This is a genomic window from Succinivibrio faecicola (assembly GCF_019448115.1).
GTDB lineage: Bacteria > Pseudomonadota > Gammaproteobacteria > Enterobacterales > Succinivibrionaceae > Succinivibrio > Succinivibrio faecicola.
This window is the reverse complement of record NZ_JAGFNY010000016.1, coordinates 1-43,562: the sequence shown is the minus strand read 5'-3', so window position 1 is coordinate 43,562 and position 43,562 is coordinate 1. Positions and strand designations below refer to the sequence as shown.

35 protein-coding genes are annotated in these 43,562 nt (G+C 35.5%); 16 read left to right on the top strand and 19 right to left on the bottom strand.

From position 1 onward, the window contains the following. Positions 1-107 precede the first annotated feature (107 nt). The 3 genes from J5V48_RS05825 (at position 108) to J5V48_RS05815 (ending at position 2,592) form a co-directional block, all read left to right on the top strand. The gene (locus J5V48_RS05825; protein ID WP_219937632.1) at positions 108-731 is read left to right on the top strand and encodes a DUF1998 domain-containing protein; all 624 of its coding nucleotides are present in this window, start codon (positions 108-110) and stop codon (positions 729-731) included. 109 nt (positions 732-840) lie between these two features. Beyond that, complete coding sequence (locus J5V48_RS05820; protein WP_219937631.1) at positions 841-1,704, top strand: YicC/YloC family endoribonuclease; 864 nt, start codon at positions 841-843, stop codon at positions 1,702-1,704. 54 nt (positions 1,705-1,758) lie between these two features. Continuing rightward, positions 1,759-2,592 carry a M48 family metallopeptidase gene (locus J5V48_RS05815; protein ID WP_219937630.1) on the top strand — a complete coding sequence of 278 codons (834 nt, stop codon included), beginning with the start codon at positions 1,759-1,761 and terminating at the stop codon, positions 2,590-2,592. Between the two features lie 70 nt (positions 2,593-2,662). Here the strand turns inward: J5V48_RS05815 and J5V48_RS05810 are convergent, their stop codons facing one another. Together J5V48_RS05810 and cysS are read right to left on the bottom strand one after the other, a co-directional pair. Next, entirely contained in the window at positions 2,663-4,594 is a 1,932-nt protein-coding gene (locus J5V48_RS05810; RefSeq protein ID WP_219937629.1) for a DUF2813 domain-containing protein, read from the bottom strand. Positions 4,595-4,724: 130 nt separating this feature from the next. Beyond that, on the bottom strand, positions 4,725-6,095 hold the full coding sequence (cysS, locus tag J5V48_RS05805) for a cysteine--tRNA ligase (protein WP_219937628.1): 1,371 nt from the start codon (positions 6,093-6,095) through the stop codon (positions 4,725-4,727). Positions 6,096-6,282: 187 nt separating this feature from the next. Here cysS and J5V48_RS05800 point away from each other — a divergent pair, with 187 nt between their 5' ends. Both J5V48_RS05800 and J5V48_RS05795 read left to right on the top strand, forming a co-directional pair. Further along, positions 6,283-6,777, top strand: a complete 495-nt coding sequence (locus J5V48_RS05800; protein ID WP_219937627.1) for a peptidylprolyl isomerase — start codon at positions 6,283-6,285, stop codon at positions 6,775-6,777. A gap of 14 nt (positions 6,778-6,791) precedes the next feature. Next, complete coding sequence (locus J5V48_RS05795; protein WP_219937626.1) at positions 6,792-7,532, top strand: UDP-2,3-diacylglucosamine diphosphatase; 741 nt, start codon at positions 6,792-6,794, stop codon at positions 7,530-7,532. Here J5V48_RS05795 and polA read toward each other — a convergent pair. Then, positions 7,529-10,345, bottom strand: coding sequence for a DNA polymerase I (polA, locus tag J5V48_RS05790; RefSeq protein WP_219937625.1), 2,817 nt, complete (start codon positions 10,343-10,345; stop codon positions 7,529-7,531). The two genes, J5V48_RS05795 and polA, sit on opposite strands and share 4 nt — an antisense overlap. Before the next feature lie 153 nt (positions 10,346-10,498). Between polA and J5V48_RS05785 the strand changes: the two genes are divergently transcribed. From J5V48_RS05785 to J5V48_RS05775, 3 genes are all read left to right on the top strand, one after another. Beyond that, positions 10,499-11,143: a 7-cyano-7-deazaguanine/7-aminomethyl-7-deazaguanine transporter gene (locus tag J5V48_RS05785; protein WP_219937624.1), complete on the top strand. Its 645-nt coding sequence runs from the start codon at positions 10,499-10,501 to the stop codon at positions 11,141-11,143. A 66-nt stretch (positions 11,144-11,209) separates the two neighbouring features. Then, positions 11,210-11,536, top strand: coding sequence for a thioredoxin (gene trxA / locus J5V48_RS05780; RefSeq protein WP_219937623.1), 327 nt, complete (start codon positions 11,210-11,212; stop codon positions 11,534-11,536). Between the two features lie 141 nt (positions 11,537-11,677). Further along, positions 11,678-12,688 carry a D-alanine--D-alanine ligase gene (locus J5V48_RS05775; protein ID WP_219937622.1) on the top strand — a complete coding sequence of 337 codons (1,011 nt, stop codon included), beginning with the start codon at positions 11,678-11,680 and terminating at the stop codon, positions 12,686-12,688. Between the two features lie 59 nt (positions 12,689-12,747). On the opposite strand, the gene rho is transcribed toward J5V48_RS05775, so the two are convergent. The 8 genes from rho to J5V48_RS05735 all read right to left on the bottom strand — a co-directional run bounded on the left by rho (position 12,748) and on the right by J5V48_RS05735 (position 22,972). Continuing rightward, positions 12,748-14,007, bottom strand: coding sequence for a transcription termination factor Rho (gene rho, locus J5V48_RS05770; RefSeq protein ID WP_219937634.1), 1,260 nt, complete (start codon positions 14,005-14,007; stop codon positions 12,748-12,750). Between the two features lie 321 nt (positions 14,008-14,328). Further along, positions 14,329-16,452, bottom strand: a complete 2,124-nt coding sequence (locus J5V48_RS05765; RefSeq protein WP_219937621.1) for an ATP-dependent helicase — start codon at positions 16,450-16,452, stop codon at positions 14,329-14,331. Between the two features lie 16 nt (positions 16,453-16,468). Then, complete coding sequence (locus tag J5V48_RS05760) at positions 16,469-17,200, bottom strand: HAD-IA family hydrolase (protein WP_219937620.1); 732 nt, start codon at positions 17,198-17,200, stop codon at positions 16,469-16,471. Positions 17,201-17,202: 2 nt separating this feature from the next. Next, positions 17,203-18,111, bottom strand: coding sequence for a tyrosine recombinase XerC (locus J5V48_RS05755; RefSeq protein ID WP_219937619.1), 909 nt, complete (start codon positions 18,109-18,111; stop codon positions 17,203-17,205). Between the two features lie 6 nt (positions 18,112-18,117). Continuing rightward, positions 18,118-18,957, bottom strand: a complete 840-nt coding sequence (gene dapF / locus J5V48_RS05750) for a diaminopimelate epimerase (protein ID WP_219937618.1) — start codon at positions 18,955-18,957, stop codon at positions 18,118-18,120. 9 nt (positions 18,958-18,966) lie between these two features. After that, positions 18,967-20,214 (bottom strand): diaminopimelate decarboxylase, encoded by a 1,248-nt coding sequence (gene lysA / locus J5V48_RS05745; RefSeq protein ID WP_219937617.1) that lies wholly within the window; start codon positions 20,212-20,214, stop codon positions 18,967-18,969. 34 nt (positions 20,215-20,248) lie between these two features. Beyond that, positions 20,249-20,350: a lipoprotein gene (locus tag J5V48_RS10080; RefSeq protein ID WP_418896168.1), complete on the bottom strand. Its 102-nt coding sequence runs from the start codon at positions 20,348-20,350 to the stop codon at positions 20,249-20,251. Between the two features lie 141 nt (positions 20,351-20,491). Next, entirely contained in the window at positions 20,492-22,972 is a 2,481-nt protein-coding gene (locus tag J5V48_RS05735; protein ID WP_219937615.1) for a class I adenylate cyclase, read from the bottom strand. 297 nt (positions 22,973-23,269) lie between these two features. On the opposite strand from J5V48_RS05735, the gene J5V48_RS05730 reads away from it, so the two are divergent. Together J5V48_RS05730 and J5V48_RS05725 are read left to right on the top strand one after the other, a co-directional pair. Then, positions 23,270-24,775 carry a uroporphyrinogen-III C-methyltransferase gene (locus J5V48_RS05730; RefSeq protein ID WP_219937614.1) on the top strand — a complete coding sequence of 502 codons (1,506 nt, stop codon included), beginning with the start codon at positions 23,270-23,272 and terminating at the stop codon, positions 24,773-24,775. Then, complete coding sequence (locus tag J5V48_RS05725; RefSeq protein ID WP_219937613.1) at positions 24,775-25,974, top strand: heme biosynthesis HemY N-terminal domain-containing protein; 1,200 nt, start codon at positions 24,775-24,777, stop codon at positions 25,972-25,974. Before J5V48_RS05730 ends, J5V48_RS05725 begins: the two co-directional genes overlap by 1 nt. Before the next feature lie 60 nt (positions 25,975-26,034). Here J5V48_RS05725 and J5V48_RS05720 read toward each other — a convergent pair whose 3' ends face one another. The 4 genes from J5V48_RS05720 to J5V48_RS05705 all read right to left on the bottom strand — a co-directional run bounded on the left by J5V48_RS05720 (position 26,035) and on the right by J5V48_RS05705 (position 30,891). Continuing rightward, positions 26,035-26,472, bottom strand: coding sequence for a hypothetical protein (locus tag J5V48_RS05720; RefSeq protein ID WP_219937612.1), 438 nt, complete (start codon positions 26,470-26,472; stop codon positions 26,035-26,037). Then, complete coding sequence (ilvA, locus tag J5V48_RS05715) at positions 26,472-28,001, bottom strand: threonine ammonia-lyase, biosynthetic (RefSeq protein WP_219937611.1); 1,530 nt, start codon at positions 27,999-28,001, stop codon at positions 26,472-26,474. Before ilvA ends, J5V48_RS05720 begins: the two co-directional genes overlap by 1 nt. A gap of 1 nt (position 28,002) precedes the next feature. Then, a complete protein-coding gene (gene ilvD, locus J5V48_RS05710; RefSeq protein WP_219937610.1) occupies positions 28,003-29,853 on the bottom strand; it encodes a dihydroxy-acid dehydratase in 1,851 nt (616 codons plus the stop codon). Between the two features lie 111 nt (positions 29,854-29,964). Next, complete coding sequence (locus tag J5V48_RS05705) at positions 29,965-30,891, bottom strand: branched-chain amino acid transaminase (protein WP_219937609.1); 927 nt, start codon at positions 30,889-30,891, stop codon at positions 29,965-29,967. A 276-nt stretch (positions 30,892-31,167) separates the two neighbouring features. Between J5V48_RS05705 and J5V48_RS05700 the strand changes: the two genes are divergently transcribed. Continuing rightward, positions 31,168-32,085: an acetyltransferase gene (locus tag J5V48_RS05700; protein WP_219937608.1), complete on the top strand. Its 918-nt coding sequence runs from the start codon at positions 31,168-31,170 to the stop codon at positions 32,083-32,085. A gap of 60 nt (positions 32,086-32,145) precedes the next feature. Here J5V48_RS05700 and J5V48_RS05695 read toward each other — a convergent pair whose 3' ends face one another. Then, positions 32,146-32,763, bottom strand: coding sequence for a thiol:disulfide interchange protein DsbA/DsbL (locus J5V48_RS05695; RefSeq protein WP_219937607.1), 618 nt, complete (start codon positions 32,761-32,763; stop codon positions 32,146-32,148). Beyond that, a complete protein-coding gene (locus tag J5V48_RS05690) occupies positions 32,763-33,821 on the bottom strand; it encodes a squalene/phytoene synthase family protein (protein WP_219937606.1) in 1,059 nt (352 codons plus the stop codon). The genes J5V48_RS05695 and J5V48_RS05690 overlap by 1 nt, the downstream gene beginning before the upstream one ends. Before the next feature lie 76 nt (positions 33,822-33,897). Between J5V48_RS05690 and yciA the strand changes: the two genes are divergently transcribed. Beyond that, positions 33,898-34,398: an acyl-CoA thioester hydrolase YciA gene (yciA, locus tag J5V48_RS05685; protein WP_331853164.1), complete on the top strand. Its 501-nt coding sequence runs from the start codon at positions 33,898-33,900 to the stop codon at positions 34,396-34,398. Here the strand turns inward: yciA and J5V48_RS05680 are convergent. Further along, positions 34,376-35,026 (bottom strand): TetR family transcriptional regulator, encoded by a 651-nt coding sequence (locus tag J5V48_RS05680; RefSeq protein WP_219937605.1) that lies wholly within the window; start codon positions 35,024-35,026, stop codon positions 34,376-34,378. The two genes, yciA and J5V48_RS05680, sit on opposite strands and share 23 nt — an antisense overlap. Before the next feature lie 246 nt (positions 35,027-35,272). Between J5V48_RS05680 and J5V48_RS05675 the strand changes: the two genes are divergently transcribed. Both J5V48_RS05675 and J5V48_RS05670 read left to right on the top strand, forming a co-directional pair. Then, positions 35,273-36,451, top strand: coding sequence for an efflux RND transporter periplasmic adaptor subunit (locus J5V48_RS05675; protein WP_219937604.1), 1,179 nt, complete (start codon positions 35,273-35,275; stop codon positions 36,449-36,451). 17 nt (positions 36,452-36,468) lie between these two features. Then, a complete protein-coding gene (locus J5V48_RS05670) occupies positions 36,469-39,732 on the top strand; it encodes an efflux RND transporter permease subunit (protein ID WP_219937603.1) in 3,264 nt (1,087 codons plus the stop codon). 57 nt (positions 39,733-39,789) lie between these two features. Here J5V48_RS05670 and J5V48_RS05665 read toward each other — a convergent pair whose 3' ends face one another. Continuing rightward, positions 39,790-40,935: a hypothetical protein gene (locus J5V48_RS05665; RefSeq protein ID WP_219937602.1), complete on the bottom strand. Its 1,146-nt coding sequence runs from the start codon at positions 40,933-40,935 to the stop codon at positions 39,790-39,792. Between the two features lie 211 nt (positions 40,936-41,146). Here J5V48_RS05665 and J5V48_RS05660 point away from each other — a divergent pair, with 211 nt between their 5' ends. Then, positions 41,147-41,656, top strand: a complete 510-nt coding sequence (locus J5V48_RS05660) for a flavodoxin (protein ID WP_219937601.1) — start codon at positions 41,147-41,149, stop codon at positions 41,654-41,656. 188 nt (positions 41,657-41,844) lie between these two features. Continuing rightward, entirely contained in the window at positions 41,845-43,260 is a 1,416-nt protein-coding gene (locus J5V48_RS05655) for a sodium-dependent transporter (RefSeq protein ID WP_219937600.1), read from the top strand. Positions 43,261-43,562: the final 302 nt, after the last annotated feature.

The window sequence follows — 43,562 nt, the reverse complement described above, 5'->3', positions numbered from 1 at the left end:
CAATACAAGTTTTTAAAGAGCATCAACACTAGAGTGTATCTAGGTTTAATTAAATTTTTTATCTGGGAAACTCGAGTAATAAAGATTTCTCTAATAATGAATCGTGTATGACATGGTTAAAAAGAGCATCTCAGACTGTAGCTGAAGCATTGCGTTTAGCAGGAAGTCAATTATTAGATATAGATTTTACTGAGTTGAATACTGGTTTCAGATTAAGAGAAGAAAATGGAATTACATGTTCTGACATATATCTGTATGACCAGTTATCAAGTGGGGCAGGATACTCAACTAATTTGAGCACTAGAATTAAGGAACTTATTGAAAAGACAAAGATTATTCTAAATTCTTGTAACTGTGATTATGCTTGTCGCAATTGTTTAAAGCATTATAGAAATCAATTTGTTCATGGAGAATTAGACAGAACAGCTGCACTTGATCTTCTTTTATGGGGAGTTGAAGGAAAGACTCCTTCGCCTTATTCATACTCAAACCAAGTTAATCTAATCTATCAATTAGAAAATATTCTAAAATCACATTCAATACAAATTGTTTTGGATAAAGATAAAATATACTTGCAAAACCAAGATTACAAAAAAGAATTAGTCATTTATCCAACTTTTAGCTTCATGCTTGAAGATAAAACAAAGATAATGATAAAGGATTTTGATATTAAATTTAATAAGCCAAAATTCTTAAAAGATGTTACAGAAGCACTAGGAGTAAATTCATGATAACAATTTTGCATTAACTTAATATCATGGAATAATTTTCTGATTTGCTTTGTATAACTAACGGCTTTATAAAGCAGCTTAGCAATTTCTTAATTTTAATAGGATTCTTATGAGTTCAATCTTTAGCATGACCGGCGCTGCAAGCGTTCAATATAATTCAAATGAACTTTCTTTTTCTATTACTGTTAAAACAGTAAACAATCGATTTTTAGATGCTTACTTCAAGCTGTCAGACAATATTGCTCACCTTGAATCAAATTTCAGAGCACTGTGTGCAGAATATCTGAAAAGAGGAAAAATTGAATGTACTGTTAGTACGCTTATCAACAGTTCAGAACTGTCACAAATTGATGATACTGAACTTGAGAAATTTGCAAAAAGCATAAACACCATAAAGAAGCACATCGATTTTGCTCAGATAAATGCTTTGGAGATACTTAATACACCAGGTATTCTCAAGAACGGCAGTGGATTAAATGAAGAAATTGAAAAGAAGCTTAATGATGGATTTAAAAGAGCTCTTGAAAAGCTAATAGAAAGCAGAAAAAGGGAAGGAGAAAAACTAAAAGTTTCCTTACTTTCTTTACTTGATAACGTTGAAACCTGCGTTCAGAAAATCAAACCAATGCTAGATAAAATCGTTTCAGATCAAAGACAGAAACTTCTTGATAAGATTGCTTCTTTTGATATTGAAGTTGATGAAAACAGAATTGAACAGGAAGTTGTCTTAGCAGCTCAAAAAGCTGATGTTCAAGAAGAATATGACAGACTATGTGCTCATATTGCTGAGGTTAGAAATATTCTTCAAAAAGGTGGTCTTGTAGGTAAGAGATTAGACATCATGATGCAGGAACTTAACCGTGAGTCTAATACACTTGCATCAAAGGCATCTTCAATTGAGTTAACAAAAATTGCAGTGGATTTAAAGGTGCTTATCGAGCAGATGAGAGAGCAGATTCAAAATCTAGAATAAGCCAAAAAAAGTGATAAAATACGCTCACATTTTTCTTAAATTCTGGACACAAAAATGAAATTTAAATTTATTATTGCAGTTATTTTATCTGCCTTATATCTTCAGGGATGCACAACTAACACAACTTCTATGTTTGGAGATGACAGAAGTCAGCTTATGCTGATTTCTGAAGAAAAGTTAAATCAAGAAGCAAAGGAAAGTTACGATCAGGTTTTAGCTCAGGCAAAAGCACAGAAAACTTTAAACGCTGATAAGAAGTTCTACAGCAGAGTTAAAAAGATATCAGATCGCTTAATCAAGGTAGCACCAGAGCTTAGAGCTGACTGCAAAGGCTGGAACTGGGAAGTTAATACCATTAAAGAGTCAACAGTTAACGCATGGTGTATGCCAGGTGGAAAGATTGTTGTTTATACAGGTTTAAATGACACTCTAAAGTTAAACGATAATGAGCTTGCAGCTGTTATTGGCCATGAAATTTCTCATGCTATCAAAGAGCATTTAAGAGAACAAAGAAGCCAAGCAGAATTACAATCTTCAGCTACAAAACTTGCATCTTTACTTGGTGTAAAGAAGTCAATCACAAATACAGCTAACGTTGCATATCAAGCTGCATTTGCAATGCCTTTCTCTCGTGATCAGGAAAGCGAGTCTGACAAATTAGGCCTTGAGCTTATGTATAAGGCAAACTTCGATCCTAACGGTGCAGTTACTGTTATGGAGAAGATGAATCAGTTCGAAAAGAAAGCTCAAGCTGAATCTGGCGATAAGCCAAATGCAGCATCTGCATTCTTAAACAGAATTACAAGCACTCATCCTGCAAGTGAGGACAGAGCTAACGATCTAAAAGAGCTAATTCAAAAGCACGGATTAAAAGCTGAAGTCAAATAATATTTGATATTCTGATTTGATATATGCTCTGATTTCTTTACAGAATCAGAGCATTTTTGTATCTGAGATATTACAGTAGCCTTACTGTTTCAATCATTTGAATGAGCTCTTTTGGGATCCCCCCAAAACCTTTTTTCTGAATTGCATCAACTAATAAAAGAGCAAGCCCCGGTTTACTCTTTTTTCTAATGGCAGCATCAATTATTTTGTCCATAGAGCTACTTTTCTTTTGAAAAAACTTACCAGAAACCAGTCCTGACGCTGTTTTAAATGTCTTTTCATAGCCATTTGCATACAGATAATGCTCAATGTCCTTATGTGGCAATACAGTCAGATATTTTTCAGGTTTCTTTTTACCAATAAAAGCTCTTGTTGTATCAGCATATTTGTTTCCTGCTTCATCACCATCTGCTAAAACATGGAAATTTATTCCAAGCTCTAATGCTAGTTTAATCAGTGGTTTTAAGCCACATTGTGCAAATTCAATGATTCTGATACCTTCACATGGCAAAGATACACCAAGAATGTTTGCAATCTGTGTAAGCAACCAGACTTCAGTTTCACCTTCAACAAGTAGCCATGTTCTTGCAAAAAGCGCCATTGGTCTGTTAAGTCTGATATGAAAAGCTATTCTTCTTAAATCTTCATAGCTTAAAGAATGTTTCTCAATCTTATAACAGATTGTGTCGTAAACTCTTCTGTCTAATCTGCGTAAACTGTCAAGGGGAATAGATGAAAGCAGATCACCGCTGTTAGTGGTAACAATTTTTTGAGACTGAGTCTGTTCAAGAATCGACCACAAAGACAGAAGTAAAGATGGATGAAAACGAGATTCAATATCCTCAAGAATAATTATTGGCTGACTGTTAGGATCAATTTCTCTATCCTTGTTTGATATGAGCATATTGATTGAAATATAGGAGGCTAAAGCTTTTGATTTATTTATACCAGGAGCTTTTAACATTCTTTTGATATTTGAAAGAGACTCAAGGGATACAGGTCTTCTTACGATGTCATCAAGATTACGCTTCTGAGTTTTCTCATCCTTTTTGTCATCTAAACTTGTATAACAGGTTAAATATTTTTCAACAAAAGATCCAAAATTAGAAACTAACCCGTTCACCACTGAATTTACATATTCTGCGGATAATTCATTATCTTCTGATAACTTGTCTAAAAGCTCTTTTAGTTTTGGCTGTTTGCTGTAAAAAGAACCTGTTGTATTAGCAGCTTCCATACGGCTATCACGAAGTCTGAATACAGGATTTAGCTTTATGATTGTTAGAATAGCTTTCTTTAAACATTCATCAAATTTATGAGTCTGATTATTCTGATTCAATAAAGAATGTCTTGTTACAAACTTGTTTAGATTTTCATCCTGAAAGGCAACAATCTGATAATGAAGTGAATACTGCCCATCCTTATCAAAATACCAGTAAGGTTTTAAAGACTCATCATATATTGATTTATCGCTAACTAGAGATTCTTTAAAGTACAGATCTATTCTTATATGTCTATCTGTAGAATCATACTGATCTGCCTTTTCAATTTCAGGTAAATGTTTATCTATATACTTATTCAGATCGTCAAAGAATGATTTATCATTTTTTCTAGCATCATTATTTTTATTTAGTTTCTTTAAGCTACTTCTTTTTAGAATAGGATTAAAAAATCTCGCAAAAGGATGCCTCTTTTCTGTAGAAAGGTTATCTGAATTTACAGAATACGATTTCTCCGTAAAGTCTATTGGAGGTCTTTGTGTATCGCTTTCATTAAAATCAAAGATCTGATTTTCGTTAGAGACTTCTATAGGAACGTATAAATCTTCTTTAGTAAACTTACACAGCTGTTCACCCTGACCTAACACCATCCACAAAGCACGTAATAATGATGTTTTACCCCAGTGATTCTCACCAATTAGAACTGTACTGTCTTCTTGAAAATCAACGCAGAGCTTTCTTATACCTCTGAAATTAACAATAACTGCTTTTTCTAAATACATATTTATCCTTTTGCTTATATGTTAAGAGTAGGACAAATATGTAAAAATCCTTAAAAGAAAATATAAAAAAAGTGTTGATATATGAAGTTATCAACACTTTTCAAATATATATTAACTAAAAGGCTATATATTATTTACGATGCCATGTTGTACCGTTAGGTCCATCCTCAAGCTCAATATTCATAGCCTTAAGCTTGTCTCTTGCAGCATCTGCTCTTGCCCAGTCTTTAGCTAATCTTGCATCATTACGCTCTTTGATTAAAGCCTCAATCTCTTGAGCATCATCATTGTTAGCGCCAGACATTAAGAATGTTGCAGGATCCTGTTCAAGAATACCTAATACTGAAGATAGCTGCTTTAATCTGCCAGCTAAAACAGCTGCAGTTTCATCATCAGACTTATTTATCTGTTTTACAAGATCAAACAGTACAGATATTGCACCAGGAGTATTGAAATCATCATCCATGTACTCCTTGAATTTTGCAACATACTCATCATCACCTGATACTTCCTTGATTGATTTAACATCACGTAGGGTTGTATAGAATCTGTTTAATGCAGCTCTTGCCTTATCAAGATTTTCCTGAGAATAGTTAAGAGGGCTTCTGTACTGACCTGATAAAAGGAAGAATCTTACAGTTTCTGCATCATAAGTCTTGAGAACATCTCTAATTGTAAAGAAATTGTTTAAAGACTTAGACATCTTCTCTTCATTGATCATTACCATACCAGAGTGCATCCAGTAATGTACATATGAAGTATGATTTGCACAGCAGCTCTGAGCAATTTCATTCTCATGGTGAGGGAAAATCAGATCAGAACCACCACCATGAATATCAAACTCTGAACCTAAATACTTGTTGTTCATTGCAGAGCATTCAATATGCCAACCAGGTCTTCCTTTACCCCAAGGTGAATCCCAGTATGGTTCACCTTCTTTTGACATTTTCCATAAAACGAAATCTAATGGATTGTGCTTGCTCTTTGCAACTTCAATTCTTGCTCCTGCCTGCAGTTCATCAAGGATCTGACCTGAAAGCTTGCCATAATTCTTAAATGAGTTGATATCGAATACAACATCACCATTTTCTGATACGTATGCATTCTTGTTGTCGATTAGCTTCTGAACAAAAGCAATGATTTCTTCTATTGTTTCCGTTGCCTTTGGTTCAATGTCAGGACGTTTGATATTAAGAGAATCAAAATCCTTATGCATCTCATCAATATACTGATTTGCAAGATCCTTTGCACTTATACCGCGCTCATTAGCACGCTTGATGATCTTGTCATCAATATCGGTGATGTTTCTTACGTAAGTTACATCGTAACCTGAAAATCTTAAATAACGTACAATCACGTCAAAATTTACAAAGGTGCGAGCATGACCGATATGACATAAATCATAGGTTGTAACACCACAGACATACATGCCAATCTTATTCTCTTCAATTGGCTTGAATTCCTGTTTGCTTCTAGTCAAGGTGTTATAAATCTTAAGCATATTTATTCTCTTGAAATTTTTATTCCACAAAAATTAATGTGAGTATTTTAGCAAAAATTTGAGAGCGATAATGACAATTAGAAAAAAATGACCGTTTTTAACGATATCATTTCTTCTTTTACTAGCAGTTTTCGTTTATTCACTGTAAAATTTTTCTATCTAATCTTCAATAAATGGAAAAAATATTATGATTACTTTAAAAACAAATTTAGGTGATATCGTTATTGAGCTTGATTATGACAAGGCTCCCGTTACTGCAAAGAACTTTGAAGAGTATGTAAAGTCAGGTTTCTATAAGGGAACAATTTTCCATCGCGTTATCAAAGGATTTATGATTCAGGGTGGCGGCCTTACTGCTGATATGGACAACAAGCCAACTAACGCTCCTATCAAGAACGAAGCAGATAATGGTTTAAAGAATGATCGTGGAACAATTGCTATGGCAAGAACACAGGATCCGCACTCTGCTACTGCTCAGTTCTTTATCAATACTGTTGATAACTCATTCTTAAACTTCAGATCAAAAGATTTGAACGGTTGGGGCTACTGCGTATTCGGAAAAGTTGTTCAGGGTATGGATGTAGTTGATAAGATTGAAAAATCAAAGACTACAACAGTTTCTTACTATCAGGACGTTCCTGTAGAGACAATTGAAATCCTTGACGCAACTTTTGATGCTTAATTTCAGGAAATAAAATGGCTACATACATCATTGCAGATCTTCATTTATCAGAGAATAAACCTCTGTTACTAAACGCATTGGCTAATTTCTATGATAAAACACTTATTCTCAATGATCGATTGATCATTCTTGGAGATATGTTTGATGTATTTGTTGGTCTTGATCCTAAATCAGCTTTCCATCAGAAAATCAGAGCTATTATTTCTAAGGCACATGCAAGAGGAGTAACAACTCTTTTCCAAAGAGGAAATCGTGATTTTCTGGTGGATAGTAAAGCCGCTGACTACTTTTGTATGACTCTGATTTCAGATTTCTATGCAATTCCAACAGTCAATGGTAATGCTCTACTGATGCACGGAGATCAGCTTTGTGCTCAGGACAGGTCCTATCAGAATTTTAAACGTTTCTCTAATAATCCACTAGTTAAAGCGGTCTTTATGTGTCTTCCTCTATCAACAAGAGAAAACATCGGCAATAAAATCCGCAATAAATCAGAAAACAGAGAATCTAGAAACGATCTTGAAAGACACCTTAATAATCCAAATGTGAAAAAACTTGGCAGGATGTTTTTGGAGAAAGCAAAATGCAAACTTCTCATCCATGGTCACTTCCATGTATACGGTGGAGAAGATAATGCATTTGGAGAGGGCACATACCGATTAGGTCTCGGTATGTGGGATTCAAATTTCAGCTACATAAAAATAGATAGAAATGAACTAAAGCTAGTTCAGCGAAAAATGGAGAAGAATTTCTAGTGAGCATCTGCCCAATTTGAGCTTGCTCCTACTCCAACAATCAGAGGAACTTTGAGTTTATATGCCTCTGACATGATTTTTTCTATCTGTGATATAGCTGTATCTAAAAATTCATTTTTCACTTCAAACAACAGTTCGTCATGTACCTGAACAGTCATTCTTACAGTATTTTCAGGTAATGAATCTATCCATTCATTCACTCTTATCATTGCAATCTTGATTATGTCTGCAGCAGATCCCTGCATAGGAGCATTAATTGCTGCTCTTAAAGCAGCTTTTGACATAAGTGCATTTGATGAATTTACGTTTGGAGTACAGATCTTTCTTCCATCCACTGCTTTTACAAATTCATTTGCCTTTGCAAACTGTTTAATCTCTTCCATGAATGAATTCAACTTTGGATATCTTGCAAAGTATCGCTCCATATATACCTTAGCTTCGCTCTGGCTCATATGAGTCTGCTTTGCAAGACCAAAAGAACTCATTCCATACATCAAACCAAAATTTGTAGCCTTAGCATGTGAGCGTTGCTCTGAAGTTACGCTTTCAAGAGGGATCTGTAAAACCTCTGCTGCTGTTGCTTTATGAATATCATATCCTTCATTAAAAGCCTTTATTAAGGTTGGATCTTCACTCATATGAGCAATTATTCTAAGTTCTATCTGAGAATAATCAGCTGCGACAAGTGTATATCCAGAAGGTGCGACGAAAGCTTTTCTAATGCTCTTTCCTTCAGGAGTTCTTGCAGGAATATTCTGTAAATTAGGATCAGAGCTTGATAATCTGCCAGTTACGGTTCCTGCCTGATTGAATGAAGAATAGATGCGTTTTGTTGTCTCATCAATGATTGTCTGCAGCTTTTCAGTATATGTTGAAATAAGCTTGCTAAGTTCTCTGTATCTTAAAATCAGATTTGCAACATCATAATTAGGAGCTATTGCCTCAAGAATATCCTCTGAAGTGGACAGTTTTGCTCCTGCTTTTACTTTCTTAGGATAAGGGATCTGCATTTTTGTAAACAGAACCTCTGAGAGCTGTTTTGGAGATGAGATATTGAATTCGCAATCACAGCTTGCATAAATCTGAGACTGTATTTTTACAAGCTCTTCTTTTAGTACAACATTCTGTTTTTCTAATTCATTCTTATCTACATAAACACCATTGAGTTCCATTTTATAAAGAACCTTCAAAAGAGGCATTTCCATATCAAAGAATAACTCTGTATCCTTTTTGGATAAGAAAAGTTTCTGGCTTAATTCCTTGTATAAACGGAATGTGACAATTGCATCTTCTGCTGCATAATCAAGGACTTTTTCAATAGGACACTGGCTGATTAGAACCTTCTTCTTGTCACCTACAACTTCTTCATAAGATATTGTTTTGTATGACAGAACTGCTTTTGCTAAATCATCCATATTTACAGCTGCACTGCTATCAAGCAGATGAGCTAGGATCATGGTATCAGCATATATATTGCCAAGATTTAAATCCATGCTCTGATAATGCATTACTTCAAGATCAAATTTAATGTTATGGCCTATGATCTTGAGATCTTTTCTGTTTAATGCAGGAATAAGAAGCTCTTTTATGATTTCAGGATCAAGCTGAGCTCCCACATTTATGTAGCAGTGATTGATAGGAATATAGAAAGCTTCACCCTCGTGCATACATAAGGACATACCTACAATTTTGCAATCTCTTGTGTTCAGTGAAGTTGTCTCTGTATCAAATGCAACAAACTGAGCACTGTTGATTTTTGAAACGAGAGCTAACAGCTTTTCTAAAGTATCAACTAAAACAAATGAAGCGCCGTATTCTCTGTAATCAATAAGATTAGAATTACTATCTGATAAAGAAACCATTGTTTCTTCAGATTTAGTATCTGAAGATTCCGCCTTTTCTTCTACTTTATCTGCAGATGATCCATTATCTCTTTGTGATTTGAGTTCAATGAGTATTTTCTTGAATTCAAGTTCAGTAAAAATATCTATCAGAGCATCATAGTCTGTAGCAAGCTCTGGGACATCATCAAGCTCAAAAGGAACATCAACATCCTTTTTGATGGTTGCAAGTGTATATGACAAATGAATTGAATCTAGGGCATTTACGAATTTGTCTTTAAATGTCTTTGCACCTCTAAATGACAGTGTAGGTATTTTGTCTAGATTCTTTTCAATCTCACTGATTGGACCAATCTCATTTAATAAAGAAACTGCTGTTTTATCACCACAGCCAGCCATTCCTGGAATGTTATCTGAAGAATCGCCTTTTAAAGCTAAAAAGTCGATGATAAGAGATGGTTTTACACCAAATTTTTCAACAACGCCTGTTTCATCATAGTAAACATCGTTCATTGAATCATATAAGGTAATATTCTTGTCTACAAGCTGAGCTAAATCCTTATCTCCAGTACAGATAATGGTTTTAATGTTGTTTTCTGTTGCCTTTGATGCATATGTACCAATTACATCGTCGGCCTCAACGCCTTCTATTGAAACAAGGGGAAATCCTAATCCTTTGACAATCTTATGTACATATTCAATCTGAGAGCGAAGATCGTCTGGCATTGGAGGACGATTTGCCTTGTACTGTGAATAAATCTCATTTCTAAATGATTTTCCTTTAGCATCAAAAATCATAATGAAATCAGAGTTAGAGAATTTCTTTAGGATATTCTGAAGCATCTTTGTAATAATAAGGCAAACACCTGTTGGTTGGCCTTTAGAATTTGTAAAGCCATTCTTTGATGCATGATAGGCTCTATACAAAAAAGAGGAACCATCTATCAGAACCAGCTGCTTATGAATATTCATTTTTTCTCCAGATGTGAGTTTTTTAGCTAACCTGCAAACAAAATTATTTTACTTTTTTTACTGCTATTTGTCATACAATATACTGTCTTTTTGACAGGTAGCGTGGTTTTAAATCGCGCTTTTGTATTTATTTTTTTTATCACTGAAACGAAAATGGCAACATTTACTTTCCCTTTATATAAGCTTTGGTTTTTTCATATTTTTATCATTGTATTGAGTAATTACGCTGTTCAGATCCCTCTGAACATCGCAGGTATCAATACAACGGTTGGAACCTTTACTTATCCTTTCATTTTTTTAACAACCGATCTGACAGTTAGAATTTTCAGACAGAGAAATGCAAGAAAAGTAGTTTTCCTTGCAACAATGCCTGGTCTTATTCTGTCCTACTTTATAGGAACATTATTCGAGCACGGCACTTTCCAGGGATTTTCAAATCTCAGTAATTTCTCAGTGTTTGTATTCAGAATTACATTAGCTTCATTAACTGCATATCTAGCAGGACAGCTTGCTGATATTCTTGTATTCCAGAAATTAAGACAGAATAGAAAATGGTGGCTAGCTCCTATCTGCTCATCAGTTTTTGGAAACTTGATTGATACATATATCTTCTTTGCAGTAGCTTTCATGAATGGGCCAGATGCATTCATGGCAGAGAACTTTGTTGAAATTGCAACCGTAGACTATCTAGTAAAAATTGTGGCAAATTTATCTATCTTTGTCCCAGCTTACGGAATGTTACTCAACTATCTTATTAAAAAGCTTAATGTTAATAGCTTTGATGAGCTTCACAAGTGATATTTAATTTCATAAGCCACTTTACAATCCTTTTCATGCTACTATTAGAAAAAAAGGAGAAATAATATGAGTGACAAGTTAATTCATATCAATGATGAGCAGTTTGAAGCTGAAGTAATCAAGTCAGATAAACCTGTACTTGTAGATTTCTGGGCTCCATGGTGTGGTCCTTGCAGAATGGTTGGTTCATATCTTGAGGATTTAGCAGAAGAACTACCTAATGTTAAATTCGTAAAGGTAGATATCGACGAGAATTCAGCAAATGCTGCAAAATATGGTGTTATGAGTATCCCTAATCTTGTACTTTTCAAGAATGGTGAAATCATCAACCGTCAGGTTGGCGCTCTTCCTAAAAATGAATTAAAAGCGCTAATTGAAAACTCATTAAACTAGTCAATAATCCATATCTAAAGCACACAATCGAAATTTTCTTGTTTCTTTTGTGTGCTGTGTGCACTTTTATAAAATCAATACTTTTTCTTTTCCGTTTATTAGCATATCATTACACAAAATTTTATTAATAATGGATTCAAAATGAGTACCAATATCTTATTACTATGTGGCGGAGATGGCGCTGAGCACGATATTTCTCTGCTTTCAGCTTCATTTATTGAAGAACAATTAAACAAAACTGAAGATTTCTATGTGCTAAAGGCTGTTATTCACAACAATCAGTTTTTAGTAGAAGATAAGCCAGGTTACTTTGATAACAACAAGACTTTTGTGTTTGACAATCATAAGTTTGATGTTGATTGCGTTGTTCCATGTATCCATGGTGTACCAGGCGAAACTGGCGATATCCAGTCATTCCTTGAGATTTTAAATATTCCTTATATTGGTTGCCGTTCTCAGGCAAGCCGCTATTGTTTTGATAAAAATACAACAAAACTACACTTAGATTCTTTAGGAATTCCAAATAGCCCATATAAAATCATTCCACTGCCTAACGAGCAGTACAAGCAGATTGCATTAGAGTTTTTTGATAAATACAAAGACATCTATGTTAAAGCTGCTTCTCAGGGGTCATCTGTTGGTTGTTACCATGTAACCAAGAGAGATGATGTTTGGGATAGCATCATTGAAGCTTTCTCATACAGCACTGAAGTTGTAATTGAAAAGAATATTGTTCATCGCGAGCTTGAAGTAGCAGCCTACGAAATTGACGGTGAGTTAAAAATTTCAAAACCAGGTGAAATCATTATTCCTGAAAATAAGTTCTATACCTATGATGAGAAATACTCACAGGATTCAGGTACCACAACTACAGTTGAACCTGAAGGCTTAACCGATGAAGAAATTCATACAATTCAGAATCTTGCAAGACGTGCTTTCGTTGGCTTGAAACTACGTGATCTTTCAAGAATAGATTTCTTCTTATCAAAAGAAGACGGTATTCTGATAAACGAAATCAACACCTTCCCTGGTGCAACCCCTATTTCAATGTTCCCAAAAATGCTTGAGCACAACGGAGATAAGATGGATGTATTCTTAGCAAAAGCCGTTTATCATGCAATTAAAGAACATGAAAAAGGCGAGAATAAATAAGAAAAGATAACTTGCAAGAAGGCCTCCAGATGGAGGCCTTCGTTTTTATGAACTATGTTTTAGCTACGCTTCATTGCAGTAAAGAATTCATCATTTGTCTTTGTCATTGATAACTTGTCAATGAGGAATTCCATAGCTTCAATTTCACCCATAGGATGTAGGAACTTTCTTAAGATCCACATCTTCTGTAGCTCATCAGGTGTTGTAATAAGCTCTTCACGTCTTGTTCCTGAACGGGTAACATCAATTGCAGGATAAACACGCTTTTCTGCAATCTTTCTTGATAGATGTAATTCAAGATTACCTGTACCCTTGAACTCTTCGTAAATCACTTCATCCATCTTAGAGCCTGTATCGATAAGGGCTGTTGCAATAATTGTTAAAGAACCACCTTCCTCAACATTACGTGCTGCACCGAATAATCTCTTTGGACGCTGAAGTGCGTTTGCATCAACACCACCGGTTAAAACCTTACCTGATGATGGAGAAACTGTATTGTATGCACGGGCTAAACGGGTAATTGAGTCCATTAAGATAACAACATCATGTTTATGCTCAACAAGACGTTTTGCCTTTTCAATAACCATTTCTGCAACCTGAACGTGACGTGCTGCAGGCTCATCGAAGGTTGAAGCTACAACTTCACCTTTTACATTACGCTGCATCTCAGTAACTTCTTCAGGACGCTCATCAATTAAAAGAACGATAAGAGTACACTCTGGGTTCTTTGTAGAAATTGAGTGTGCAATATTCTGTAGAAGCATTGTCTTACCTGCTTTTGGAGGAGCAACAATAAGACCACGCTGACCTTTACCTACAGGGGAAACAAGATCGATAACTCTTGCGGTTAAATCCTCTTTTGAACCATTACCAAGTTCTAAGTTCAATCTTTCTTGTGGGAATAAAGGAGTAAGATTTTCAAAAAGGATCTTATGTCTTGAGTTTTCAGGCTGGTCAAAGTTTACTGAATCTACTTTGAGCAGAGCAAAATATCTTTCGCCTTCCTTTGGAGGTCTGATTTTTCCTGAAATAGAATCACCAGTTCTTAGGTTAAACTTTCTTACCTGGCTTGGTGACACATAAATATCATCTGGTCCTGCTAAATAAGAACTGTCTGCGCTTCTTAGAAAACCAAAACCATCTGGAAGAATTTCGATAACACCTTCACCATAAATATCTTCACCGTTCTTTGAACAGTATTTTAATAGTTGGAAGATGATTTCTTTTTTACTTAGACGGGCGACATTTTCAATGCCATTCTGCTCACACATCTGAACTAACTGTGCGACAGGAGTATTTTTAAGTTCGGTTAGATTCATAAATTTCAACGAAATCACCCTGATCTGTATGGAGAATACAGTGGGGTTGGTTATTAAAAAATAAAAATGGATAATTCCAGTGTTGAAAAGGTCGCATAAGGACCTTAAATTTGATATCGCAATCGAATGGATTACTGCGTTAATTCTATCACATTTTTTTTAAAGTCCACTTTTTTTTGAAAAAATTTAGTAGATACTTTTTATCTATTTTAAATAACTGCTTATTTTAAGTATGCTTTTTTGATAAATACAAAGATAAAGCACAGTTATCAAAAGATAGATACATTACTAGGTGTAGCCTTTTTAGCTACACCAAAATAATTATATCTTTGTGACAATCTTATATGGCTTATTTTTAGAATTCTCATAGCTTTCAACAATGTCATTTATGAAAGAACTTGCTCCTTTTTGCTCATTCTTTCCAAACATTGTTCTTGCATTTGCGTATGAAATAACAAGTTGCTCCTTTGCTCTTGTAATTCCTACATATGCAAGTCGTCTTTCCTCTTCTAAAGAGTTATCTCCACTTGAACTCTTTCTTGATGATGGAAGGATCTCTGACTCAAATCCACAGATAAAGACATATTTAAACTCAAGACCTTTAGATGCATGGATTGTCATTAAATTTACACAGTCAAATGGCATAGTCTCAGCTGAGCCATTTTCATTTATCTCTCCACCTGATACTAAAGTAATGTTTGTCAGATAAAGAGTCAGCTGATCTTCAACTTTAGCTGAATTTTCAGAATCAACAGATACTTCACCTTGATCTACTGATGCTTCAAATTCCTTCACATTAGATACTAAAACACCTAAATTCTTGTATCTAGAATTGTCCTCTTCACTTTTTCCTTCTTTAGCATCTTTTTCTGAATAGAAAGCATAAAGACCTGTTAGTGTCAGCATATGATGAACAAACTCATGAAGTCTCATCGTTTCTTTTTTAGAGAGTAGTTCAAGGTAAAGATTATAAAAGGCTGATACCTTAGAATAGAGAGTTTTTAATTCTTTTGCAGCATCTGATGAAGATACATATTCATGAAGATATTCAATAGCTTCAATGATTGAGCAGCTGTGCTCATTGCTTATATTGCGAAGACTCTCAACAACTTTTGGTCCAATCTTTCTTGCAGGAAGATTGATTATTCTTAATAAAGCAGTGTCATCTTTTTTATTTACAAGGATCTTTAAGTATGCAAGAGCAGACTGAATTTCAGCTCTCTCAAAGAACTTCTGACCACCATATATAACATAAGGAATCTTTGCTTTTGTCAGTGCCTGTTCAAAGCCGAATGACAGATAGTTGTTTCTGTATAGAACAGCAATATCTGAAAGTTTTACGCCCTGATCCTTTAAGGATTGGATCTCTTTTGCAACAGATAATTCCTCTACTCTGTTGTTAGCACATTTAAAAATGGAAACCAGAGAACCTGTACCATTGTTTCCTTTTAAATTTTTGAGCATAACGCGCTCAAAGTTTTTCTCAATAAGAGTATTTGCCATATCGAGAATATTCTGAGTTGAGCGATAATTCAGTGATAAAAGGTACTGATGAACATCAGGGAAAGTATTTAAAAATTTCTTCATGTTTGTGTAGTCTGCACCACGCCAACTGTAGATTGACTGATCGTCATCACCTACAACCATTACATGAGAATTTTTTCCTGCTAACAGTGTCAAAAGCTCGTACTGAATAGAATTGGTATCCTGAAACTCATCCACCAAAATTTCCTTGAATCGTTCATTCTGAATTTCTCTGATAGCTGAGTTTGATCTTAAAAGCTCGACTGTTCTTAATAGAATTTCAGCAAAGTCTACAGAATTTTCCTGATTACAGATCCTTTCATATGCGCTGTAAACCAAAGCTAACTTTTCTATAGTACCACTCTTTTTTTTATTGGTATACTTTATATAGTTTACTCTCTTTTGAAAATCATCAGCTCTCATACCCTTTTCTTTCAGGCTGCTGATCCTTGAAGCAAATTCAGATGGTTTTATCTCCTTTATATCCATCTTGAGATCCAGCATTATTCTTTTTACAAGTGAATTCTGTCCATCGGTATCTAATATCAAGAATCCAGGAGTTAACCCAGCCTGAGTTGCATAGGCTCTTAGTAATCGTAAACATGTAGAGTGGAATGTATTTGCCCATAGATGGTGGGTATCATTAGCATTCAGGTACATACCTATTCTCTCGCGCATTTCCTTTGCAGCTTTATTTGTAAATGTTACTGCAAGGATGTTTCTTGCCTTTACTTGGTAATGAGAAATAAGATAGACAATTCTGCTGACTAACACCCTAGTCTTACCTGTTCCTGCTCCTGCAATAATAAGAGCATTGCACAAAGGAGAGCTTACAGCTTCCTTTTGGGAATCATTAAGACCTTCTAGAATTTTTGACTCATCGGCAACAGGTGCAGAATCAAGTAAATCTAAATCACTCATTTATCATCCGTTTATGTTATAAAAGCGAATCCAATTCGAGAATATTATCAAGTTGAATATGAGGTAGAACTTTCAAATGCTTTTCATCATTTGAAATTCCTGTATATCCTTTATAAAGCCATGCACAGTTAAAACCAGCGCAGATTGCTCCGTATACATCAGTATATGGGTCATCGCCTATGTGCAGAATTTCATGTGGAGAAACTTTTGTTATCCTTGAGCATTCTTTGAAAAGATCCAAATGAGGTTTACATTTAAAAACGCCCATCTTCGGTCTTAAGTCATATTCAAACAAATGATCTATTTTTAAAATTTGAGGATCAAGGTTTCCGTTTGAGACAGATATCATTCGATATTTCTGTTTGAGTTTCTCAAGCATTTGTACAACTTCAATACTAACAGATCCGGCTGATCTTTTTTTAATGAATTCTAAAACCAGATCCTTGGCCTCTTCAAGACCACCTTTTAAAGGCTGTTTTAGGTACTCAAAGGCAATTACCAAACTCTTTGCTCTTAGTAAAGTTACATCATCTTCAAGTCTTGGCTCTTGCAAAAGAAGATCTTTTTTAATCTTTGCCCAAAAGGAGTAATCATTGCAAAAAGGCATAAGATTATATCTGTCAGTCAGATATTCAGAAAACCAGTTTTCTGCAGCGCAAAGAACTGACTGACAATCATATATATTATTATCAAGATCAAAAGATAATACCTTAATGCTATTAAGGTTTATTGATTTGTAAAACTTCACTGTCAGTCCTTTTTATTCAATGGATGAGCATCAAGATAAACTTTCTTTAAATACTCAAAATTCAGATGTGTATAAATCTGTGTTGCAGCAAGTGAACTGTGACCTAACATTTCCTGAACAGATCTAAGATCAGCGCCTCCTTGCAGTAATCCTGTTGCAAAAGAGTGTCTTAACTTATGTGGATTTAAATGCGTCATGATTCCTGATTTTTTAGCTAGCTCATCTAGATTCTGCTGAACAGCTCTAGAGGTAAGTCTTCTGCCAAAGCGATTTAGAAATAATGCTTTTTCCTCTAAATCTGGATTAAACTCATGGCGCAATTCAAGATATCTTTTAATCTTTGAAATTGCTATTTTTGTAACAGGAACAACGCGCTCTTTAGATCCCTTTCCAAGAACCCTTACCTCGTTTGTTGTAAAGTCTATGCTGTTCAGATCAAGAGCCACAAGTTCCGATACACGAAGTCCTGATGAGAACAAAAGTTCGGCTATCGTATTATCCCTAAGCTCCTTTAGATCTTTTGGAGCATAGTCAAGAAGTGTATTAAGCTCATTTAATGTAAGTGTATCAGGTAAAAGTCTTTTGACCTTAGGTACCTTGATTAGTTTTGTAGGATTATCCTTTAGTACGCCTCTTTTAATAAGAAACCTGAAAAATGAGCTTAAAGCGTACAGATCATGTGCAACAGAATTATTATTCAGTCTTTCATCATCTGTACCGAAATTAAATTCCTTTTGCAGGTATCTCATATGCTCTTCCTCAAATTGTTCCCACTTGAAATTGGATCCATATTCAAGGCTAAGAGCATCAACTGATTTTTGCAGAACTCGTCTGTAAGAGTCTACTGTTTTATCAGATAGCTTCTTTTCATAAATGATGTAATCTAAAAATCCATCAACGAGTTCTTTCATAAGCTATTAAATAACGATGGTTCCTTCAAACACTCGTGTAGCAGGGCCTGACATCATTACACTTGATGTTTCATTTCCATCCCATGATATCTTCAGTGAACCACCAGGTAGAGTTACTGTAACAGGAGATTTGACTCGCCCCTGAGTAATAGCAATAACAGCTGCAGCACAGGCACCTGTTCCGCAGGCTAATGTCTCACCACAACCTCTTTCATATACACGAAGATTAATGCTGTGAGAATCAACCACATGGGCAAATCCCACATTTACGCGCTCTGGAAAGTTTTCATGATTTTCAAGCTCTGAACCGTACTTCTGTATTGTTGAATCCTGAACATCTTCATCAAAAAAGATAGTTGCATGAGGATTTCCCATAGATACAGCACCATGAGAAAATACAGTTCCATCTTTTAGCTTAATACTGTACTGTAAACTTTTTCTATCGCATTTAAAAGGAATTACAGCAGGATCAAAATGAGGCTTCCCCATATTTACAGTAACTGTATCATCGTCATTGAGTTTTAAAGTAAGAACACCTGATACGGTACTTACCTTGATTTCTCTTTTATTTGTAAGATGATGATCTATTACGAATCTTACAAAACAGCGAGCACCATTGCCGCACATCTGTACTTCTGATCCGTCTGCATTGAAAATTCTATAATGAAAATCAAGATCAGGATCAAATGGTGGTTCAACCAGCAAAAGCTGGTCAAACCCTACACCAAAATGACGATCTGAAAGTCTTTTAATCAGTTCAGGTGAGAAAAAGACTTTTTGGGTAACGCCATCAACAACCATAAAGTCATTACCCAGTCCATGCATTTTTGTAAACTTTAAAAGCATAGAGACCTCTTATTTGATGATGCACTCATCCTTCCAGATGTCTTCAAAAGTCTGACGCTTTTTAATGACATATGACTTATCCTTATCAACAAGAACCTCACAAGGAAGTCTTCTTGAATTGTATGTTGATGCCATTGAAGATCCGTAAGCACCTGCGCCACGAACAACAAGAATATCGCCGTTCTTAACCTTTAGTTTTCTTTCCTTACCAAGGAAGTCATCACTCTCGCAGATTGGGCCTACAACATCAGATACTACTTCGGGTATATCCTCATGAATTGTTGAATTGATGATTGTCATCCATGAGCCATATAAAGCAGGACGGATCATGTCATTCATACCTGTATCTGTAATTACGAAATGCTTGTCGCCATTGTTCTTCTGATAAACAACCTTTGCAAGAAGAACTGATGCATTTGCAACCATTGCACGACCAGGCTCTAAGTACAATGCAACATCAAGACTCTTTAATCTTTCTAAAATTGGAGCAATGTACTCTGATGGTGTTGGAGGAGTTTCATTGTCATAGGTTACACCAAGACCACCACCCATATCGATATGGTCTACTTTGATACCTGCTGATAATAATTTATTGTATAAAGCAACAATTTTATCAGTGGCTTCAATAATAGGCATGCCAGAGGTCATCTGAGAGCCGATATGGCAGTCGATACCAGAAATATTCAGACAGTCAATCTTAGACATTTTTACATAAAGATCGAATGCGTTTTCTTCTGTAATTCCGAATTTGTTATTCTTTAAACCTGTTGAAATATATGGATGTGTTTTTGCATCAACACCTGGATTTACACGAAGAGCAACATTTGCAACAACACCTAGTTTTCTTGCAGCTGCAACAACAGTTTCAATCTCTTCTTCTGATTCAATGTTCAGACAGTTGATACCAACAGATAAAGCATACTCAATTTCAGAATAGGTCTTACCTACACCTGAGAAAACAACTTTATGTGGGTCGCCACCTGCAGCAATTACTCTGCGAAGCTCACCTTCTGATACAACGTCAAAACCTGCACCTAGTTTTGCCATTAAATTTAAAATAGCAAGATTTGAACAAGCCTTTACAGCAAAGCATACAAGGTGTTTTTTACCATTAAAAGAAGACTCAAATGCATTTAAGTGTCGTTCTAATGTTGCTTTTGAATATACATAAAGTGGGGTTCCATACTCTTTTGCAAGAGATGTGATTTCAACATCTTCTGCAAACAGACTGTTGCCTTTAAAATTAAAAAAATCCATTTATTTTTCTCTTTTTTAAATTTATAAACTACTCTTATTTCTGCTCTGCCATCAAAGCTTCATCTTCGATATACAAAGAGCCTTTAATTCCGCATGCGTTTATAGCCAATGCAGATAAAAGGACAGATAAAATCAATATTGTTTTCAATGTAAAAACCCTTATAAAAATTCTTTTGCTAGTATAACAAAAAAGAATAAATTATCCGAAGATTTGAAAAATCATTCCATTATGGTGAGATTCTGTAGAATTCTTAAGATTATCGCTTCGTATTCTCAGTTAATTGTCCTGTGAAACCATAATAGAGAATGGTTTTACCTTTGTCATTTCATTGTTTAAAACAAAATACTGAGGAAGATTGAAATTAAGTTTTAATGAATTATCTTCGTTCTTATATTCCTGAGCATAAAAACGATTGATTTCGTTTACCAAGGCTGTACGAGAACCTTTGAAATTTCGATAAATTTTTACTTCATTTCGTTCATTTACAATATATATATCGTAAATATCTACGTGCTTTACAAAGAAATACTGAATAATACCTTCTGTTGATGATCTTTCAACAACATCAGGAACCTGCAAAGCATATTCAGGGCGCATACCGAATCTAGACAGAATGGTCACATCATCTTGAGATGCCTTAAAGGAAAAACGCTTTACCAATGACAAATTGTTATCTGCATCGGAAACAACTTCATAGGTATTATGGCCAAGAGCGAATACATGATTTGAATCATAACCGTTAATACAATTATAAATGCCTCTGATCACAGCCTCTAAATCGTATCTGATAAGATCTCGGTGAGAATCTGAATACGAACATACTTTAATAAACTCTAAAGGAGAGAAGATCTCCTCATGGGTATCATCAATTTTTTGTGACTTAATAAGTGATGCTAGAACATCGGCTATTCCAGACTCTCCATCTGAGAATGAATTACAAGAAATCTCACCCCATGAGTTTAAGTTAATGACATCAACAGAACCTATTAGGCACATCTTCTGACGACCAAGACTTAAAGCAGAACCAATCTCAAGATCAGATGTTGAAATCATGAATTTCGATGTCGCATCCTTATGGAAATTAACAACAACCATTGATTTAATAATTTGACGAGGTTTTTGCAGATCTGATTCTTTTACACTTAAATTAGCAGAAAGAATAAACTGTCTGATGTCTTCACAAAGAGCTTTGATTTTTTCTTCAGTTACACTGCTATCTGGTGATTTGATAAACAGATTTGTTCTATCACCTAAAAGACCGTTTGCACTTACCCAGCATACCATTTCAACAATACTTGATGTCACATACAGTGCTTTTGATTCAAGGATCTCTATTGAATTTTGCGCATTGGCAAATACATGCCAACCATGATTGCATAAGGAAAACTTTGATGGTTTTACTAATGTAAGATTCTTTTCTTGATGGATATTTTCTAAAGCTGATTTGATAATTACAATTTTTCCAGGATATTTTTCGTATGCTGAATAAATCTTTCTAGATAAAACACCAGCATCGTCGGACGTAATAGCAAATTCAATGTTATGGTCCATACAGAAACGTAGCAGTGATTTATAACTTTCAAGAAGAGAGAGAAAAAGCTTTTTTACTCTGTAGATTGATTCATTTACAGAAATTTTATCTGGGTTGTTTATTGTATCAATATAAGATTCAGACCACTTCCATGTTTTTGTAATGAATTTTAAGAAAGTCTGCCTTCTTATAAGAGCTCTCCTATTGGTTAAATGATCTAATGCATTTTTAATTTTTGAATAGAAACTTATTCTTACAAGATCTATTCTTTCAAAATCACCTATAGATAACAGATAACCTGATACCTTTTTGAACATCAGATAATATGGATCAAGTTTTAACTGAACCTTACCCTTGGTTTTAAAGATCAGATCCTTAAGTTCAAGTGATAGCAGCTTTGTATTAGGATACTCACTTGCATAAGCTTCCATTAAAAGTATCTTGAGAAGAGCTTTAAATGGTCTATCAATACCCTTATATACAAGCCACAAACCTGAACCGAAATACTCTTCTGGAGAACATTTTGCTACAGAACCGAAATCAAACCATTGCTCGCGCACAATAAAATCGCTTTTATAAAATTCTATAAGAGCTTTCTGGTAATCGTCATATTCATCTTCTGATGAAATCATATACCATGCTATATATCGACCACACAGTCTCATTGAGGTTCTATAGAATTCATCTAGCAAAAAAAGACTCTGAGCAGAACCACAATCTTCTGTATCCATTGTGCCGTGAGAGCCGTTCGCAAAGCGATCTTCTACAGTAACAAACAGGTTGAGCTCTACACCCAAAGCTTTTGCATATGCTGAGATAAATCGGCATTTTTCAGACAGTCTGTTTATCTCAAAATCTGGAGTTTCCTTACTTATGCACACCCAAATATCAAGGTCGGAATCAGGCCCCTGAGCAATTGTAGATGTACTGCCCATAGAATAAAGACCATATATAGGATAATAGGTTTCAACCTTTTCATCAGGATCTATATTGTGGGCACGTAGATATTCTCTTTGTTTTTCATTTGGAACAAACATATCTATTCCATGAGGAACAGAGCCGTTTCTGTAACCTGGGAGATATTTATGATTGTAGTGCAGAAGAATAGGAAGAATTGATAAGAATTCAGCTGAGTCCTTAGGCATAATATCAGTCGCGTGCTTATATTGTTTTGCGATGAACTTAATCATGCGCTCAAATCTGTATTCAAACTGCGACTTATCCATACATACCTAAAAAACAATTCAACAAAATCATCGACAAGGGATAATACCAACAGATCGATGTTTAGACAACAAAAACAGCTTTTGTACTGTTTTTTTTATACAACACACAAAGAATTATAGTACTGGATAACAGTTTATCGCAAAACCGCATTTTTATCCTATACTCTTAAGTAGATACTTAGAAAAAAGAGTGATCCACAACAAATATAATTGTATCGCAACTTATTGAAATATTTTGAAAAATATATAGTCATGCTATTATAAGTTTGGGTATATACTAAAGTGAGCATTCATAAAATGGATGAAAAGAAATTAAAGCAGACAAACATCGACTCACAAAATTCAAGCGAACACGTACAAGCAAACAGTCAAGAACAAACTCTTGAGCAGCTTGAGAAAGAGGCCATTGCCATTGAAGAAGTTGCAAAAGATTTACTTCATAGTGAAAGCAAATACAGACCTTCATCAGATAATAAACCTGTGGAAGCGAATAATCATAAAGAAGAAAATATGACTGATACTAAAAATAAGAACAACAGCATAAAAGAAGAGACCGCCGTATCAGGAGAAATACGTTCTCTAAAAACAAAAATCAATGTATTAACAGCACTGATGATTGCTGTTATTTCTGGTGCTGGCTTTGGAGCATACTATTTTCATCAGCACAGATTTGATGATATAAACGAATTAGCAAGCAAAATTGAAGCTACAAGATTAGAAGTTTCAGACAAAGCTTTAAAAGTTGAATCTTTAAGTAATGAAGTGAAAGCAAAAGATGCCAGAATGGATGAGCTTTTCACACAAAACTCCCAGATTATTGCCAACAACAATGTAATTAAAACAAGCACCGAGGATTTAAAACAACTTGTTGAATTATATGGAGCCAATACTCAATCAGTATCAAACAGATTGAAAGATTATGAAGATAGAAAACCAAATGACTGGCTCATTGCACAGAGTTACTTCCTTGTAACAAATGCTCAGAATATTCTCGAGCTGACTGACGACGTGAGTGCAGCACTATTAAATCTTGAAAGAGCTGATATCCTGATTGCCAAAATTGATGAGGATGAAATAATTCGTCTAAGAGAGGCTTTAAGTAAGGACATCGCAAAACTAAAGGCTCTTCCTGTTCTTGATATTAGGGGCATGAACATGAAGCTTGACTGCATTTACAATGCAGTTGCTCAGATGCCTTTAAACGAGTTCTTAAGAGCAAACAGGGATAAATTCGAATCTGAACAGAATGCAAAAACAGCAGAGATTAAAGACTGGAAAAACAATCTGTTAGAGTCATTAAAGGACTTTTCTTCTCGCTTTATTGAAGTAAGAAGACGTGACGAAAATATCGTTAACCAGTTCTTATCACCTGATCAGACAAAAATCCTAGTGAAGAATATTCAGACAGAAATTCTTCTTGCAAAAGTTGCAATATTCAATCAGGATCAAGAATCCTTTATCCAGAATCTGTCTCAGGTAAATCAACAGTTAAAAGCATACTTTGATCCAAACAGTGAGCTTGTTTCAAGTTCTCTTGAAAGTTTAGATGAGCTAATCAAACAAACTATTACCTACAAAAGCAAAGGCTCACTTTCAAGCTATGAGAAATTCCAGAATATTGCAACAGATAGATTCCATCTGTATAAGGTAGAAAAGAATTCTGTTGAGAAGAGTGTTCATGAAAAGAAAACAAATAAAAAGCAGTCTACTATTGCACAACAGCAAGCAAAAGTTAATCGTTCACAAGAAAAGATCCTTGCTTCTAATGTGAATCTTTCTACTGAAAAAGAAGGTAATAAATAATGGTTAAGCTGATTGTTTTCATTATCATTACTTGCCTTGCTGTTGTTGTTGGTCCGCTTTTAGCTGATTCGCAAGGATACATACATATTGCCACAGCATCCCATGTTATTGAGACTTCTATTACTACAGCAATAATTCTTTATTTATCAAGTATCTTTGCTCTATATTTTTTGTGCACTTTTGTAAAAAAGGTATACCTTATTCCAAAGAACACTCTTTCTGCATTCAGACAACATTCTTTTAAAAGAAAGCTATCATTGCAAGATGAGGCCATAATTTCTTTTGAACAAGGACAGTATGACAATACACTTGCTTTGTTAAAGCATTCAGCTGACATCAAGAAAATGTCTGAAAAATCACTGCTAGTTGCTGCTCAAGCAGCTTTCCATATTGGTCTTTACGACTATACTCGTCAGGCTTTAGACGAGGCTCAGAGAAGAGGAAAACAGGCAAAATTAGCATCTGATATTGTTCGTGCAAAATTAAACTATGATGTTGGTAATGCTAAAGTTGCTCTTGAGTGCCTTGATAATACAAAAGGCTCTGTAAAAAATGCCTTTGTATATAAGCTCTACTTAAAGTGCTTCAAGAAACTTAATAAACTGTCCAATATCGTCGAAATCACACCTAGTTTACTTAAATACAAGGTAATTAACGATAGTGAAGCGCGTGATTTCTATCTTAAGTATATTGAAAGTGAACTTCGTTCTGTAAACGATCTGACTGGTATTGACGATCTTATGAAGAAACTTTCAAAAAACGACAAAAAAGATGCAAGAATCATGGGATCATTTGTTTATAAGCTAATTCAGTTAGGCGATGTAAACAAGGCATGTCAATTGAGTCTTTCTATTCTGAAAAAAGAGCCTGATAGAGATTTCTTAAACAGCATTTCAAACTGGGAAATTGCTATTCCTGAGGTATTAGTTGCATTAAAGAAATATGCTTCTAAAAATGTAATCACAACCCAGGTTAATCTGCCATTACTTAAAGCCATGGCAAACCTTGAGTTTAAGTCAGGACTTCTAAAAGAAGCATATGAAGATTACAAGCAAGCTCTATCTATTGAGCCTTCTTGCGATATTTACTTAAAACTAGGATCTATTCAGTCTAACCTACAGAATTATACCGAAGCAACTGAATGGTATGCTAAAGTTAATGCTGTTCTAGCAGACAATAGAGCTCTGGCATTGAAGTAATTTATTTAAGCAAAGCACAATATAGAAAAGATGAGGAGATTTTAAAATCTCCTCTTATTTTTAGTATATATTTGTTTTATACTGTTTCTTTAAAATATCGGAAATCTTCAGTTTTTCATTAGCTTTTTTGTAAAGCTCTTTTAAACTGTCCTTTTTGATATTTCCACAGGCCTTAAAGAAAAGATATGATCTGCCATCAAAGTATGTTACAAGACCAACACATGGAGCGTTATCAACAAATCTGAAAGAGAATCCTTGATGCTGAATTACTGCATTGAGATTCCATCCTCTATAAGAATCCATTACATACTGAGCATATTCTTTTGTTGTTGAAAGATTAGCTATTGGAGCAAGTATGCTTAAAGAGGCAGAAGCTGTGCCATCCTGATTCTCATAAAAAACAGAATTATCTTTTACAAACTCACTGAACTCTCCATCTTTTGCTACTGAAGCAAAAGACAGAGAGCAAAGCAATAAAGATACTAATAAACCTTTCATTACTTGATCAATTGCTGATATGCAGTATTAGATGTTACTTCTTCAACAGGGTAACCAACAGCCTTAATGAAGTCATTAACACCATCTTCTTTTCCTGTTACATCCAGACCACAAAGTACAGAGCAGAACTCTAAACCTGTAATGCGGAAGTGGAACAGTGTAATGTTATAGGCATTACCAAGTGTTTCTAAGAATCTTACCAATGCATTAGCAGTTGATGGGAACTCAAATAGGAACAATCTTTCATTTAAGTTTGCTGCAGGATGACCACCTACCATGTATCTTAAATGATCCTTTGCAAGAACATCATCCGTAAGATCGGTTACAAGATAACCACTCTTCTTTAATGACTTGCAAATCTCGTTTAATTCCTTCTTTCCATCAGTAAGTTCCACTGATGCAAATACTCTTGCACCCTGTGAACTGTTATAACGGTAGCTGAACTCTGTAACAGCTCTTGATCCGATTGCCTTGGTAAAATCAAGGAATGCACCGATCTTTTCAGGGATTTCAACAGAAAGAATACCTTCTGACATCTCACCGACATCACAACGCTCTGCAACCATACGAAGAGTATGGAACTTAACATTTGCACCTGACAGAATTGCTATATGATTGCCAGACTTAATGTTATTTTCTCTAACGTACTTCTTTAAACCAGCTAATGAAAGTGCACCTGATGGTTCGGCAATTGCTCTAGTATCATCAAAGATATCTTTCATTGCTGCACAGATTTCATCATTTGAACAGGTAACAATGTCATCAAGATATTTACTTAAAACTCTGAATGTTTCAGTACCAGCCTTACTTACTGCAACACCATCAGCAAAATGAGATACATAGCCGATATCAACTGGTTTACCAGCCTTTAGAGCTGCCTTCATACAAGCTGAACCTTCAGATTCAACACCGATTACTTTAATATGAGGAAGTAATGATTTAATGTAAACTGCAATACCTGCAGCAAGACCGCCACCACCAATCTGAACATAGATAGTATCGATGCTGTCACACTGGCCGATGATTTCGTGTGCAATGGTTCCCTGACCTGCAATTACATCAGGATCATCATAAGGAGGGATCATGGTTAATCCCTTCTTCTTTGCGCACTGCTGTGCATAGTCGTATGATTCATTAAAGCTGTCGCCATAAAGAACAACTTCAGCACCATAATTACGTACAGCATCAATCTTTAGATCAGGTGTTGTAGTAGGCATTACAATTGTTGCCTTAATACCTAACTGCTTTGCTGAAAGTGCAACACCCTGTGCGTGGTTACCTGCAGATGCAGTAATAATACCTGCCTTTAGAGCGGCTTCATCAAGATTCTTAATCTTATGGTAAGCACCACGTAACTTAAATGAGTGGATCTTCTGATAATCCTCTCTTTTAAGCATTACATTCACACCTAGACGTGAAGATAAATTATCTAACTTCTGTAAAGGTGTAACTTTTACAAGATCGTATATTCTTGCAAGTAGTATCTTTTTAAGATACCCCTGAGCATCTAGCTGCTTATCACCTGACATATTATAGGCCCTCTAGCTTGCTTCTATCACGAACACCACCCTTATCAGCGCTTGATGCAAGCTTTGCATAAGCCTTAAGAGCAAAGGTGATATCTCTGTCTCTGTTTTCTGGCTGCCATGCCTTGTTGCCACGTGCTTCCATCTTTGCACGTCTTGCAGCTAACTCTTCATCAGAAACATCCATAGAAATTGTTCTGTTTGGAATATCAATCTTGATAATATCATTTTCTTCAAGAAGACCAATGTTACCGCCGTTAGCTGCTTCTGGTGAAACGTGACCAATTGAAAGACCTGATGAACCACCAGAGAAACGACCATCAGTTACAAGAGCACATTTCTTTCCAAGACCTACAGACTTAATATATGATGTTGGATATAACATCTCCTGCATGCCAGGACCACCACGTGGGCCTTCATAACGAATAATAACAACATCACCTTCTTTAACTTTGCCACCAAGAATACCTTCTACACCAGCTTCCTGGCTTTCAAAGATTCTTGCTGGGCCAACAAATTTAAGGATAGAAGAATCAACACCCGCAGTCTTAACAATACAGCCGTTTTCAGCTAAGTTACCGTATAAAACAGCTAGACCGCCATCCTGAGAGTATGCATGGTCTAAATCATGAATACAGCCGTTAACACGATCAGTATCTAATTTATCTACAGTATTTGACTGGCTGAAAGCCTTGATATTGTATTTGCCACCAGCACAGGCTGAATAGAATCTCTTTACATCAGCATCAGTTGTCTTTTCAAGATCGTACTTATCGATCTGCTCACCTAAAGACATGCCTAGCACAGTGCGGCTTTCAAGATGTAGCAGGTTCTTCTTCTTTAACTGAGCCATGATATTCATGATACCGCCAGCATTGTGGAGATCTTCCATATGCCAAAGTGGAGTTGATGGTGACATCTTACAGATGTGAGGGATTTTTCTTGAAAGACGATCAATATCCTTCATTGTAAAATCAACACCAGCTTCCTGAGCAACAGCTAATAAATGAAGAACAGTGTTGGTTGAACCACCCATTGCAATATCAAGGCTCATTGCATTTTCAAATGTATCCTTTGTTGCAATTGAACGAGGGAGTACAGAATTGTCGCCCTGCTCATAATGAGCTTTAGCCATTTCAACGATTCTGTGTGCAGCCTTAACAAATAATTCTTTTCTAAATGCGTGAGTTGCAACTAATGAGCCGTTTCCAGGTAAAGATAAACCTAAAGCTTCTGTTAATGAGTTCATTGAGTTTGCTGTAAACATACCAGAACATGAACCGCATGTTGGGCAAGCTGCAGATTCAACAGCTCTTACTCTTTCGTCTGATACGTTTGGCTCAGCTGAAACGATCATTGCATCAATTAGATCAACCTTATGGTCGCAGTCATCCATTCTTCCAGCTTCCATAGGACCGCCTGAAACAAAAATTACAGGAATATTCAGTCTCATAGATGCCATCAGCATACCAGGAGTAACTTTATCGCAGTTTGAAATACAAACTAAAGCATCAGCCTTGTGAGCATTTACCATGTATTCAACAGAATCAGCAATAATATCACGGCTTGGCAGTGAATAAAGCATACCGGTGTGCCCCATTGCAATACCATCGTCAACAGCAATAGTATTGAATTCCTTGGCAATACCACCTGCCTTTTCAATTTCCTGAACAACAAGCTGTCCTACTTCGTGTAAATGAACGTGACCTGGAACAAACTGAGTAAAAGAATTGGCTACAGCAATAATTGGTTTACCAAAATCGCTGTCTTTTACACCTGTTGCTTTCCATAAAGCACGGGCACCTGCCATAATCTTGCCTTCGTAGGTAACCTTTGAACGGTAATTGTTTGCCATAAAACTATATTCCCTTGATTCTCTTGAATATACAGTATTTCCAAATACAGAAAATTAACTATCTTTAAGCGAAAATGACCCACTACTAGTGGGTCATTTAACTAGAAGCTATTATTTGTTGACTGGAGTTAACCAACCATACTTGTCCTCAACTTCACCTCTTACGATTGCGAAGAATGCATTCTGCAATTTCTCAGTTACAGGACCTCTATAACCACAACCAACATCGATACCGTCTACTGAAGCAATTGGAGTGATTTCAGCAGCTGTACCAGTGAAGAACATTTCATCTGCAAGATATACCATCTCACGAGGAATTGGCTGAGTACGAACCTCATAGCCTAAGCTCTGGGCAACCTTGGTTACAGCATCTCTTGTTATACCAGGTAATAAACCAGAAGTATTTGGAGAAGTATATAAAACGCCATCTTTTACGAAGAATACGTTCTCGCCTGAACCTTCTGAAATGTAGCCATTTGTATCTAATGCAATAGCCTCAGTGTAACCGTTGTTTGTACACTCATTTGCAATCAGAATTGATGACAGGTAGTTACCAGCAGCCTTTGCTTCTGTAGGAATTGTATCAGGAGCTAATCTTCTCCATGAAGAAATGCATACTTTAATACCCTTCTTTAAGCCCTCTTCGCCAAGGTAAGCACCCCATGGCATTGCACATACCATAGCATCAGCGTTAACGCCTTTCTTGAACTTAACGCCAAGACCTACTTCACCCATGAAGATTAATGGACGAATATAACCGTACTCAAGACCGTTCTCTGAGATAACCTTCTTACAAGCATCCATGATTTCCTCTTTTGTCTGAGCAATAGGGAAACGATAGATCTTTGCAGAATTAAATAAACGATCAATGTGTTCTTTTAAACGGAAAATCTGTGGACCATTCTTGGTTGCATAGGCACGAATACCCTCAAACACAGCAGAGCCGTAGTGTAATGCATGAGCTGTAACGTGAACCTTTGCGTCTGCCCATGGAACCATCTTGCCATTGAACCATATATACTTGGTATTATCTGCCATTTTATTTTCCTCAATATACTGAACTTTTATATAAGCAATATTCAAGATTTTATCACTTATCAAAGTTATCTTTTCATTTTGCAGTGATAAAAAATGAATCAAAACCTTACATAATATTTTGCAAAAAATTACTCTTAAAATAAAAATAAACTGAAATCAGTATACACCAAAAAATGGAACATAGTTATAATTATGTTCGATTTTTTGCAAAAATAACATTTTTGTTATTTTTTGGTAAAATGGTCACGTTTTATGTTGTTTGACTTGGGAATTATTATGCTTTCCTTTTTACCATCACCAATAATTTTACTTATAAACTGTATCCTTATATCGCTTAATGTAATAATCATTGCTACACCAATGATGCTACTTGGCATAATAAAGTTCTGTCTGCCTTTTGATGTAGTGACAGTTCTAATTGAAAAAACAAATTATCACTTATACAGAACATGGGTATTTTTTAACCGCTGCATAATTAGGCTTACAAACAATGTCAAATGGCACATAAGCGGGGATAATATTCCTAAGACAAAAAAATCCTGTATCGTTATATCAAACCACCTAAGTTGGCTTGATATTTTATTCATGGGATGCGTATTTAAAGGTAATATTCCAACAACCAAGTTCTTCATGAAGCACTCCTTAATTTATATACCATTTGCAGGTCTTGCATGCTATGCATTAGGAATGCCATTCCTTAGAAGATATCCAAAAGAAAAACTTCTAAAGAATCCAAAACTTAGAACAAAAGATATTGAAACAACAAAGGCAGCATGTAAGAGACTTATCAAATTCCCTGCAACTTTAATAAACTTTGTTGAAGGCAGTAGATATACTAAAGAAAAGGCAAAGAAAGCTAAATCACCTTATAAGTACCTGCTTCCACCAAAAGCAGCTTCACTTGGTGTAGCAATCTCTGAAATCGGACAGGAAATTGAATATCTATTTGATGTTACATATTTTTATCCTGATAATCAGAAAAAAGCTTTCGTCGACATGATGAAAGGAAGAATCAAGAATATCTATGTAAATGTAGATATTTTAAAAATTGATGAGAGCCTAAAAGGTAATTATCTAGAAGATAAGCAGTTTAAACACGATTTTACAATGTATGTAAGATCATTGTGGGAAAGAAAAGATGCTCTTCTCGAAAGGATGCTTAATGATTATGAATCAGAAAAGAATAAGAAATAAGTAATGATTTCTTATAGGATATAGAAGACAGGTCTTACATTTGTAAGACCTGTTTAATTTTTAAGGCAGTGTTAACAAATAGTCAATTAAAGATACATAATCTTCAACAGATTCAATATCTTCAGAAACTATTAGATATTTTCCATTGATAACAATCTCTGGAACAGCTTCAATTTTATATTTAGATGTAAGTTTATCGAACTGAGCAACCCTACCTAATGTAACAAATGAGTTGTAATCAGCGTTTACCTTATCAGCAGAAATTCCCATTCCTTCAAAAATCTTTACAAAATACTCATGATCTTGTGGGATCTGCTCTTTTTCGTGTACCTGTGAGAACAATCTTTTTGAGTATTCATCTGCAATACCCATATTTTGAGCTACGACATAACCTTTTTGAGATTCAACACCAATATCTCCACCGATTAAGCCAACAGGATTAAGCTCAAACTTTGCTTTGTCTTTAAATTTATAAGCTATTTCCTTAAAGTTTTTTCTCATTGAATAACAATGACTACAGTAGAAAGAAAAGAACTCTCTGATTTCAGGAGTCTGTGTCTTTTTCTCAGATACAATCTTGTAATCCTTATCTATCTTGTAATCTTTTGCAAAAGATGGAAATGTAATTGATAAAGATAATAGTGGTATAACAAAATATTTTACAATTTGAATGAACATTACTCTTCTTCCTGTCTTTCAAAAGTTAACAGACTTGCTGTTTTGTCCCAGAACGAAACAGATGATCTCAAATCTTTTGGAGATCTTCTTTTTGCTCGAACGCCAAAACTAACAAATCTAAACAGCATTCTTACCAAAAGATTGCTGCAAGCACATAATTTACAAAGAACATACAAAGTCTTCACCTGCCGTCTTGTAATTTTTAAATGTTTTATTCCTGCTAAATCATATTTATGAATTTTCTTTAAAGTAGCTGTTGCCATAACTACATTCAATAGGCAGAACATTCTTATCCCATATGATGATGCTGGGATCATCTGAATAAAATCAATTGCATCTGTTAAATGCCCCTGAGCATATTCAATATATTCTCTTCCCTGCTTTGTCATTGAATCATCAGCTTTATCAACTGCAGGCAGAAAAGAAACTCCTCTTTTAGCATCTTCAGCCCTGTCTTTTAATATATTTGTAAGTTGCAATCCTTCACCAAAACTTACAGATAGATTGATCAGAGCATATTTATCAATCTTGTTGTTACTATATGCAAACAAAGCAGCAAGAAGTTCACCTACAACACCTGCAACAAAATAGCAGTATCTGTCTACATCCTGAAGTGAACTTATAGTAATCCCATTAATACTTCTTGCCATGCCAAAACTTAAAATGGCTACACCTCTGCTTAATATCTCTCTTACCTTTAAGGGATACTGTCTTGTTCTTTGAATTACTAAAATCATATCTTCTAAGAGTGCATATTCCTCTTTTTTTGCACCTTCTTTAGTAATTGATAAGGCATGTTTATGGAGAGTTAATAATGATTCTTCATCAGAAAAATCGTTATGACAGAACTGAGCAAAGCAATTGAGCCATGATATTTTTGAAGATGGATGAGCTTTCGGATCATCCTCAATTGTATCTGCAATACGACACAAAAGGTATGCGTTTGAAATATAATCAACTAAATCTGATGGAAGAAATGGAATGGTAAAAGCAAATGTTCTTGAAACATTCTTCAGATGCTCTTGCTGTCTTTGTAAATCAAGATATGACTGTTCCATAAAATTCCAACTATAATTTGATTAGCCAGTATTTTATTATACTAACAAATCATATTACATATAAGGTACAAATTTCATGAAAATGGATGTTAATGAAAAAAGAATCCCTCAAGGAAACTTGCTACTAAGAACACTAGCGATGCCAGGTGATACAAATCCTTATGGGGATATATTTGGTGGTTGGATAATGTCTCAGATGGATATTGCAGGAGCAATATTAGGCAGAGAAGTTGCAAACGGACGTGTAGTGACTGCTGCTGTTGAGGGAATGTCATTTTTAAAACCAGTATCTGTTGGAGATGTTGTTTGCTGCTATGGAAAATGCATTCATGTTGGAACAACTTCAATGAAGATACACCTAGAAATTTGGGTTAAGAAGCTCATTGAAAGCGAAACAAATGAACATGCTGAAAGAGATTTAGTAACTGAAGCGAATATTACTTATGTTGCTGTGGACAAGTTCAAAAAACCAAGACCTCTTCCTGCTACAGCAAAGATTGTTGCAGAAAAGGGAATTGATGCTGCGTCGGTTGGATTAAATCCTGACGGAACAATTAAGGAAGGCTGTTTGTTCTAAGCTTTTCTTCTGTCAATTCTCTGATAGCCTTAAACTCAAGCTCTATAAACAGAGGAAAATTATTCTTCAAAACGTTAGTGTTGGTAACACGACTTCTGTGAAAAGTGCCAACAATAAAAACGCATAGGTGCTCTACTGCAAGATCAATTATTAAATCTGAAGGTAATTGACCTTTTGATACTATATTCTTTAGAGCCTTTGCTATCAGCTCATTTTTTTGAATACGTCTCTCTTGCATCATCTCTTTTAATTCAGGATTAGATCCACCATTAAAAATCATAATAACCATGGAAATTAAAGTTGAATTTAATAGAGCAATGTTTTTCTCATCGCACAGAGCTGACAACCATTTTTTTAATTTTGATAATGGATTATATGAGTTTGGATCACAAGCGTCATTTAGGAATTCCATACCAAACTGTTCCTGCTCAAGACTCTCTAAAAGAGACATTAAAAGCTCTTCTTTATTCTCAAAGTGCCAGTATATTGCACCTCTGGTGCATCCAGCGCCTTTTGCTATATCAGACAAACTTGTTCTCTCAAATCCCCTTCTGCTAAAAAGTCTTTGAGCAGTTTCCAAGATTTTTTTCTTTGTCTGCATTGCATTTTCTAAAGTACGCCTTGGCATTTCATTTACCTCTCCTATACAACTTGTATGTATAATATCATAGCAAATTCGCTTTTTTATAGATGTATTAGCCCATATACGTGAAAAAAAATAATAAATAATTTCTTTTACATACATATTTCACACTATTGCCTATTACATAAAAATCTTTTTTCTAAGATAATATTCTGTTATCAGAGAATTATTCTTTATAAAACATGGTTGTATTTATATACAAATAAAAGAATTCTTTTGAAGGAAATTTCAATGCACAAGACAAATTTAAAAAAGTATCTTCTATCTAGTTTTGTTATTGCATCTCTTTCTCTTACATCAGCATGCGGTAAGGCACCTCAACAGCAGCACGGTGCTATGCCGGTTGATATTTTTGAGGTAGTACAGAAAGATGTTCCTGTTATCTCTCACCTTTCAGGAAGAGCAAATCCTACAAGAAAGGCTGAAGTAAGACCTCAGGTTTCAGGTATTCTTCAAAAGAGATTATTTGAAGAAGGTGCTATTGTACAGCAGGGGCAGCAGTTATATCAGATTGATCCAAGCATCTATGAGAATAATGTAAAGTCTGCAAAAGCTGCTTATGAAAGTGCAAAAGCATCTCTTATTCCTTTAAAGCGTAAGGCTGAAAGATTTGCTAGTCTGTTACAGGATAAGGCTGTTAGTAAACAGACCTATGATGAGGCTGAGGCTGCATATCTTGCAGCAAAAGCTGCAGTTCAATCAGCAGAAGCATCTTTAAACAAAGCTAATATCGATCTAGCTTATACAAAGGTATATGCACCTATCACAGGCACAATCAGCAGATCAAACATCACTGAAGGTGCTTTAGTATCTGCAGGTCAGGTAACTCCTCTTACAACTATTCAGCAGCTTGATCCAATCTATGTAGACTTAGGTCAGACTGCAGAAGAATATATTGCATTACGCCAGAATCTTACAACAGGTAAACTGTTAAATGACGGAAAGGCAAAAGTTTCAATATTCTTCTCAAATGGTATCAAATACAAGCATGAAGGAACTGTTGAGTTTACTGAGGTAAGCGTTGATGAAACAACCGGCATGGTAAACTTAAGAGCAATTGTTCCAAATCCAGAGCACGTAATTCTTCCTGGTATTTTTATCAGAGCTGAAATTAATCAGGGTATAACTCCAAATGCTCTTTTAGTTACAGCTGAAGGCGTGATCAGAGAAGCTAACGGAACAACCTATGCTTACATTGTTGATGAGAAAGGTCTTGTTGCAAAACAGAAGCTAGAATTAGGTGGCCAGATTGATAACAATACATATGTTGTTCTAAGAGGCCTTAAGGTTGGTGACAAGGTTATTACATCAAATACACAGAAGATCCGTGTAGGTGTACCTGTAACCCCTATCGACGCAAAAATGAAAGCTGCTATGCAACTACAGCAGATGAATCAGCAGAAGAAATAATTATAGGATAAAAGAAAATGGCTCGTTTCTTTATCAATAGACCTATTTTTGCATGGGTTATTGCTATATGTATCATGTTGGTAGGACTGTTCTCAGTTAACACTCTACCTGTATCGCAGTATCCTACTATTGCACCACCTTCAGTTTCTATTTCTGCAAACTATCCTGGTGCTGACGCTCAGACCGTTGAAAGATCTGTAACTCAGATTATTGAGCAGAATATGACTGGTCTTGATGGTTTCATGTACATGTCTGCAACATCTGATTCTTACGGTTCTGCAAGAATCAACATTACATTCGAACCTGGTACTAATCCTGATATTGCTCAGGTTCAGGTTCAGAACAAGATGCAGCAGACTCAGTCTCAGCTACCATCAATTGTTCAGCAAAACGGTATCGACGTTTCAAAATCAACTGACTCATTCTTATTGGTTGCATCATTAGTTGTAAATGATGATGAACATAAATCAGCTGACGTTGCAGACTATCTTGAATCAAACTTGAAAGAACCTCTTTCTCGTGTTGATGGTGTGGGATCTTTACAGCTATTCGGTTCTAAATATGCAATGAGAATCTGGCTTGATCCTAAGAAACTTAATAATTATTCAATTGGAGTAAACGAAATTTCTGCTGCAATTCAGGCACAGAATGCTCAGGTTACCTATGGTTCTTTAGGTGGTATGCCAGCCTCTCCAGGTCAGATGTATGCATACTCAATTACTGGTCAGAAGCGTTTAGAAAACGTAGAACAATTTGAAAATATTCTTCTTCGTGTAAACACAGACGGAACAAAGGTATATCTAAAAGATGTAGCAAGAATCGAGCTTGGTTCTGAAAATTACAACTTTGAAGGACGCTTAAACGGAAAGCCTAGTGCCGCACTTGCAGTAAAGCTAGCTTCCGGTGCTAATGCTCTTAAAACAGCTCATAATGTAAAAGAAACAATCAAAAAATTCCAACCTTATTTCCCTGAATGGGTTGATCTTGTTTATCCATTTGATACAACTTTATTCATTGAAGTTTCTATCAATGAGGTATTCCATACCATGATTGAAGCAATCATTCTGGTTGTCTTGATCATGTATCTGTTCTTACAGAATTTCAGAGCAACTCTGATCCCTACCATTACAGTTCCTGTTGTTCTTTTAGGTACTTTCGCTGTAATGCAGGCTTTCGGATTCTCTATTAATACCCTAACAATGTTCGGCCTGGTGCTGGCAATCGGTCTGTTGGTTGACGATGCTATTGTTGTGGTAGAAAACGTAGAGCGTATTCTCAATGAAGAGCCAAATCTTACACCAAAACAGGCTACCGTAAAGTCAATGGAAGAAATCACTGGTGCACTAATTGGTATTGCTCTAGTTCTTTCTGCAGTATTCGTACCTATGGCATTCTTCGGTGGCTCTACTGGTATTATTTACAGACAGTTCTCCATTACTATCGTATCAGCGATGGTTCTGTCAGTTGTCGTAGCAATTATCCTTACACCTGCACTTTGTGCAACAATTCTTTTACCACCTTCTGAGAAAGATGCGCAAAAGAAGGCTACATGGTTTACAAAACTCAATGATAAATTTGATAGCCTGTATGCACCTGTAAGAAAGGTCATTGCATTATGGAACAAATTCTTTGCTTATATTTCTAAGAAGTATCAAGAGCATGTAAATATTATCGTAAAACGAATAGGCAGATACATCTGCTACTATTTTGCAATTATTGCTGTTCTATGTTTTGGCTTTACTAGAATTCCTAGTGCATTCTTACCAAGTGAGGATCAGGGTGTTCTGTTAACCATGGCTCAGTTACCAGCAGGTTCAACACTTGAAAAAACAAATAGCGTTCTTTCTCAGATTAAGGATTACTTCCTAGGTGCTGAAAGAGAAAATGTTGAATCAATCATGCTTGTTTCTGGTTTCTCTTTTGCAGGTAGTGGTCAGAATGCCGGTATGGGATTCGTAAAACTAAAGAATTGGGATGAAAGAAAGAGAGCAGATCAGCACGCTGATGAAATTCAGGTTCGTTCTTATATGCCTTTAATGGGCGGTATTCGTGACGGTCTAGCATTCGCTTTCAACTTACCTGCAATTCCTGAACTTGGTACAGCAAACGGTTTTGACCTATTCCTTGTTGATCAGTCTTCTCAGGGACATGATGAACTCATCAAAGTTAGAAATATGTATCTGTATGCAGCTTCTCAGTCACCTTTAGTTGTTCAGGTAAGACCTAACGGCATGGACGATACTCCTCAGTTAAAACTGAACATTGATTATGAAAAGGCAATGTCTCTTGGAGTTACTCCATCTGCTATCAATACAACTATTTCTGCTGCATGGGGTTCTGCTTATATTGACAACTTCATGGACAGAAACAGAGTTAAGAAGGTTTATCTTCAGGCCGAAGCAAAAGACAGAATGTCTGAATCAGATCTTTCTAAGTGGTATGTAAAGAGTAACTCAGGTAACATGGTTCCATTCAATGCATTTGCATCTTCTGAGTGGAGTTACGGCTCACCAAGATTAGAAAGATTTAATGGTACTGCAGCTGTTGAAATTCAGGGTGCAGCAGCTCCTGGTGTGTCCTCAGGTCAGGCTATGGCTGAAATGCAGAGAATTGCAGATGAGGTTTTACCTCCAGGCTATGGTATTTCTTGGTACGGTGTTTCTTATCAGGAACAGTTGGCTGGCGCTCAGGGTCCTGCACTATATCTGGTTTCACTACTTGTTGTGTTCCTGTCACTTGCAGCTCTGTACGAAAGCTGGTCAATTCCTTTCGCTGTTATGCTAGTTGTGCCTCTAGGTATCGTTGGTGCTATTATTTCAGCCCTTCTAACTCAATACCTACCATTCAAAACAGTACTAGCTAACGACGTTTACTTCCAGGTTGGTCTGCTTACAACAGTGGGTCTAGCATCAAAGAATGCTATTTTGATTGTTGAATTCGCAAAAGACCTGTATGACAATGGTGAACGTCTGACAGAAGCTGTTATTCACGCGGCAAGATTGAGATTCCGTCCTATCTTAATGACCTCAATGGCTTTTATTCTTGGCGTTGTACCTTTAGCAATCAGCTCTGGTGCAGGCTCTGCAGGACGAAATGAAATCGGTATCTGCGTTATCGGTGGTATGTTAACAGCTACTGTACTTGCAATTTTCTATGTTCCTGTATTCTTCGTACTTGTAATGAGATACTTTACTAAGTATGTACCAGCTGAAGTTAAGCAGAAGATGAATGAAAAGAAACAGGAAAATCTGAAATCTCAGATCGAATCTGCTAAAGATTAGTTTTTGAGAAATCAAAATTAAGCCTCGGACTTTTTTAAGTTCGAGGCTTTTGTTTTTCTATCTGGTGGCGATATAAATTAAATCATCATTTATATCAATTAAAAATGGAGATAATGCGTAAGGACCGTGGTTGATTATATCTAACATTAAAGTCTTATCATCACCTTTATCGCCGCCTGAGAATTTATCAGGGAATAGTAAATTTAACTGTTCAATGTAAAGAGCATCAGACAGAACAGCTCTAGGAACAAGATTTCTTGTTCTTCTTATGGAAACTGCAAGTCTATAAGCCATCTGTAAACTGATTCCCTTATATCTGTCAGATAGCAGTTCTAAAGCATTATCCTTACTCAAGGTCAGAAGGTAATAGTTATCTCCATTAACAGAAACACTCTTTGCATCAATAAGTCTTAATAGCTTTGATTCAATCAGAGCATTTGCAAAAAGTTTATCGAGTAATAGCAAGTAATAGTCAGAAGATGTATCAATCAGCTGATAATGCTCCTTGCTTATCAGAGGAGACAACACAATAGCATCCTTTTTGCTATTTTGCATAAAGTCATCAACATTCTGTCCTGATTCTAAAAGTGGCTCATAATAAGAACAAACAAGTCCTTTCTTTTTTAACTGATTAAAAACAAATGAATAAGAAAGAGTATCGTTAATATCACCAGGAGCAGATAAATCCTCTGGCTCTAATTTTGATGACAACACATTATTAAACAAAGCCTTATCAGATACTTTTGATACAAGAGAATAGGTTGGAAGAATCAAAGAGAATTTTTCAATATAAATGCCATCTCTTAAATTTGATTCTATATCATGGCTTCTTGTGTTTACGAAAGCCGAAAAAATTGCATTTGCAAATGTTGCTGAACTAACATCTCTAATTGAGTTTAATCTGCTAATTTTCTGAGAAATCTTTGAAAAAATAAGAAAAACAGGAATCTGACCTAAATGAATCTCTTGAAAATCCTCATTCTTGAGTAATTCTGAATCAATCCACTTATCGTGAAGTTCAGAATTAACAGCTAAAATATAATGTTCACCATCTTTACTTGTATAAAGTTCCCATTTATCTGTGCCATCCTCATATGAAGAAATGACAATTCCGCTTGAAAGTTTATAATCTTCAGGAAATATAAGAGAATCATCTTCATCAGAGATTAAAAACTTACTTTCATCAACAATATAGTTATTCATGATTCATTCCAATAATTATTTATTTGAACTGAAAATATTTTATCCTTATAGAGAAAATTTATTACCTTATATTTGATAAAGGTTTTCATCTATTGTTTCAAAAGATCTGAGTTTTAATATAATATACGGACCTTATGAATTTTGGCTAAAGAAGATACTTTCGAGGCCAGCTTATATTCTCAACCTTTTGAGATAAGCTTGTGGAGATAAGATGAAAGAAGTTGCTCTATTTTATGGAACATACACTGGAATCACTGGTGAAATAGCTCAGAAAATTGTTAATGAGCTTGGCGCTGACAAAGTGGATATTTTTAATATCTCACAGAGTGGCGAAAAAATGAATGATTACAACAAGTTAATAATCGGTACTTCTACATGGAGTATTGGAGAGTTACAGGAAGATTGGAATGATTTCATGCCAAGTCTTCAGAAAATGGATTTTACAGGTAAGACTGTAGCTCTGTTTGGTACTGGAGATCAAGTAGGGTATCCTGATACATTCCTTGATGGTATGGGAATGCTATATGAAACATTCCAGTACAGAGGAGCAAAATTTGTTGGATTCTGGCCTACTGTGGGTTATGACTTTACATCTCCACTTCCACTACTAGATCATGATCATTTTGTAGGTCTTGCTATTGATGAAGATAATCAGCCTGAGCTTACAGATGAAAGAATTAAAAAGTGGTGCGAACTAATCAAACCTCTTCTAGGTCTATAAACATAAACGGTTCATACTTATTCCTATTTTAGGCAGGCAGTTTTAATCACTTCCTGCTTTTTTATTATTCTAATTGCCTAATATTAGAGCAATATCGTCAAATGATTTCATATTGATAACAAAAACCTTTATAATAGCGAGCAAATTTGGTGCATAACCTAAAAAATTTATTTATATTGGAGAATTTTATGAGTTCAGATCGCATTGGATTTGCCTCTAAACTTGGTGGCTTACTTGCAGCTGCAGGTTCAGCTGTTGGTCTAGGAAACATCTGGAGATTTCCAACTCAGGCAGGTGAAAACGGCGGTTCAGCATTCCTTATTGTTTATATTGCAGTTATTCTGATTTTTGGTATACCTTTATTAATTTCTGAATTTGCAATTGGTCGCCATGCAAGAGCTAACGTGGGTAACGCATATAGCGTTCTAGCCCCTAATTCCTGGTGGAAAATTATAGGAATTGGTTCTGTTTTTGTAGCATTTACTATTCTTACTTACTATAACGTTGTTGTCGGATGGGTATTCTACTATACAGCTGAAGCAGTAACTGCAGGTTCATTTTTATCAGTTCATGATGATGGTACTTTAGGAACCTCTGCAGAATTTTTCGGATCATTTGTATCTAATCCGTATAAACCTTTAATCTGCCTATTTATTGTAACAGCTATCATCCATGTTGTTATTGTATCAGGTGTTCGTAAGGGCATTGAAAGATCATCAAAGATCCTAGTTCCAGCTCTATTCATCATTATGATTATGCTTGTAATCTTCTCTGCAACAATGCCAGGTGCTGCAAAAGGTTACGAATTCTTATTTAAGCTAAACTTTGACGATATTACCCCTGATGTCGTTCTATCTGCAGTAGGTCAGTGCTTCTACTCATTCTCTCTTGGTATGGGTCTTGTAACTTACGCTTCTTACTTCAGAAGAGACGTTAACCTAAATAGAATAGCTCTATCAGTTGCATCTTTAGATACTCTAGTTGCAATTCTAGCAGGTCTGATTATCTTTCCGGCAGTTTTCTCTGTTGCAGGCATGTCACCAGCTCAGGGTGCAGGACTTGTATTCATTTCACTGCCAAATGTATTCAACTCAGCATTACATGATCATGCTTTCTTGAACTGGTTAATTCCAAGTGCATTCTATGGAATCCTGTTACTTGCAGCATTAACCTCAACTATCTTCTTACATGAGGTTTCAACTGCATTCATCGCAGAAAGAGCACAGATCTCAAGAACCAAGTCAGCAACTATTGTATCTATTTTGCTTTTAGCAATCGGTGCAGTAGCTTCACTTTCAATGGGACCTCTAAGTGATATTCTTATCTTTAATATGAATATCTTTGACTTCTTAGACTTCTTTACAGCAAAGATTATTCTTCCATTGACTGGCTTAGGTGCAGCATTATTTGTTGGCTATAAGATGACTACAACTCAGTTATGGTCTGAATTAACTTCATATGGAAAAGTTAAATTCATATGGTTAATTCCATTCCTGATCCTTGTAAGATTCATTATTCCAATCCTAATCATCATTATTTTAGTTTCAGGATTAACAAATATTTCTGTAAGTGATGTAGTAGCCTTCATCAAAGGTTTGTTTTAACTTTTTATAACCTGCAATTTTTCTGGTATAAACATTAAAAACAGCAGGTACATCCATATCTTCAAGGCCTAGGTTTTTATCCTAGGCTTTATTTTTATAAAGGATATTTTCTATTACATATCAAAAATAACAATATCAGGACAAAAACTTAACAAAGAACTCTTAAATTATTCTTGTAAATAAAAATGATTGAGAGGTTATTATGAAAAAATCATTATTAAATAACATACCCAAGATCTTAGTAACTATTTGAAAATCAAGGGTATTTATAAAATTACTACCTGACAGCCAATCTGTAGGTA

What these genes read in the sequence shown, in the direction of transcription:
- J5V48_RS05695 (WP_219937607.1), bottom strand. Translation starts at nt 32,763, where the DNA reads ATGTTCATTCAAATTGTAAAATATTTTGTTATACCACTATTATCTTTA.
- J5V48_RS05705 (WP_219937609.1), bottom strand. Translation starts at nt 30,891, where the DNA reads ATGGCAGATAATACCAAGTATATATGGTTCAATGGCAAGATGGTTCCA.
- J5V48_RS05670 (WP_219937603.1), top strand. Translation starts at nt 36,469, where the DNA reads ATGGCTCGTTTCTTTATCAATAGACCTATTTTTGCATGGGTTATTGCT.
- trxA (WP_219937623.1), top strand. Translation starts at nt 11,210, where the DNA reads ATGAGTGACAAGTTAATTCATATCAATGATGAGCAGTTTGAAGCTGAA.
- J5V48_RS05655 (WP_219937600.1), top strand. Translation starts at nt 41,845, where the DNA reads ATGAGTTCAGATCGCATTGGATTTGCCTCTAAACTTGGTGGCTTACTT.
- J5V48_RS05785 (WP_219937624.1), top strand. Translation starts at nt 10,499, where the DNA reads ATGGCAACATTTACTTTCCCTTTATATAAGCTTTGGTTTTTTCATATT.
- cysS (WP_219937628.1), bottom strand. Translation starts at nt 6,095, where the DNA reads ATGCTTAAGATTTATAACACCTTGACTAGAAGCAAACAGGAATTCAAG.
- J5V48_RS05755 (WP_219937619.1), bottom strand. Translation starts at nt 18,111, where the DNA reads ATGAAAGAACTCGTTGATGGATTTTTAGATTACATCATTTATGAAAAG.
- J5V48_RS05800 (WP_219937627.1), top strand. Translation starts at nt 6,283, where the DNA reads ATGATTACTTTAAAAACAAATTTAGGTGATATCGTTATTGAGCTTGAT.
- J5V48_RS05795 (WP_219937626.1), top strand. Translation starts at nt 6,792, where the DNA reads ATGGCTACATACATCATTGCAGATCTTCATTTATCAGAGAATAAACCT.
- J5V48_RS05775 (WP_219937622.1), top strand. Translation starts at nt 11,678, where the DNA reads ATGAGTACCAATATCTTATTACTATGTGGCGGAGATGGCGCTGAGCAC.
- ilvA (WP_219937611.1), bottom strand. Translation starts at nt 28,001, where the DNA reads ATGTCAGGTGATAAGCAGCTAGATGCTCAGGGGTATCTTAAAAAGATA.
- J5V48_RS05675 (WP_219937604.1), top strand. Translation starts at nt 35,273, where the DNA reads ATGCACAAGACAAATTTAAAAAAGTATCTTCTATCTAGTTTTGTTATT.
- yciA (WP_331853164.1), top strand. Translation starts at nt 33,898, where the DNA reads ATGAAAATGGATGTTAATGAAAAAAGAATCCCTCAAGGAAACTTGCTA.
- J5V48_RS05680 (WP_219937605.1), bottom strand. Translation starts at nt 35,026, where the DNA reads ATGCCAAGGCGTACTTTAGAAAATGCAATGCAGACAAAGAAAAAAATC.
- lysA (WP_219937617.1), bottom strand. Translation starts at nt 20,214, where the DNA reads ATGGATTTTTTTAATTTTAAAGGCAACAGTCTGTTTGCAGAAGATGTT.
- J5V48_RS05660 (WP_219937601.1), top strand. Translation starts at nt 41,147, where the DNA reads ATGAAAGAAGTTGCTCTATTTTATGGAACATACACTGGAATCACTGGT.
- rho (WP_219937634.1), bottom strand. Translation starts at nt 14,007, where the DNA reads ATGAATCTAACCGAACTTAAAAATACTCCTGTCGCACAGTTAGTTCAG.
- J5V48_RS05730 (WP_219937614.1), top strand. Translation starts at nt 23,270, where the DNA reads ATGGATGAAAAGAAATTAAAGCAGACAAACATCGACTCACAAAATTCA.
- J5V48_RS05825 (WP_219937632.1), top strand. Translation starts at nt 108, where the DNA reads ATGACATGGTTAAAAAGAGCATCTCAGACTGTAGCTGAAGCATTGCGT.
- J5V48_RS05765 (WP_219937621.1), bottom strand. Translation starts at nt 16,452, where the DNA reads ATGAGTGATTTAGATTTACTTGATTCTGCACCTGTTGCCGATGAGTCA.
- J5V48_RS05820 (WP_219937631.1), top strand. Translation starts at nt 841, where the DNA reads ATGAGTTCAATCTTTAGCATGACCGGCGCTGCAAGCGTTCAATATAAT.
- J5V48_RS05720 (WP_219937612.1), bottom strand. Translation starts at nt 26,472, where the DNA reads ATGAAAGGTTTATTAGTATCTTTATTGCTTTGCTCTCTGTCTTTTGCT.
- J5V48_RS05810 (WP_219937629.1), bottom strand. Translation starts at nt 4,594, where the DNA reads ATGTATTTAGAAAAAGCAGTTATTGTTAATTTCAGAGGTATAAGAAAG.
- J5V48_RS05735 (WP_219937615.1), bottom strand. Translation starts at nt 22,972, where the DNA reads ATGGATAAGTCGCAGTTTGAATACAGATTTGAGCGCATGATTAAGTTC.
- dapF (WP_219937618.1), bottom strand. Translation starts at nt 18,957, where the DNA reads ATGCTTTTAAAGTTTACAAAAATGCATGGACTGGGTAATGACTTTATG.
- J5V48_RS05815 (WP_219937630.1), top strand. Translation starts at nt 1,759, where the DNA reads ATGAAATTTAAATTTATTATTGCAGTTATTTTATCTGCCTTATATCTT.
- J5V48_RS05690 (WP_219937606.1), bottom strand. Translation starts at nt 33,821, where the DNA reads ATGGAACAGTCATATCTTGATTTACAAAGACAGCAAGAGCATCTGAAG.
- polA (WP_219937625.1), bottom strand. Translation starts at nt 10,345, where the DNA reads ATGAATATTCATAAGCAGCTGGTTCTGATAGATGGTTCCTCTTTTTTG.
- J5V48_RS05665 (WP_219937602.1), bottom strand. Translation starts at nt 40,935, where the DNA reads ATGAATAACTATATTGTTGATGAAAGTAAGTTTTTAATCTCTGATGAA.
- ilvD (WP_219937610.1), bottom strand. Translation starts at nt 29,853, where the DNA reads ATGGCAAACAATTACCGTTCAAAGGTTACCTACGAAGGCAAGATTATG.
- J5V48_RS05700 (WP_219937608.1), top strand. Translation starts at nt 31,168, where the DNA reads ATGCTTTCCTTTTTACCATCACCAATAATTTTACTTATAAACTGTATC.
- J5V48_RS05725 (WP_219937613.1), top strand. Translation starts at nt 24,775, where the DNA reads ATGGTTAAGCTGATTGTTTTCATTATCATTACTTGCCTTGCTGTTGTT.